General features: G+C 65.3%; 51 protein-coding genes, 1 other RNA gene and 3 pseudogenes (2 of these 55 cut by a window edge). 28 read left to right on the plus strand and 27 right to left on the minus strand.

Going from position 1 to position 56,827, the window contains the following annotated elements:
- The 3 genes in view from ruvB to ruvC are tightly spaced (at most 20 nt apart) and all read right to left on the minus strand, a layout consistent with a single transcriptional unit that may run on beyond the window.
- A protein-coding gene (ruvB, locus tag ML401_RS30970; RefSeq protein ID WP_177237050.1) for a Holliday junction branch migration DNA helicase RuvB crosses the window boundary here: on the minus strand, positions 1–23 show its 5' portion. 1,012 nt of this gene lie to the left of the window's left edge; 23 of the gene's 1,035 nt are visible here — the first part of the coding sequence; it begins with the start codon at positions 21–23; its stop codon lies off the left edge, out of view.
- A 20-nt stretch (positions 24–43) separates the two neighbouring features.
- Positions 44–661: a Holliday junction branch migration protein RuvA gene (gene ruvA, locus ML401_RS30975; protein ID WP_194404391.1), complete on the minus strand. Its 618-nt coding sequence runs from the start codon at positions 659–661 to the stop codon at positions 44–46.
- Complete coding sequence (gene ruvC, locus ML401_RS30980; protein WP_194404392.1) at positions 658–1,185, minus strand: crossover junction endodeoxyribonuclease RuvC; 528 nt, start codon at positions 1,183–1,185, stop codon at positions 658–660. Before ruvC ends, ruvA begins: the two co-directional genes overlap by 4 nt.
- A 390-nt stretch (positions 1,186–1,575) precedes the next feature.
- On the opposite strand from ruvC, the gene ML401_RS30985 reads away from it, so the two are divergent.
- Positions 1,576–2,442 (plus strand): IS110 family transposase, encoded by an 867-nt coding sequence (locus ML401_RS30985; RefSeq protein ID WP_376717324.1) that lies wholly within the window; start codon positions 1,576–1,578, stop codon positions 2,440–2,442.
- Between the two features lie 60 nt (positions 2,443–2,502).
- On the opposite strand, the gene ML401_RS30990 is transcribed toward ML401_RS30985, so the two are convergent.
- Entirely contained in the window at positions 2,503–3,249 is a 747-nt protein-coding gene (locus ML401_RS30990) for a YebC/PmpR family DNA-binding transcriptional regulator (RefSeq protein ID WP_285807944.1), read from the minus strand.
- A 218-nt stretch (positions 3,250–3,467) separates the two neighbouring features.
- On the opposite strand from ML401_RS30990, the gene ML401_RS30995 reads away from it, so the two are divergent.
- From ML401_RS30995 to ML401_RS31010, 4 genes and pseudogenes are all read left to right on the plus strand, one after another.
- Positions 3,468–5,216, plus strand: coding sequence for a methyl-accepting chemotaxis protein (locus ML401_RS30995; RefSeq protein WP_285807945.1), 1,749 nt, complete (start codon positions 3,468–3,470; stop codon positions 5,214–5,216).
- 108 nt (positions 5,217–5,324) lie between these two features.
- The gene (locus tag ML401_RS31000; RefSeq protein WP_285807946.1) at positions 5,325–6,749 is read left to right on the plus strand and encodes a methyl-accepting chemotaxis protein; all 1,425 of its coding nucleotides are present in this window, start codon (positions 5,325–5,327) and stop codon (positions 6,747–6,749) included.
- Positions 6,750–6,959: 210 nt separating this feature from the next.
- Positions 6,960–7,168, plus strand: a pseudogene (locus tag ML401_RS31005) (c-type cytochrome); the annotation flags it as partial.
- Between the two features lie 385 nt (positions 7,169–7,553).
- Complete coding sequence (locus tag ML401_RS31010) at positions 7,554–7,898, plus strand: hypothetical protein (protein WP_285807948.1); 345 nt, start codon at positions 7,554–7,556, stop codon at positions 7,896–7,898.
- Between the two features lie 856 nt (positions 7,899–8,754).
- Here the strand turns inward: ML401_RS31010 and ML401_RS31015 are convergent.
- The 5 genes from ML401_RS31015 to ML401_RS31035 form a co-directional block, all read right to left on the minus strand.
- Positions 8,755–9,579: a TIGR00282 family metallophosphoesterase gene (locus tag ML401_RS31015; RefSeq protein WP_211415916.1), complete on the minus strand. Its 825-nt coding sequence runs from the start codon at positions 9,577–9,579 to the stop codon at positions 8,755–8,757.
- A complete protein-coding gene (locus ML401_RS31020; RefSeq protein WP_211415915.1) occupies positions 9,557–10,153 on the minus strand; it encodes a 5-formyltetrahydrofolate cyclo-ligase in 597 nt (198 codons plus the stop codon). The genes ML401_RS31015 and ML401_RS31020 overlap by 23 nt, the downstream gene beginning before the upstream one ends.
- 222 nt (positions 10,154–10,375) lie before the next feature.
- Positions 10,376–10,536, minus strand: a non-coding RNA gene (ssrS, locus tag ML401_RS31025) — 6S RNA.
- A 196-nt stretch (positions 10,537–10,732) separates the two neighbouring features.
- Positions 10,733–11,116 (minus strand): cell division protein ZapA, encoded by a 384-nt coding sequence (locus ML401_RS31030; protein ID WP_194404398.1) that lies wholly within the window; start codon positions 11,114–11,116, stop codon positions 10,733–10,735.
- Positions 11,113–11,433 carry a DUF4164 domain-containing protein gene (locus ML401_RS31035; RefSeq protein WP_018318703.1) on the minus strand — a complete coding sequence of 107 codons (321 nt, stop codon included), beginning with the start codon at positions 11,431–11,433 and terminating at the stop codon, positions 11,113–11,115. The genes ML401_RS31030 and ML401_RS31035 overlap by 4 nt, the downstream gene beginning before the upstream one ends.
- 375 nt (positions 11,434–11,808) lie before the next feature.
- Between ML401_RS31035 and tkt the strand changes: the two genes are divergently transcribed.
- The 8 genes from tkt (at position 11,809) to ML401_RS31075 (ending at position 21,328) form a co-directional block, all read left to right on the plus strand.
- A complete protein-coding gene (tkt, locus tag ML401_RS31040; RefSeq protein WP_212067909.1) occupies positions 11,809–13,794 on the plus strand; it encodes a transketolase in 1,986 nt (661 codons plus the stop codon).
- A gap of 148 nt (positions 13,795–13,942) precedes the next feature.
- Complete coding sequence (gap, locus tag ML401_RS31045) at positions 13,943–14,950, plus strand: type I glyceraldehyde-3-phosphate dehydrogenase (RefSeq protein WP_194404400.1); 1,008 nt, start codon at positions 13,943–13,945, stop codon at positions 14,948–14,950.
- 145 nt (positions 14,951–15,095) lie between these two features.
- Positions 15,096–16,292, plus strand: a complete 1,197-nt coding sequence (locus ML401_RS31050) for a phosphoglycerate kinase (protein WP_194404401.1) — start codon at positions 15,096–15,098, stop codon at positions 16,290–16,292.
- 55 nt (positions 16,293–16,347) lie between these two features.
- Positions 16,348–17,415 (plus strand): class II fructose-bisphosphate aldolase, encoded by a 1,068-nt coding sequence (gene fba, locus ML401_RS31055; RefSeq protein ID WP_211415912.1) that lies wholly within the window; start codon positions 16,348–16,350, stop codon positions 17,413–17,415.
- Positions 17,416–17,642: 227 nt separating this feature from the next.
- Complete coding sequence (locus tag ML401_RS31060) at positions 17,643–18,668, plus strand: class I fructose-bisphosphate aldolase (protein ID WP_285807950.1); 1,026 nt, start codon at positions 17,643–17,645, stop codon at positions 18,666–18,668.
- 3 nt (positions 18,669–18,671) lie between these two features.
- On the plus strand, positions 18,672–19,361 hold the full coding sequence (locus ML401_RS31065) for a thiamine phosphate synthase (RefSeq protein ID WP_285807951.1): 690 nt from the start codon (positions 18,672–18,674) through the stop codon (positions 19,359–19,361).
- A gap of 8 nt (positions 19,362–19,369) precedes the next feature.
- Complete coding sequence (locus tag ML401_RS31070; protein ID WP_285807952.1) at positions 19,370–20,452, plus strand: tetratricopeptide repeat protein; 1,083 nt, start codon at positions 19,370–19,372, stop codon at positions 20,450–20,452.
- A gap of 84 nt (positions 20,453–20,536) precedes the next feature.
- Entirely contained in the window at positions 20,537–21,328 is a 792-nt protein-coding gene (locus tag ML401_RS31075; RefSeq protein WP_212067904.1) for an inositol monophosphatase family protein, read from the plus strand.
- A gap of 11 nt (positions 21,329–21,339) precedes the next feature.
- On the opposite strand, the pseudogene ML401_RS31080 reads toward ML401_RS31075, so the two are convergent.
- The 4 genes and pseudogenes from ML401_RS31080 to ML401_RS31095 form a co-directional block, all read right to left on the minus strand.
- Positions 21,340–21,699 (minus strand): annotated as a pseudogene (locus ML401_RS31080) (AAA family ATPase); the annotation flags it as partial.
- 170 nt (positions 21,700–21,869) lie between these two features.
- On the minus strand, positions 21,870–25,031 hold the full coding sequence (locus ML401_RS31085; RefSeq protein ID WP_285807953.1) for a multidrug efflux RND transporter permease subunit: 3,162 nt from the start codon (positions 25,029–25,031) through the stop codon (positions 21,870–21,872).
- A gap of 6 nt (positions 25,032–25,037) precedes the next feature.
- Positions 25,038–26,231 carry an efflux RND transporter periplasmic adaptor subunit gene (locus ML401_RS31090; protein ID WP_211415907.1) on the minus strand — a complete coding sequence of 398 codons (1,194 nt, stop codon included), beginning with the start codon at positions 26,229–26,231 and terminating at the stop codon, positions 25,038–25,040.
- Positions 26,232–26,461: 230 nt separating this feature from the next.
- Positions 26,462–27,481, minus strand: a complete 1,020-nt coding sequence (locus ML401_RS31095; protein WP_211415906.1) for a cyclopropane-fatty-acyl-phospholipid synthase family protein — start codon at positions 27,479–27,481, stop codon at positions 26,462–26,464.
- A 169-nt stretch (positions 27,482–27,650) separates the two neighbouring features.
- Here ML401_RS31095 and ML401_RS31100 point away from each other — a divergent pair, with 169 nt between their 5' ends.
- The 4 genes from ML401_RS31100 (at position 27,651) to ML401_RS31115 (ending at position 30,630) form a co-directional block, all read left to right on the plus strand.
- Positions 27,651–28,670, plus strand: coding sequence for a flagellar motor protein MotA (locus tag ML401_RS31100; RefSeq protein WP_212067902.1), 1,020 nt, complete (start codon positions 27,651–27,653; stop codon positions 28,668–28,670).
- A 161-nt stretch (positions 28,671–28,831) separates the two neighbouring features.
- Positions 28,832–29,860 (plus strand): peptidoglycan -binding protein, encoded by a 1,029-nt coding sequence (locus tag ML401_RS31105; RefSeq protein ID WP_194408455.1) that lies wholly within the window; start codon positions 28,832–28,834, stop codon positions 29,858–29,860.
- Positions 29,860–30,306 carry a GNAT family N-acetyltransferase gene (locus tag ML401_RS31110; RefSeq protein WP_285807954.1) on the plus strand — a complete coding sequence of 149 codons (447 nt, stop codon included), beginning with the start codon at positions 29,860–29,862 and terminating at the stop codon, positions 30,304–30,306. The genes ML401_RS31105 and ML401_RS31110 overlap by 1 nt, the downstream gene beginning before the upstream one ends.
- A gap of 108 nt (positions 30,307–30,414) precedes the next feature.
- Positions 30,415–30,630: a hypothetical protein gene (locus ML401_RS31115; RefSeq protein ID WP_285807955.1), complete on the plus strand. Its 216-nt coding sequence runs from the start codon at positions 30,415–30,417 to the stop codon at positions 30,628–30,630.
- Positions 30,631–30,726: 96 nt separating this feature from the next.
- Here ML401_RS31115 and ML401_RS31120 read toward each other — a convergent pair whose 3' ends face one another.
- Positions 30,727–32,577: an ABC transporter ATP-binding protein/permease gene (locus ML401_RS31120; protein ID WP_285807956.1), complete on the minus strand. Its 1,851-nt coding sequence runs from the start codon at positions 32,575–32,577 to the stop codon at positions 30,727–30,729.
- Between the two features lie 197 nt (positions 32,578–32,774).
- Here ML401_RS31120 and rpmE point away from each other — a divergent pair, with 197 nt between their 5' ends.
- Positions 32,775–33,002, plus strand: coding sequence for a 50S ribosomal protein L31 (gene rpmE / locus ML401_RS31125; protein ID WP_008137002.1), 228 nt, complete (start codon positions 32,775–32,777; stop codon positions 33,000–33,002).
- Positions 33,003–33,158: 156 nt separating this feature from the next.
- Here rpmE and ML401_RS31130 read toward each other — a convergent pair whose 3' ends face one another.
- Together ML401_RS31130 and ML401_RS31135 are read right to left on the minus strand one after the other, a co-directional pair.
- Positions 33,159–33,668: a DUF1465 family protein gene (locus ML401_RS31130; protein ID WP_018318720.1), complete on the minus strand. Its 510-nt coding sequence runs from the start codon at positions 33,666–33,668 to the stop codon at positions 33,159–33,161.
- Between the two features lie 510 nt (positions 33,669–34,178).
- Entirely contained in the window at positions 34,179–34,370 is a 192-nt protein-coding gene (locus ML401_RS31135; RefSeq protein WP_194404414.1) for a DUF1192 domain-containing protein, read from the minus strand.
- 117 nt (positions 34,371–34,487) lie between these two features.
- Here ML401_RS31135 and ML401_RS31140 point away from each other — a divergent pair, with 117 nt between their 5' ends.
- Both ML401_RS31140 and ML401_RS31145 read left to right on the plus strand, forming a co-directional pair.
- Positions 34,488–35,486 carry an NAD(P)H-quinone oxidoreductase gene (locus tag ML401_RS31140; protein WP_285807957.1) on the plus strand — a complete coding sequence of 333 codons (999 nt, stop codon included), beginning with the start codon at positions 34,488–34,490 and terminating at the stop codon, positions 35,484–35,486.
- A 139-nt stretch (positions 35,487–35,625) separates the two neighbouring features.
- A complete protein-coding gene (locus ML401_RS31145) occupies positions 35,626–38,502 on the plus strand; it encodes an EAL domain-containing protein (RefSeq protein ID WP_194404416.1) in 2,877 nt (958 codons plus the stop codon).
- A gap of 138 nt (positions 38,503–38,640) precedes the next feature.
- On the opposite strand, the gene ML401_RS31150 is transcribed toward ML401_RS31145, so the two are convergent.
- Positions 38,641–38,904 carry a hypothetical protein gene (locus ML401_RS31150; RefSeq protein ID WP_194404417.1) on the minus strand — a complete coding sequence of 88 codons (264 nt, stop codon included), beginning with the start codon at positions 38,902–38,904 and terminating at the stop codon, positions 38,641–38,643.
- 154 nt (positions 38,905–39,058) lie between these two features.
- On the opposite strand from ML401_RS31150, the pseudogene ML401_RS31155 reads away from it, so the two are divergent.
- Positions 39,059–40,554: pseudogene (locus ML401_RS31155) on the plus strand (diguanylate cyclase).
- 107 nt (positions 40,555–40,661) lie between these two features.
- Here ML401_RS31155 and ML401_RS31160 read toward each other — a convergent pair.
- Entirely contained in the window at positions 40,662–41,540 is an 879-nt protein-coding gene (locus ML401_RS31160; RefSeq protein WP_194404419.1) for a UTP--glucose-1-phosphate uridylyltransferase, read from the minus strand.
- A gap of 231 nt (positions 41,541–41,771) precedes the next feature.
- Between ML401_RS31160 and ML401_RS31165 the strand changes: the two genes are divergently transcribed.
- Positions 41,772–43,157, plus strand: a complete 1,386-nt coding sequence (locus ML401_RS31165) for a lytic murein transglycosylase (RefSeq protein WP_212067895.1) — start codon at positions 41,772–41,774, stop codon at positions 43,155–43,157.
- A 170-nt stretch (positions 43,158–43,327) separates the two neighbouring features.
- Entirely contained in the window at positions 43,328–45,040 is a 1,713-nt protein-coding gene (locus tag ML401_RS31170) for a DUF459 domain-containing protein (RefSeq protein ID WP_211415900.1), read from the plus strand.
- 172 nt (positions 45,041–45,212) lie between these two features.
- Here ML401_RS31170 and ML401_RS31175 read toward each other — a convergent pair whose 3' ends face one another.
- Both ML401_RS31175 and ML401_RS31180 read right to left on the minus strand, forming a co-directional pair.
- Positions 45,213–45,584: a CsbD family protein gene (locus ML401_RS31175; RefSeq protein ID WP_194404421.1), complete on the minus strand. Its 372-nt coding sequence runs from the start codon at positions 45,582–45,584 to the stop codon at positions 45,213–45,215.
- A 92-nt stretch (positions 45,585–45,676) separates the two neighbouring features.
- Positions 45,677–46,414, minus strand: a complete 738-nt coding sequence (locus ML401_RS31180) for an SDR family NAD(P)-dependent oxidoreductase (protein WP_211415899.1) — start codon at positions 46,412–46,414, stop codon at positions 45,677–45,679.
- Between the two features lie 97 nt (positions 46,415–46,511).
- Between ML401_RS31180 and ML401_RS31185 the strand changes: the two genes are divergently transcribed.
- Complete coding sequence (locus ML401_RS31185) at positions 46,512–47,291, plus strand: SDR family NAD(P)-dependent oxidoreductase (RefSeq protein ID WP_211415898.1); 780 nt, start codon at positions 46,512–46,514, stop codon at positions 47,289–47,291.
- A gap of 98 nt (positions 47,292–47,389) precedes the next feature.
- Positions 47,390–48,277: a TauD/TfdA family dioxygenase gene (locus ML401_RS31190; RefSeq protein ID WP_285807959.1), complete on the plus strand. Its 888-nt coding sequence runs from the start codon at positions 47,390–47,392 to the stop codon at positions 48,275–48,277.
- Positions 48,278–48,288: 11 nt separating this feature from the next.
- On the opposite strand, the gene ML401_RS31195 is transcribed toward ML401_RS31190, so the two are convergent.
- Positions 48,289–48,933 carry a YqgE/AlgH family protein gene (locus tag ML401_RS31195; RefSeq protein WP_211415896.1) on the minus strand — a complete coding sequence of 215 codons (645 nt, stop codon included), beginning with the start codon at positions 48,931–48,933 and terminating at the stop codon, positions 48,289–48,291.
- Positions 48,934–49,075: 142 nt separating this feature from the next.
- Here ML401_RS31195 and ML401_RS31200 point away from each other — a divergent pair, with 142 nt between their 5' ends.
- Entirely contained in the window at positions 49,076–49,915 is an 840-nt protein-coding gene (locus ML401_RS31200) for a protein-disulfide reductase DsbD domain-containing protein (protein ID WP_211415895.1), read from the plus strand.
- A 28-nt stretch (positions 49,916–49,943) separates the two neighbouring features.
- On the opposite strand, the gene ML401_RS31205 is transcribed toward ML401_RS31200, so the two are convergent.
- Complete coding sequence (locus tag ML401_RS31205; RefSeq protein WP_211415894.1) at positions 49,944–50,153, minus strand: hypothetical protein; 210 nt, start codon at positions 50,151–50,153, stop codon at positions 49,944–49,946.
- Positions 50,154–50,454: 301 nt separating this feature from the next.
- Here ML401_RS31205 and ML401_RS31210 point away from each other — a divergent pair, with 301 nt between their 5' ends.
- Positions 50,455–51,822: a flippase gene (locus tag ML401_RS31210; RefSeq protein WP_285807960.1), complete on the plus strand. Its 1,368-nt coding sequence runs from the start codon at positions 50,455–50,457 to the stop codon at positions 51,820–51,822.
- 197 nt (positions 51,823–52,019) lie between these two features.
- Entirely contained in the window at positions 52,020–52,844 is an 825-nt protein-coding gene (locus tag ML401_RS31215; protein ID WP_194404429.1) for a sulfite exporter TauE/SafE family protein, read from the plus strand.
- A 131-nt stretch (positions 52,845–52,975) separates the two neighbouring features.
- Here ML401_RS31215 and ML401_RS31220 read toward each other — a convergent pair whose 3' ends face one another.
- The 5 genes from ML401_RS31220 to cysW form a co-directional block, all read right to left on the minus strand.
- Positions 52,976–53,764, minus strand: a complete 789-nt coding sequence (locus ML401_RS31220) for a 3-hydroxybutyrate dehydrogenase (protein WP_285807961.1) — start codon at positions 53,762–53,764, stop codon at positions 52,976–52,978.
- A 1-nt stretch (position 53,765) separates the two neighbouring features.
- Complete coding sequence (locus ML401_RS31225; RefSeq protein ID WP_285807962.1) at positions 53,766–54,941, minus strand: patatin-like phospholipase family protein; 1,176 nt, start codon at positions 54,939–54,941, stop codon at positions 53,766–53,768.
- Positions 54,942–55,017: 76 nt separating this feature from the next.
- A complete protein-coding gene (locus tag ML401_RS31230) occupies positions 55,018–55,521 on the minus strand; it encodes a CAP domain-containing protein (RefSeq protein WP_194404432.1) in 504 nt (167 codons plus the stop codon).
- Between the two features lie 90 nt (positions 55,522–55,611).
- Positions 55,612–56,649 carry a sulfate/molybdate ABC transporter ATP-binding protein gene (locus ML401_RS31235; protein ID WP_285807963.1) on the minus strand — a complete coding sequence of 346 codons (1,038 nt, stop codon included), beginning with the start codon at positions 56,647–56,649 and terminating at the stop codon, positions 55,612–55,614.
- Positions 56,639–56,827, minus strand: partial view of a sulfate ABC transporter permease subunit CysW gene (gene cysW, locus ML401_RS31240; protein ID WP_212067888.1) — the 3' portion only. 747 nt of this gene lie beyond the right edge of the window; 189 of the gene's 936 nt are visible here — the last part of the coding sequence; the start codon falls outside the window, past its right edge; its stop codon occupies positions 56,639–56,641. The genes ML401_RS31235 and cysW overlap by 11 nt, the downstream gene beginning before the upstream one ends.

The raw sequence follows: 56,827 nt of genomic DNA on the forward strand, positions 1-56,827 counted from the left end.
CTGCGGCGCTCGGGCGAAACCATGCGGCTGGCCTTGGGATCGCTCACTTCGCGAGCTCCTTCAGGCCAAGGCGAATGAGCTGCGCCGTCTCGGCATTCTCACCGGCGCTGCGCGAGGCAGATGCAATCGCAGCGGCCGCCTGCGGCTGGCCATAGCCGAGATTGACCAGCGCGGAGATCGCATCCGCGACCGGGCGTGGGGCTCGTTGATCGTCGACCGCGCCTGCGAGATGCACCACCGCGGGATCGACATTGGCGAAGGCCGGCGCCTTGTCCTTCAATTCGGTGACGATGCGCTCGGCGACCTTGGGGCCGACGCCGGGCGTGCGCGCCACCGCCGCCTTGTCGCGGAGCGCGATCGCATTGGCGAGATCGGAAGGCGCCAGCGTGCCGAGCACGGCGAGCGCGACCTTGGCGCCGACGCCCTGCACGGTCTGCAGCAGACGAAACCATTCGCGCTCCTGATCGGTGCGGAAGCCGAACAGTTTGATTTGATCCTCGCGGACATAGGTCTCGATCGACAGCACGGCGGCTTCGCCCGGCGAGGGCAGATGCTGCAAGGTGCGCGAGGAGCAATGCACCTGATAGCCGACACCGCCGACGTCGAGGATGACGAAGTCTTCGCCGTAGGAATCGATCAGGCCCTTGAGCTTGCCGATCATAGGCTCGCCACCTTCAGCCGGAGCGCGGTGCTCTGGCGGTGATGGGCATGGGTGATGGCGATGGCGAGCGCATCGGCGGCGTCTGCCGACGGCGGATCGGCCTTGGGCAGAAGGATCTTCAGCATCATCGCGATCTGGGCCTTCTCGGCGTGACCGGCGCCGACGACGGTTTTCTTGACCTGGTTGGGCGCGTATTCGGCGACAGAGATGCCGAACATTGCGGGCGCCAGCATGGCGACGCCGCGAGCCTGGCCGAGCTTCAGCGTCGCAACGCCGTCCTTGTTGACGAAGGTCTGCTCGACCGCGGCTTCCATCGGCTGGTGGTTCGAAAGCACGGCCGCCAGCCCTTCATGGATCGCGAGCAGCCGGCTCGCCAGCGGCAGGTCGTTCGGCGGTTCCACCGAGCCGCAAGCCACATAGATCAGGCGGTTGCCGTCAGCCTCGATCACGCCCCAGCCGGTGCGGCGCAGGCCGGGGTCGATGCCGATGATGCGGACGGGTTGGCGAATCGGGAGCGCGGTCATGGGCCAGTGATAGCGGCTGGCCGATGAGAGCGAAACAGAAACAGAACAGAAGTAACAGGGGAAGTGGCCCGCGCCCCGGGCGCGACGCAGCGCGAAGCGGTGCGGCGCTGAACCGGGGCCCATATCGGCACCGATGCCTGCGGGACGATGGGTCCCTGTGTATCGAAATTCTGTCATGGTGGAGTGGGCGGGAAGCCGTTGGGTCCTTGGCGCTTGACGCCGTGAGCCGGCTCGGTCTCCCGCCCGTTCCATCTATCAACCTGAACAGTTGCACGAGGCTGCGCCAACAGACCTCGCATCACAGGGACAGGCACCATGATCATACGCCCTCGTTACGTCGGAATCGACGTCTCCAAACGATATCTCGATATCTTCGATGAGAGCCTGGGCGTGCCGGAGCGCATCGCCAACGCGCCGCAGGCCATCACACAGATCGCGGCGCGTTGGCGATGCGATGTGCTGGTCGTCTTTGAAGCCACGGGCGTCTATGACCTTGAGCTTCGTGAGGCGCTCAGCCAGGCCGGCATCCGCTTTGCCCGGATCAACCCGGCCCGGGCCCGGGACTTTGCGCGCGCCAGCGGCCAGCTCGCCAAGACCGACCCGATCGATGCCCGGATGCTGGCGAGCTTTGCCCGGGCCATGCAGCCTGCCGCTGAGCAGGCTGCCAATCCTGCCCGCAATGCCCTGGCGGGGCTTGCAAAACGGCGGGATCAACTGGTTCTCATGCGTGCCCAGGAGAAGAACAGGCGCAGCGAGGCCGAGGACCGCGCCATGGCCGATCGCATCGGTCGGCTCATTGAAGTCCTCGACAATGAGATCGCCGAAATCGAGGCCGATATTAGCGCGCTGATCAAGACTGAGCCGGAGGTCTCCGATGATGCGCAGTTGATGCGGTCACTTCCCGGCGTGGGCCCCGTAACCTGCATGCAGCTGATCGCGCAGATGCCGGAACTCGGAAAAGTGGGACCGAAGCAGGTGGCCGCGCTCGCCGGCCTGGCTCCCTTCAACGTCGACAGCGGCGCTTACCGCGGCAAGCGGAAGATCGTCGGGGGCCGAAAGCGCGTCCGCGATGCCCTCTACATGGCCGCTCTCAATGCGGTCCGCCGGGCCGATCCATTCAAGGCCTTCTACGCTCGACTGCGACAGGCCGGTAAACCTGCCAAGCTCGCTCTCATTGCCGTTGCCAGGAAGCTGTTGACGGTCCTCAACGCCATCATGCGCGATCGAAAGCCGTACCTGTACACCAGACCAACATAACAGTTGCCGGCTCTGCGCAGCAGCGTTTCACGCCGCGGCGCGTCCGGGACACGAGCAGCCTCAGCCGCCCATCTTCGCGACAAGCGCGTCCGACACCTCGAAATTGGCGTAGACCTGCTGGACGTCGTCGTGCTCGTTGAGCAGATCCATCAGCTTCAAGAGCTTCTCGCCGGTCTCGTCATCGACTGCGACCGTATTCTGCGGCTTCCAGATCAGCGCGGCCTTGCGCGGCTCTCCGAATTTGGCTTCCAGCGCCTTGGCGACGTCGCGATAGCCTTCGGTCGAGGCGTAGATCTCGTGACCGCCTTCGCCGGAAACGACGTCGTCGGCGCCGGCCTCGATCGCGGCATCCAGCACGGCGTCGTCGGAGGCGACGCTGCGGTCGTATTCGATGATGCCGGTGCGGTCGAACATGAAGGACACCGAGCCGGTTTCGCCGAGATTGCCGCCCGACTTGGTGAAGAAGGAGCGGATGTCGGAGGCGGCGCGGTTGCGGTTGTCGGTCAGCGCCTCGACGATGACGGCGACGCCGCCGGGGCCGTAGCCCTCGTAACGGATCTCTTCATAGTTTTCGCCCTCGTTACCGAGCGCCTTCTTGACGGCACGCTCGATATTGTCCTTCGGCATGTTCTCCTGGCGCGCCGCGATGATAGCCGCACGCAGGCGCGGGTTCATGGCCGGGTCGGGCGTGCCGAGCTTGGCTGCGACGGTGATTTCCCGCGCCAGCTTGCCGAACAGCTTCGACTTCTGCGCATCCTGCCGCCCCTTGCGGTGCATGATGTTCTTGAATTGGGAATGTCCGGCCATGCGTGGTCTCTTGGAAAATCGTCAGCCAAAGGTGAGCGTGGGAAGCGCGGCCTTATAGGCCGCCACCCCACCGGAATCAAAGGGATCTGGGCCTCTGAGGTAGCACTGTAAAGGTAACCCCCGTAATGGACGGTGCCTAGAGGTGAGGCACCGTTAACCCTGATTTCATTCCGGACTGCGAAAATAGCGCCCGACCTTATCCCGACGAGAGAGAGCTGATGGCGTTCGGACTATTTCGGAAGCGCCTGCCGGACCAGGCCGCGCCTGCGGCCGCCCCGGCGGCTCCGCAGCCGGCGGCCCATTCCGAGCCCGCTGCCGTGGCCGAAACTGATTCGGCACGGGAAATCCTGGAGCTTTTGGAACTCGAGCTCGGCGCCATGATCCGCCAGCTCGAACGCGCCGCCAATTCCGTGGCCGGCGGCGCCGAAGCGACCGCGGCGACGCTTGCCGCCATCCGCGACCGCACCGATGCCCTGACCGGCCGCACCAACGCCGCGCAATCGACCGCATCCACCTTCGCCCATGCCGCCGACAAGTTCACCCAATCCGCCCTGGGTATCGGGGCGCAGGTTCGCGAGGCCGGCAAGCTCGCCGACGAGGCCAGCGCCGCGGCACAGGAAGCCCGCGCCAATGTCGATCGCCTGCGCGAATCCTCAGCCGCCATCGGCAACGTCGTCAATCTGATCGCGCAGATCGCGCGGCAGACGACGCTGCTCGCGCTCAACTCGACGATCGAGGCCGCGCGCGCGGGCGCTGCAGGAAAAGGCTTCGCGGTCGTCGCCACCGAGGTCAAGGCCCTCGCGGTGCAGACGCAAGGCGCGACCGAAGAGATCACCAAGAAGATCGACGCATTGCAGCGCGACGCCGCCGGCTCCGCCGATGCCGTGCACCGCATCTCGCAGGCGATCGAGGCGATCCGCCCGGTGTTCGAGACCGTTAACGGCGCGGTCGCCGAACAGAACGCCACCACCAGCGAAGTCTCCGGCAATGCCGCGAGCGCCTCGGAGTTCATCGTCTCGGTCGGCGAGAGCGCGGCCGAGATCGATGCCGCGACGAAGGCTGCCGAGAGCCATGGCGAGAATGTCGCCAGTGCCGGCAAAGCCGTCACCACCTTCGCGCAAAAGCTGAAGTCGCGCTGCGCCGTGCTGCTGCGCCAGAGCGAGCACGACGATCGCCGCAAGACCGAACGGCTGCCCTGCCATCTCAAGCTCGAGAGCGCGCGCGGCGTGATGCCGGTCTATGAGATCTCGATGGACGGCGTGCTGATCGGCGGCGCTGACGCTGGCCGGCTCGCACCGCAAGCTATGATCGAAGGCACGCTCGAAGACGTCGGCGCCTGCCGGCTGCGCGTGATCGAGCAGTCCAAGGCCGGCGCCCGCGCACAGTTCGCCAGCCCCAATGCCGAGCTCCGCGAAAAGATCGAGGACAAGCTCTGGTCGATCCACGAGGAGAACACCGAGTTCGTCACCCGCGCCATGGAGGCGGGCAACGCGCTGACCAATATCTTTGAGCAGGCGGTGGCACGCGGCGAGGTCAAGATCGACGACCTCTTCGACACCGACTATGCCGAGATCGCCGGGACCAATCCGCAGCAATACCGCACGAAATATCTCGACTGGGCCGACCGGGCCCTGCCGCCATTCCAGGAAGCCTTTCTGGCGAAGGACCAGCGCATGGCCTTCTGCGCCATGGTCGACCGCAACGGCTTCCTGCCGGTGCACAACAAGATCTATTCGCATCCGCAGCGGCCGGGCGACGTTGCCTGGAACACGGCCAACAGCCGCAACCGCCGGATATTCAACGATCCGGCGGGGTTGGCTGCCGCGCGCAACCTGCGATCGTACCTGGTCCAAAGCTATGCGCGCGACATGGGCAACGGGAACACGGTGATGATGCGCGAGATCGACGTCCCGATCCGCGTGCAGGGCCGGCACTGGGGTGGATTCCGTACCGCCTACAAGCTGTAGTGCACGCTCAGGCAAGACGCCTGCCGCGAATCATCCTCTAAAGTCGCGACTGGAATGGGAATGCCGCCGTGAGCCGGGTTGCGGCTCTGACTGGAGGACTCATCGAACATGTCCGTCGTACAACTTGCCGTCATGGACACCGGCTCCAACCGCACGCTTGCCGAACGGCTGATTGATCAGCTCGCCGACCGCATCGGCGGCCTCGGCGTGGAGCTCGCCGATATTGCCGGCAACGTCCAGGAAGTCGCAAGCCGCGTTGCGAGCCAGTCCGACCGGTTCCACCACCTCCAGAGCACGGCCGAGACGATGGTCTCGGCCAATCACGACATCGCCAATGCATCGCAGGCCGTGCAGACGACCACGTCGGCGGCGGTCGGCGAGATCGCGCAGTCCCGCAGCGCCGTCGACACCGCGGTCAGTCACATCTCCGAGCTCGTCGCAGCCGTGGAGCGGATCGAGGCGCGCCTTAGCGCCGTCGGCTCGGCGCTTGCGCAGGTGGCGAAGGTGTCCGGCTCGATCGAGGCGATCGCCAAGCAGACCAATCTGCTCGCGCTGAACGCGACCATCGAGGCCGCCCGCGCCGGCAATGCCGGCCGCGGCTTCGCGGTGGTCGCAAGCGAAGTGAAGAACCTCGCCGAAGCCACCCGCCAGGCCACGCATCAGATCTCGGACACCGTGCGCGACCTCGATGGTCAGATCGAAGGCCTGATCGGCGAAAGCAGCGACGCCTCGCAACGTGCCAAGACCGCCGGCGAAGGCGCCCAGCAGATCTCCAGCATCATCTCGCGCGTCCAGCAGGGATTTGCGTCGGTCGAAGCGGAGATCGGCAGCGTCACGCGCGCGGCGACCTCCAATCTCGGACATTGCGACACCGTCATCAGCGAGCTCAACGAGCTCGCCAAGGGCGTCGACCTCTCCTCGCGCGACCTCAAGAACGCCGACGAGCGCGTGGCCAAGCTGCTCGACACGTCCGAAGGACTGATCGCGCTGATCGCCGACAGCGGCGTCGAGACGTCGGACACGCCGCTGATCCGAATCGTGGTCGACACCGCGAAGCGGATCACGGCCGAGTTCGAAGCCGCCATCGATCGCGGCGACATCACGCTGGACCAGCTCCTCGACGAGACCTATCGCGAAATTCCCGGCACAGATCCGAAGCAGTACCTCACCAACTACGTCGAATTCACCGACCGCGTGCTGCCCGCGATCCAGGACCCGATCCAGAAATCGGATCCGCGCATCGTCTATTGCGTCGCCTGGGCGCGGGATGGCTATCTGCCGACCCACAATCCGAACTACCGCCTGCCGCAGGGCAAGGACCCCGTCTGGAATAACGCCAACTGCCGCAACCGCCGCCTGTTCAACGACCGCACGGTGAAGAAGGTCGCGGGCAATACCAAGCCGTTCCTGCTCCAGACCTACCGGCGCGACATGGGCGGCGGACAGTTCGTGCTGATGAAGGATCTTTCGTCGCCGATCGTGATCCGCGGCAAGCACTGGGGCGCCTTCCGGATGGGATTTAGGCAGGGCTGACGGCCGGCGCTTCCGCGTCTCAACTCAAAAGTTCGAAAACAACCCCATGCACAGTAGCCGGGGCGTGCGGAATCAATGGCTTACGCCGGCAGGCCACGACGCGTTTTGACGCGTCGGGCAGAACAGGAGCGTGAGGCTCCTGTTCTGAAAGACCATCGTCTCGTTGCCGCCCTCTCCGGGAGAATAGAGCTGCTCTGCCCGTCAACGACCCCCGCCGCGACCAACGTCGCACAGATCGTGATTCCGGCATCAAGCGACATACGCCCGACGGCGCGCTCTCGATGCCGCCGTTCGGCAATTCATACACCGACGACGAGATCGCGGCGGTGGCGAATTACGTGACGGCGCGGTTCGGCGCGAAAGGCTCGAAGCTGACGGCGAGGGATGTCGCGGGGTTGCGGCAGCAGACGGCGGAGTAAATCTCGCCGCGATGACCACGCGCCTTCCCCTGTGGGAGAAGGTAGCGAGGAGAGCGCTATAGATATCAGACAGTTGGTGTTTCGAAGTCCCTGTAAGGTCCCGGCCAGCTGCCTGCAGGACGGGTGCGTCAGCCCAGCCCTTTCCGCGACTCACTTCCTATTCGCTTTCGATCCAGTTTTGCTTCCCGCACTCGCAGGTGAACATGCGGACGGTATGCCCTGTTCGCGGGACTAGAAAGGTGGTGATGAACTTGGGTTGCCTCCCGCACTTTGGGCAGGTCAGCGCGATGGGCTCCCGTGACGACTTTTCCATGAGTGACTCCCGTTCATGAGCGGGAGCACAGCCGGGTCTCTCAGCCACCGGAAGCCCAAGGCAGAGCCGGTGATGATGACAGAACGACCGCAAGGCCAGTTTGTTGCAAAATCATCGATCGGTTGTGGGACGGCGGCACTGTCCCGCATTTTTCCACCTCCACAGCAAATCGATCTTGCGTCGCGCGCGCAATGCGCAGCTAGTAATGATCTCAGGTGCGACCTGAAGTCCCATTTCTCGGGAGGGCGCAACATGCGGAACTATGTCGTCAACGAAAACATCCGTTGCTATCGGAAGCTTATCGCCATGAGCGCCGATGACCCGCATCGTGACGAAGCTCGACACCGTATGTTGCTCCAGCTTCTCGCCGAAGAAGAAGCCAAGCATATGAAGCCGGATGATTGGCCGAACAAATGATCCGAACAGATGCGGGGGCGCTTCTCTATCGTCCGATTGACCAGCTGAAGCTCTTGGATCAGAACGTTGCGCTCGCACGCGGCCGCCGCTCAGCCACACACGATATTTGAACCCAACCTTTCAGCTGTTCGTTTTCGAAGAGCAATTCTGCTTGAGCGCTTGATTGATTGCCCATTCGGCGGCGAGAATTGCCCCGACACGATCGCAAGAAGTGCCAGTTTTCGGCGGACGTGCTTCTCGCTCAAACGACCATCTCCAGCCCGAAGGGTTGGCTGCTTGGACGATTGTGTATTCTATACCCCGATATTGCATGAGGTAGCCTTCATGTCGTTTTCGGCGGACGCAATTCGCCCTTGGTCCAAGCTTGAAAATCTGGGACCTGCATTGGATCGATGTCGTCGCACTTGATACACCGAAACTTCCGACCGCCTGTCTTGACGATCACGAAGTGCATCGGCTTACCGCATTTCGGGCAGATCGGGCGGTGAGAGTTTTTTGGCATAACTACTCCCGCTGAGAGCGGCGCGAGTCTTCTGCTCACAGTCATCGGTAGCTGCCTGAAATAGGCCGATGATGGAACCACGCTAGTCTCTCATTGTGACATCTGCATCAAGAAAGAACGGAACTACGTATTGTTACGTAGCCACCCATTTTAGTGCACTCGCAATCGTAACTCCGCTGTTAGCCCCGGACCGACCCACCTTCCGAAGTTCGGAACGGTGCAGCTCGTTGAAGCAGCGGCAGACACCCGAGCGCCAATGGCGGCTTACGAGACAGTCGCTCACCCGTCTCGCCGCTACGCGGCGAGCCACCCTCTGCAAAGGGAGAGAGGGCGCCACAATGCAGTCTGATAACTTCAGCTCAACCAGAATTTCGGCGTTGCCGGCTCCAGCCTTCCACCGACACGCACCGGCGCAATCTTCAGCGCGAGGCCCGTGGCGTCATCCGTCTCCACCGCGACGCCGCTCAGCGTCGCTGCGCCCGCGGCCGGCTCGAAGCGGCCTGACGGGATTCCCGAGGTGAACCTGCGCAGCGGCTCTTCCTTCTGCATGCCGATGATGGAATCGTAATCGCCGGTCATGCCGGCATCGGTCATGTAGGCGGTGCCGCCCGTGAGGATCTGGTGGTCGGCGGTCGGGACATGGGTGTGCGTGCCGACGACGAGGCTGGCGCGGCCGTCGCAGAAGAAGCCGATACCCTGCTTCTCGCTCGACGCCTCGCAATGGAAATCGACGACGATGGCATCCGCGGCAACGCCGAGCGGGCAGGCCCCGAGCTCGCGCTCCAATGCTGCGAAGGGATCATCGAACGGGGTCATGAAGACTCGCCCCAACGCGTTGACGACGAGCGCATGCTTGCCGTTCTTGGTCTCGACCAGGGCCGCTCCGCGGCCGGGCGTGCCGCGCGGATAGTTGGCGGGACGCACCAGGCGCTCGGCGCGCTCGATGAACACGAGCGCCTCGCGCTGGTCCCAGGAATGGTTGCCGAGCGTCACCGCGTCGGCGCCCGCGTCGAGAAACTCCTGATAGATCGCTTCCGTGATGCCGAAGCCGCCGGCGGAATTCTCGCCGTTGACGACGACGAAATCGAGCGACCAGTCCTTAACCATGCCGGGCAGATATTCGGCGATGGCGTTGCGCCCCGCTCGGCCGACGACATCACCCACGAAGAGAATGCGCAACTTCAGAACTCCGGAAATCGAACACGTCCGATTCCGTTAGCACATAATCCAGCGCGACGTCGTGCGATAGTGCCGGAACCGCCTTGATCTCCTGCGCTGCAAAAGCAAGTCCGATGCCGACGATCTGCTTGGCTTTGCGCAAATGCGCGAAGGTGAAATCGTAATGCCCGGCGCCATAGCCGATGCGATGGCCGAGGCGATCGAATGCCGCGAGCGGCGTCAGCATGACATCCGGAATGACTTCAGCGGCCGCCGGCGACGGTTCGGGAATGCCGAGCGGGCCGAGCATCAGACGATCGTTCGGATGGAAGATGCGGAAGACCAGGGCCTGGCCGCGCGCGGTGACGCAAGGCAGCGCCAGCTTGGCGCCCTGCTCCGCAAGCGCCTTCATCAGCGGCATCGGATCGATCTCGCTGCGGATCGGCGAATAGCCGGACACGATGCTGTCGGGCAGAAGCTTGAACGGCAGCCCACGCTTGGCGAGCTTTGCGGCGGCGGCGCTGCGCTTCTTCTCGCTCAAGGCGTCGCGCGCCGCGAGGGCTTTGGCACGGAGTTCGGCTTTCGTGTTGGGCATGCGCGTTTTCCCCCGAAGGCGAAGTCTTGCTCCGCCGTCATCACCCGCGACGCGGACGATCCGATATTCCAGAGACGCCAGTGCTAGACCTCGACGCGGCGGCGTACTCGATGCCCCCGGTCCCACGTGCGCAATTGCGCACTAGGGGGCATGACACCGAGATTGGACCGCAAGCGTGTCGGGGACGCAATTCGACAGGCACGAACCAGAAGGAAGAAACAGTGCGAAGCCGCGTACGCCGTTGAAGCACTCGATCCCGGAGTTCCCTACGAAAGTAGGTGGGCACCATATGTCCGGGCCCACGGGCCCGGCCAGGGACAGTTCCCTAAAGGATCGATAAGGCCCCGGGGATATATGGCTCCTGACGCGCGTCGCAGCCTCGCAGGGCCAATGTAACAACGATACTGACGAATCGCCAGCCCGGCGAGAGAGCATGCTTCGGCGTAATGAAGCGGGCTGCGAGCCACGGCGGAAGTCCGCTCCCCGCCTGCGGGGGAGGGTTGGGGAGAGGGTGTCTCCACATCGGGACAATCCCCCAGAGGATCCGGGGCGATGACTCAGCGAAGCTTTCGCGGCCCGTTACCCAATCGCGATCCCGTTGCCGACGGTGCGGTTCAGGACCTGGGTCGACTTCTCGATGCGTTCGGCGGCGGCGTTCAGGGCGTTCACCACCGCAGTCTGCGTCATCCTGGCGCGCTCGACGGCGGCATTGCGGAAATCGCGCAGCTCGGTCAGCTCCTGCTCCATGCTGCGGACACGGTTGCCGACGTCGACCAACTCGTCGCAGACGGTCAGCGCCGCCATCACGGTGAGCCTGGCATCACCGATCTCGCCGAACTTTCCGCGCAGCGACTGGATCCGCGTCTCCAGGCTCTCGGCGAGCTTGAGCAGCCGCACCTCCTGGCCCTCCTCGCAGGCCATGCGATATTGCCGGCCATTGATGGTGACGTTGATGTGGCTCATCCGTCCTCTCCGGTATCGAGCACCGAGCGTATCGTGACGATCGCGGAATCCAGCCGGTCGGAGATCTCGCGATTGGTGCGCTCGAGCTTGCGCGCCTTCACCAGCGCGCCGTCGAGCTCGTCGGCAAGCCGCGAGCGGTCCGCGCCCAGCGCCTGGATCCGCGCCGCGAGCTCGTTCTCGTCGCGATCGGCGTCGCGCCGGCGCTCCACCGCGCTTTCGAGCGCGTCGAGCGCCGCCATCAGCCTGCGGGTCGCGATCTCGATCTCGACCGCGGAGGACTCCGTCATGGCGGCACTGTTGGACACGCGATCGTTCATGCAGTCAGCGGTGGAACCTGGCGGCCTTTGCCCAGTGGCCTTTTCCTGGAGCTTGCCGCCCGGCAAAAGACTCGGTTCGGCAAGCGGTTAGAAGCAGAAATTTACAAAGCAAGCTAGCCCAGCGCAACGCCGCCGCGAAACTATGCACCGATCAATCGGGACGGAGGCCGTCCCGATCCGTCAGTTCCTCCCTCGCAGGCACCTGACGGAAAAGCGATCTCCACAGAGGCAACTTTTGCGGCCAAATCAGCGTTTGACTGCCTTGGACTCCCGGAACCGAGGTGCTATCCCAGCCCCGACCTTCAGTGGCCGCCAGGCTCCTCCCGCGCGGGCGTACATCGCCTCCAAGCGCCTCATTTCAGACGGATTTCAGACATGACGCAGGTCGATCACTCCCGTATGGCCAACGCGATCCGCGGCCTTTCGATGGACGCCGTCGAGAAGGCGAAATCGGGTCATCCCGGCCTGCCGATGGGTGCCGCCGACATCGCCACCGTGCTGTTCACGCAGTTCCTGAAATTCGACGCCGCCGCGCCCGCCTGGCCGGACCGCGACCGTTTCGTGCTCTCGGCCGGCCACGGTTCGATGCTGCTCTATTCGCTGCTGTATTTGACCGGCAATTCCGAGATGACGCTGGACCAGATCAAGCAGTTCCGCCAGGTCGACTCGCTTACGCCCGGGCATCCCGAGAATTTCCGCACCAAGGGCATCGAGACCACCACCGGTCCGCTCGGCCAGGGCATCTCGACCGCGGTCGGCATGGCGCTCGCCGAAAAGATGCTCGCCGCCGAGTTCGGCAAGAAGATCGTCGATCACCACACCTATGTGCTCGCCTCCGACGGCGACCTGATGGAAGGCGTGTCGCAGGAAGCGATCGCGATGGCCGGCCACTGGAAGCTCAACAAGCTGATCGTGCTCTACGACGACAACGGCATCTCGATCGACGGGCCGACCTCGATCGCCGATTCCGTCGACCAGGTGAAGCGCTTCAAGTCGGCCGGCTGGGCGGCCGAGAAGATCGACGGCCATGACCAGGCGGCGATTGCCGATGCGATCACGCGCGCGAAGAAATCCAACAAGCCGACGCTGATCGCCTGCCGCACCACCATCGGCTTCGGCGCGCCGCACAAGGCCGGCACCTCGAAGGTGCATGGCGAAGCGTTAGGGGCCGACGAGCTCAAGGCCGCCAAGGAAAATCTCGGCATCTCGCTCGAGCCGTTCACGGTCGCCGAGGACGTGCTGAAGGCGTGGCGCGCAGCCGGCAGCCGCGGCGCGGCGGCGCGGCAGGAATGGGAAGCACGGCTCGGCGAGCTCGGCAGCCGCAAGCGCGCCGAGTTCGAGCGCCGCCTGCGTCACGAGCGTCCCGCTTCGCTCGCAAAGGCGGTGCGCGCCTACAAGAAGGAGCTGCTGGAAAAGCCGATGACTGCGGCGACCCGCAAGTCCTCGGAAGCGGTGATCGAGGTGATCGCCGGCGCGATGCCGATGGAATTTTTGGCGGGCTCGGCCGACCTCACCGGCTCCAACAACAACAAAGCGAAGTCGGCGACCGCCTTCTCCGCCAAGACGCCGAAGGGCCGCTTCATCCATTACGGCATCCGCGAGCACGGCATGGCCGCCGCGATGAACGGCATTTTCCTGCACGGCGGCTTCGCGCCGAACGGCGCGACCTTCCTGGTGTTCACCGACTACGCACGACCCGCGATGCGCCTTGCCGCTCTGATGGGCTCCGGCGTCGTGTACGTCATGACCCACGACTCGATCGGGCTCGGCGAAGACGGTCCGACCCATCAGCCGGTCGAGCATCTCGCCGCGTTGCGCGCCATTCCGAACATGCGCGTGTTCCGTCCGTGCGATGCCATGGAGGTCGCCGAGTGCTGGGAGCTCGCGCTCAATCGCGTGGACGGTCCGACCGTGCTGGCGCTGACGCGGCAGAACCTGCCGCAGCTGCGCACCACCGCGCCGAACGACAACCCTTGCGCAGCCGGCGCCTACGAGCTGGTCGCAGCCGAGGGCGAAGCCAAGGCGACGCTGTTCGCCTCCGGCTCCGAGGTCGAGATCGCGGTCGCCGCCCAGAAGCAGCTCGCGGAACGCGGCATCGCCTCGCGCGTTGTTTCCGTTCCGTCGCTCGAGCTGTTGTTAGCGCAACCAGAGGCCAAGCGCGCCGCCATCATCGGAAATGCGCCGGTGAAGGTCGCGATCGAGGCTGCCGTGCGTTGGGGCTGGGATGCCGTGATCGGCCAGGATGGCGAATTCGTCGGCATGCATTCCTTCGGCGAAAGCGGCCCGGCCAAGGAGCTTTACAAGCACTTCGGTATTACCGCCGAGGCTGCGGTTAACGCTGTGCTGAAACGCGTTTCCTGAGAGTTGAGCTTGCCGTAAAAAAGGACTACGTAATCTCTCATATGATCAAGCACCGCCCGGCCGAACCGGGCGCCCGCCCCTAAAAAACCCTCGCAGGCGCGCATAGCGCGTTGTGCGGGATGACAACGGTCATTGAAGGAGACGAAACATGGCAGTCCGCGTTGGAATTAACGGTTTTGGCCGCATCGGCCGCAACATCCTGCGGGCTATCGCCGAGTCCGGCCGCAAGGACATCGAGGTCGTCGGCATCAACGACCTCGGCCCGGTCGAGACCAACGCTCATCTGCTCCGTTTCGACAGCGTCCACGGCCGCTTCCCCGGCACCGTCACCGTCGATGGCGACTCGATCAATCTCGGCGGCGGCAAGATCAAGGTGACCGCCGAGCGCGATCCCTCGAAGCTGCCCTGGAAAGATCTCGGCGTCGACATCGCGATGGAATGCACCGGCATCTTTACCTCGAAGGACAAGGCCTCCGCGCATCTCACCGCCGGCGCCAAGCGCGTGCTGGTCTCCGCGCCCGCCGACGGCGCCGACGCCACCATCGTCTACGGCGTCAACCATGAGACGCTGACCAAGGATCATCTGGTCATCTCCAACGGAAGCTGCACCACCAACTGCCTGGCGCCGGTCGCCAAGGTGCTGAACGACCTCGTCGGCATCGAGACCGGCTTCATGACCACGATCCACGCCTATACCGGCGACCAGCCGACGCTCGACACGATGCACAAGGATCTCTACCGCGGCCGCGCGGCGGCGATGTCGATGATCCCGACCTCGACGGGTGCTGCGAAGGCGATCGGCCTCGTGCTGCCCGAGCTGAAGGGCAAGCTCGACGGCGTCGCGATCCGCGTGCCGACCCCGAACGTCTCGGTGGTCGACCTCAAGATCGTCGCCAAGCGCGCCACCGACGCCAAAGAGATCAACGCGGCGATGAAGCGCGCCAGCGAGCAGCAGCTCAAGGGCATCCTCGGCTACACCACCGCGCCGAACGTCTCGATCGACTTCAACCACGACCCGCACTCCTCGACCTTCCACGAGGACCAGACCAAGGTGCAGAACGGCACGCTGGTGCGCGTGATGTCCTGGTACGACAACGAGTGGGGCTTCTCGAACCGCATGGCGGACACCGCCGCTGCGATCGCGAAGGTGATCTGAACCAGGTCTCGTGTCCCGGGCGCGGTGCAGCGCCTAAGCGCTGCTCCGCAGAACCGGGACCCATTCAACCGCGGGACTTGCTGTGATGTGGGTCCCGGTTCTGCAGCGCATCGCTTCGCGCTGCGCAGCGCCCGGGACAAGAGAGATGACCAACAAATTCCGCACCCTCGACGACGTCGAATTGAAGGGCAAGCGCGTGTTGCTGCGCGTCGATCTCAACGTGCCCATGGACAATGGCCGCGTCAGCGACACCACCCGGCTCGACCGCGTCGCACCGACCATCACCGAAATCTCGGACAAGGGCGGCAAGGTCATCCTGCTCGCGCATTTCGGCCGGCCGAAGGGACGCGACGCCAAGGACTCGCTCAAGCCCGTGGCTGAAGCGCTTGCGAAGGTCGTGAAGAAGCCCGTCGCCTTCGCCGAGGATTGCATCGGCGAGCCCGCGGCCAAGGCGGTCGCAGGCTTGAAGGACGGCGACATTCTCTGTCTCGAAAACACCCGCTTCCACAAGGAGGAGGAAAAGAACGATCCCGCCTTCGTGGCGGAACTGGCAAAGCTCGGCGACATCTGGGTCAACGACGCATTCTCGGCGGCGCACCGCGCCCACGCCACGACCGAAGGCCTCGGCCACAAGCTGCCGGCCTATGCCGGCCGCACCATGCAGGCCGAGCTCGACGCGCTGGAGAAGGCGCTGGGCTCGCCGACCAAGCCCGTCATTGCCATCATCGGCGGCGCAAAGGTTTCGACCAAGATCGACCTCCTGGAAAATCTCGTGAGCAAGGTCGATGCGCTGGTGATCGGCGGCGGCATGGCCAACACCTTCCTGCACGCCCAGGGCGTTGCGGTCGGCAAGTCGCTGGCCGAGAAGGATCTCAGCGCCACCGCGCTGCGCATCATGGAGAAGGCGGAAGCCGCCAACTGCGCGATCATCCTCCCTGTGGACGCCACGGTTGCCTATCACTTCGCCGCCAACGCGCCCTCGCATGCCTATGGGCTCGACGCGATCCCGGCCGACGGCATGATCCTCGACGTCGGCCCGCAGTCAATCGCCCGCGTCCACGCCGCGATCGACGACGCAGCGACGCTGGTCTGGAACGGACCGCTGGGCGCATTCGAGATGCAGCCCTTCGATCGCGGCACGGTCGCGGCCGCCAAGCACGCTGCCGAGCGCACCAAGGCCAAGAAGCTGATCTCGATCGCGGGCGGCGGCGACACCGTCGCGGCGCTCAACCAGGCCCATGTGGCCGGTGACTTCACCTATGTCTCGACCGCCGGTGGCGCGTTCCTCGAGTGGATGGAAGGCAAGCCATTGCCCGGCGTCGAGGTGCTGCGCGTCAAGTAAATTCAAGTCGGCAAACATCGCGGCCTTGCAAGGCCCCAACGGGAGAACAAGACAGATGGCTCGGATCACGTTACGTCAACTGCTCGACCACGCGGCGGAGAACGATTACGGCGTACCGGCCTTCAACATCAACAATATGGAGCAGGCGCTGGCGATCATGGACGCGGCCAACCAGGTCGACGCGCCCGTCATCATCCAGGCCTCGCGCGGTGCGCGCTCCTACGCCAACGACATCATGCTCAAGCACATGATGGACGCGGTCACCGAAATCTATCCGCACATCCCGGTCTGCGTGCATCTCGACCACGGCAACGAGGCCGCGACCTGCATGACCGCGATCCAGGCCGGCTTCACCTCCGTCATGATGGACGGCTCGCTGAAGGCCGACGGCAAGACCCCCGGCGACTGGGCCTACAATGTCGGCGTCACCAAGACCGTGACCGACATGGCCCATCTCGGCGGCATCTCGGTGGAAGGCGAGCTCGGCGTGCTCGGCTCGCTGGAAACCGGCATGGGCGACAAGGAAGACGGCCACGGCGCAGAAGGCAAGCTCAGCCACGACCAGCTCCTGACCAATCCGGACGAGGCCGTGAAGTTCGTCCAGGAGACCAAGGTCGACGCGCTCGCGATCGCGATGGGGACGTCTCACGGCGCCTACAAGTTCACCCGCAAGCCCGACGGCGACATCCTCGCCATGAACGTGATCGAGGAGATCCACCGCAAGCTGCCAAACATGCATCTCGTCATGCACGGCTCCTCGTCGGTGCCGCAGGACCTGCAGGAGATCATCAACGCCAACGGCGGCAAGATGAAGCCGACCTGGGGCGTGCCGGTGGCCGAGATCCAGCGCGGCATCAAGAACGGCGTGCGCAAGATCAACATCGACACCGACAACCGCATGGCGATGACCGGCCAGATCCGCAAGGTGCTGAAGGACAGCCCGGAAGAGTTCGATCCGCGCAAGTACTTGAAGCCGGCCATGGAAGCCATGACCAAGCTGTGCAAGCAGCGCCTGCAGGAGTTCAACACCGCAGGCCAGGCCTCCAAGATCAAGCGCGTCCTGACCACCGCCGAGATGGCCAAGCGCTACGCCAAGGGCGAGCTGGATCCGAAGGTGGCGTAAGCGACGTAAGGGCAGGCACCGTCATTCCGGGGCGCGGGCAGCGCGAGCCCGGAATCCATGGTGCCACCGTCGACGCGGATCAATGGATTTCCGGGCTCGCGCCTAGGGGCGCGCCCCGGAATGACCGGCCTCCCCCCTTTACCCTGCGACGAACGATAGCTCGGCAATTGCCCGAGAACGGTCTATTTTCACGGGCAAGGGCAGAGTCGTTTTGGGAGGACCTCTCGATGAATCTGACTGAGCTCAACAAGGTCGCGACCGCCATGGTCGCGCCGGGCAAGGGCATCCTCGCCGCCGACGAATCCTCCGGCACCATCAAGAAACGCTTTGACGCAATCGGCGTGGAGTCCACGGAAGAGAACCGCCGCGACTATCGCGAGATGCTGTTCCGCTCCAAGGACGCCATGAGCCAGTACATCTCGGGCGTGATCCTCTATGACGAGACGATCTGGCAGGACGCGAAGGACGGCACGCCGCTGGTGAAGCTGATCGAGCAGAGCGGCGCCATTCCCGGGATCAAGGTCGACGAAGGCACGCAGGCCTTGCCGATGTGCCCGGGCGAAACAGTCACCGTCGGGCTCGACAGGCTCGCCGAACGCTTAAAGAAATATTACGAACGCGGCGCGCGCTTCGCCAAATGGCGCGCGGTGATCGACATCGGCAGCGGTATTCCCTCGATGACCGCGATCAGCGTCAACGCCCACGCGCTGGCGCGCTATGCCGCACTGTGCCAGGCCGCGCAGATCGTGCCGATCGTGGAGCCGGAGGTGCTGATGGACGGCGACCACGACATCGACCGCTGCTATGAGGTGACGAGCCGCGTGCTGAACAAGACGTTCCAGGAATTGCGCGTGCAGCGCGTCGCGCTCGAAGGCATGGTGCTGAAGCCCAACATGGCGATCTCAGGCAAGAAATGCGCGAAGCAGGCGCCCGTCGAGGAGGTCGCGGAGAAGACCGTCCGCCTGCTCAAGGCCTGCGTGCCCGCGGCCGTGCCCGGCATCGCCTTCCTCTCCGGCGGCCAGTCGGACGAAGAGGCGACCGCACATCTCAACGCCATGCACAAGCTCGGCCCGCTGCCCTGGGGCCTGACCTTCTCCTACGGCCGCGCGCTGCAGGCCGCGCCGCAGAAGGCCTGGTCCGGGAGGCCTGAGAACATCGCTGCCGGACAGCGCGCCTTCAGCCATCGCGCGCGGATGAACGGCCTCGCCTCCAAGGGCGAATGGCAAAGTAGCCTGGAACAGAAGGCAGCCTAGATCTTGTCGAACAAACCGCCTCCGCCGCGCCCGGCGCCTCGCCTTTATCTTGCGACGCCCGTCGTCGATGATCCCGCTGCGCTTCTCGGCGAGCTGCCGGCCCTGCTTGCCGCCGCCGACGTCGCGGCCGTGCTGCTGCGGCTGAAGGAGACCGACCAGCGCACCATGATCTCGCGCGTCAAGGCCTTCGCGCCGCCGGTGCAGAAGGCGGGCGCCGCGCTGCTGGTCGAGGGCCATGCCGAGCTGGTCGCGCGCGGCGGCGCCGACGGTGCGCACCTGCCCGGTATCGCCGCGCTGAAAGAGGCGCTGCCATCGCTCAAGCCCGATCGCATCGCCGGTGTCGGCGGGCTGACGACGCGGCACCATTCCATGGAGGCGGGCGAGATCGGCGCAGATTACGTGCTGTTCGGCGAGCCCGATGCGAAGGGACAGCGTCCGTCGGCGGAAGCGATCGCGGAACGGCTGGACTGGTGGGCCGAGCTGTTCGAGCCGCCCTGTATCGGCTTTGCGATGTCGCTGGACGAAGCCCACGACTTCGCGCTCAGCGGCGCCGATTTCGTGCTGGTCGGCGACTTCATCTGGTCCGATCCGCGCGGGCCCAAGGCGGCGCTGATCGAGGTCGACGCCGCGATCAAGAAGGCTCACGCGACGGCGATAGCCAGCCCAGATCCTGCGGGCAGCGAGCACGGCTAGCGCCCGACATGAAACTCCCCTGCATCACCATGCTGGCGACGCTGCTGCTCACGGTACCGGCGGCCGCGCAGCTCCAGATCACCCCGCCGGCGACAATCCCCAGTCCGCCCGCGGAGAAGCAGAAGCCCAAGCCGCCCCCGCCCGCCAAGAAGAAGGAGGCTGCGCCGGCGCCGAAACCTTCGGCCTCGCCCAAGCCCGCCCCGTCCTCCAAGCCGACGCCGACCCCGACCGTGATCCCGGCGCCGCCGACCGACAATTCCAGCGCCGATCTGGTGTACGGCGCCTATCAGCGCGGCCAGTACAAAACCGCGTTCGACCTCGCCACCGCCCGCGCGCAAGGCGGCGATCCCAAGGCGATGACCATGCTCGGCGAGCTCTATTCCAACGCCATGGGCATCCGCCGCGACTACGCCAAGGCGGCCGAATGGTACAAGCGCGCCGCGGACGCCGGCGACCGCGAGGCGATGTTCGCGCTCGCCATGCTGCGCATTTCGGGCCGCGGCGGCTCGGTCGACAAGGGCGAGGCGGTCAAGCTGATGGCGTCCGCCGCCAAGCTCGGCGAGCCCAAGGCGGCCTATAACCTTGCTCTGCTCTATCTGGACGGCCAGACCCTGCCGCAGGACGTCAGGCGTTCAGCCGAGCTGCTGCGCCAGGCCGCCGATGCCGGCCTGCCCGAGGCGCAATACGCGCTCGCGACCTTCTACAAGGAAGGCACGGGCGTGCCGAAGGACCCGGAACGCGCGGTGCGGCTGCTGCAGGCCGCCTCGCTCGCCGACAATGTCGACGCCGAGGTGGAATATGCCATCGCCATGTTCAACGGCACCGGCACGCCGAAGAACCAGCCGGCTGCCGTCGCTCTGCTCCGCAAGGCTTCCCGCCAGGGCAGCGCGATCGCGCAGAACCGGCTGGCCTGGGTGCTGATCAACGGCGTCGGCACGTCCATGGACAAGGTCGAGGGCTTCAAATGGCACCTGGTGGCCAAGACCGCCGGCAAGGGCGATCCGGAGCTCGACAAGCAATTCTCCGACCTTCCGGCCGAGGAGCGGGCCAAGGCGGAGGCCGCCGCCAAAAAATGGCTGGGGAGCAAATGACTTGACCTTCAGCCCCTCGCAGGGCACCCAATCCTCCAAACACGCGCGATTTCGCGCCATTTCCCCCGATCAAGACCAGAGCTCATGCTGTATTCCGCAACTATCAACGTCATGGTCAAGGCCGCGCGCCGCGCCGGCCGCAGCCTCAAGCGCGATCTCGGCGAGATCGAGCATCTCCAGGTCTCGCTGAAGGGACCGGCGAATTTCGTCTCGCTCGCCGACAAGCGCGCCGAGGAGATCCTCTACCAGGACCTCGCCAAGGCCCGCCCCGGCTACGGCTTCATCGGCGAGGAAGGCGGCACGCGGGAAGGCAGCGACAAGAGCCATACCTGGATCGTCGATCCGCTCGACGGCACCACCAACTTCCTGCACGGCATCCCGCAATTCGCGATCTCGATCGGCCTCGTGCGCGAGGGCACGATCATCGCCGGCGTGATCTACAACCCCGCCAATGACGAGCTCTACATCGCCGAGCGCGGCAAGGGCGCCTTCCTCAACGACCAGCGCCTGCGCGTCGCCGGACGCCGCCAGCTCAACGAATGCGTGGTGGCCTGCGGCCTGCCCCATATCGGCCGCGGCGACCACGAGGAATTCCGCCGCGAGATGACCGCGATCCAGGACCGCGTCGCGGGCCTCCGCCGCTTCGGCGCCGCCTCGCTCGATCTCGCCTTCGTCGCCGCCGGCCGCCTCGACGGCTATTGGGAGCGCAATTTGCAATCCTGGGACATCGCCGCCGGTATGCTGATGGTGCGCGAAGCAGGCGGCACGGTGAGCGACATCAGCACACCCGGCGATGCGCTGGTGACCGGGGACGTGGTGTGCGGGAACGAGTACGTGCACGGGGAGCTGGTGAGGATCTTGCGGAAGCCGGCGTAGCCGCACGACTGCTCGACCTCATCGGCTAAGACTCCATCGAAAAAGCCCGCAAGCGCCGGCTCCGACGGCAGCACCGCATCCCTGTGGCTGCTCCATGCGCCGCTCTCGCTACGGACGCTGACGAGCGAATTCTTTCGCTCCATCAGCAGAACCGTTCGTTTGCCCTGCACCGCCTCGATGCTTTCGGACTTGATCATCGGCTCACCGGAAAACGCCGCCTCGAGCGGGGCCGGATATCCGACTTCAATAGAGTATTTGAGACGGTCGAACTTGACCGACAACCGTAACCTCCCATCCTCGCCGCGTTTGCGGACGCCGGACCAGCAGACCGAATTCAGCCCGCCTTCGTCGGCGATCGTCCGCGTGATCCGCGATAGTTCGAGATCGTAATGTCGGTCGGACGCATCGCGTCCAGCGCGAACGCACATCCCATCAATCCAGGGATGCAGTCTCGGTCGACGCTCGCGCGAAAACAAGCCGGACGCCCGTCGACATCAAGCGACGGCGCATCCAACTCCGGCGGTCAGGACCGATCCCGCATTCAATGGCCAGTTCTTGCCGGCGCCGGCGGCCCGTACGCCTCGGCGTCCTTCGCCGCCGCCTTCTCCCTGTCCCCCGCCAGCACGCGCTGCACCGAGACGAAGAACACCGGCACCATCAGCAGCGCCAGGATGACCACCGCGATCATGCCGCCCATCACGATGCTGCCGAGCGCCTGCTGGCTGGCACCGCCGGCGCCGTGGGCGATAGCCATCGGCAGCACGCCGCAGATGAACGCAAGTCCGGTCATCAAAATGGGGCGGAAGCGCAGGCGGCAGGCTTCAATGGTGGCTTCCACCAGGGGCTTGCCCTCTTTCCGCAGATCTTTCGCGAATTCGATGATCAGGATCGCGTCCTTGGCGGCGAGGCCGATGATGGTGATCAGGCCGACGGTGAAATAGACGTCGTTGGGCAGGCTTCGCAGCATCGCCGCGGTCACGGCGCCGACGATGCCGAGCGGCACGGTGAGCAGCACCGCGAGCGGAATGGTCCAGCTCTCGTAGAGCGCGGCCAGACACAGGAACACCACGAACACCGAGAGCGCCAGCAGGAACGGCGCCTGCGAGCCCGACAGCTTTTCCTGCAGCGACTGCCCGGTCCATTCATAGCCGAAGCCGCGCGGCAGTCTTCCCGCAAGCCGCTCCATCTCGGCAATCGCATCGCCCGAGGTGAAGCCGGGCCTGGCTTCGCCGGAGATGCGCACCGCCGGATAATAGTTGAAGCCGGCGATCTGCGTCGGCCCGCGCGCCCATTCGACCGTCGCGAAAGACGAGAACGGCACGAGCTGGCCGCGGCTGTTCTTGACGTTGTAGTTGAGGATGTCCTCGGTCCGCATGCGGTCGCGGGCGTCGGCCTGCACCACGACGCGCTGCATGCGGCCGCGGTTCGGGAAGTCGTTGATGTAGTTCGAGCCGAGATTGGTCGAGATCGTGTTGTTGATGTCCTCGAAGGTGACGCCGAAGGCGCCGGCCTTCTCGCGGTCGATCACGAGATTCACGACGCCGGCCTCGGGCAGGCCCTCGACATAGACCTTCTGCAGCACCGGGCTCGCATTGGCCTCCGCGATCAGTTGATCGGCGGCGCGCATCAATTGCTGATAGCCCTTCTGCCCGCGGTCCTGCAGGCGGAACGAGAAGCCCGACGAGTTGCCGAGATTGTCGATCGGCGGCGGCTGCAGCGCCGAGATCTTTGCGTCGCGGATCGACGAGCCCAGATCGCGGTTGATGTCGTTGACGATCGCCGCAGCGGAATCCTTCGGCCCGCGCTCCGACCAGTCCTTCAGCGTGATGAAGGCCTGCGCGGTGTTCATGCCCTGGCCGGAGAAGCTGAAGCCCGTGAGGAACGTGACGTTGTCGACGCCGGGCCGCTGGGCCAGATATTTCTCGACCTTCTCGATCACCGCCTCGGTGCGGGCATAGGACGAATCCGACGGCGTCTGCACGTCGGTGGTGACGAAGCCCTGGTCGTCGACGGGGAGGAAGCCGCCCGGCAGGTTGACGAAGGCCCAGGACAGACCGGCCAGCAGCGCGACATAGACCAGCATCAGGCGGCCGGTGCGGTTCAGCGAGAAGCCGACCGTGCGCGAATAGCGTTCCTTGACGCCCTCGAGCATGCGATTGAACCAGCCGAACACGCCCTTCTTCGCGTGACCATGACCGGCTGCGACGGGCTTGAGCAGCGTCGCGCACAGCGCCGGCGTCAGCGACAGAGCCAGGAAGGCGGAGAAGCCGATCGCGGCGACCATGGTCACCGAGAACTGGCGATAGATGATGCCGACCGAGCCCGGGAAGAACGCCATCGGCACGAACACCGCCATCAGCACCAGCGTGATGCCGATGATGGCGCCCGAGATCTGCGACATCGCCTTGCGCGTCGCCTCCTTCGGCGGCAGGCCTTCCTCGCTCATGATGCGCTCGACGTTCTCGACCACGACGATGGCGTCGTCGACGAGGATGCCGACCGCGAGCACCATGCCGAACATCGAGAGCATGTTGATGGAATAGCCGGCGAGCAGCAGCGTGGTGCAGGCGCCCAGCAGCGCCACGGGCACCACGATGGTGGGAATGATGGTATAGCGGATGTTCTGCAGGAACAGGAACATCACCACGAACACCAGCACCACGGCCTCGACGAGCGTCATCAGCACCTTCTTGATCGAAGCCTCGACCACGGGCGTGATGTTGTAGGGAATCTCGTAGGAGATGTTGGCCGGGAAGAAGCGCGACAGCTCCTTCATCTTCTCTTCGACCGCGCTCGCGGTTGCCAACGCGTTGCCGGTCGGCGACATCAGGACGGAGAGGCCCGCGGTCGGCTTGCCGTCGAGCCTCGTGTTGAACTGGTAGCTGAGACCACCGACCTCGACGCGCGCGACGTCGCGCAGGCGCACGGTCGAGCCGTCGGCATTGGCGCGCAAGATGATGGCGCCGAACTCGTCCGGCGAGGAGAGCTGGCCCTTGACCAGCACCAGCGTGGAGGTGCGCTGGCTCGACGTCGACGGCTCGGCACCGATGCTGCCCGAGGCGACCTGCGCGTTCTGCGCGGCAATGGCCTTGTTGACGTCGTCGGCGGTGAGCCCATAGCCGACCAGCTTGGCCGGATCGACCCAGACGCGCAGACTCCGCTCGGTTGAGTACAGCGTGGCGCGGCCGACGCCGGGAATGCGGCGAATCTCGCCCAGCACGTTGCGGATCATGAAGTCGCCGAGGCCGACCTCGTCGAGGCTGCCGTCGGTCGAGTTCAGCGTGATGATCTGCAGCACCGCGCTGGAGGCCTCCTCGATCAGGATGCCCTGCTGCATCACCGCGCGCGGCAGGCGCGCCTCGACGCGCTTGATGCGGTTCTGCACCTCGACCGAGGCGGCGCTGGTATCGGTGCCCGGCTGGAAGTTGGCGATGATCTCGACCTGGCCGAGCGAGTCGCTGGTCGATTCGAAATTGAGGATATTGGCGGCGCCGTTGAGCTCCTCCTCGATCAGCCGCGTTACGCTGTTGTAGAGGTTTTCCGGCGAGGCGCCGGGATAGCTGGTCGAGATCGAGATCGAGGGCGGCGCGATGATCGGATATTGCGCGATCGGCAGCAGCGGCACGGCGATCGCGCCGATCAAGCAGATGAACAGCGCGACCACCCAGGCGAAGATGGGCCTGTCGATGAAGAAACTCGCCATGGCGCGTTACCGCGTCAGCTTCTGGGCGTGTCGGTTGTCGGCGGTCGCGTCCGCCTCCGACCAGGTCTGCGGCTTGACCTTGTCGCCGGCCGCGAACTTCTGGAACCCCTCGACCACGACCTTGTCGCCGGCCTTCAGGCCTTCCGTGATGAACCAGACACCGTCCTGCACGGATCCGGTACGGACCGCTTGCACCGCGATATGGTTGTCATCCTTGACGACGAACACTTCGCTGCCGCCGCCGCCGTTGCGCTGGATCGCCTGCTGCGGCACCGCGATCGCGTCGGAATCCAGACCCTGGTCGATGCGGACGCGGACATACATGCCCGGCAACAACTCGCGCTTGGGATTGGGGAACTCGCCGCGCAGCGTCACCTGCCCGGTATGGGCGTCGACCTTGGCATCGGAGAACAGCAGCTTGCCGTCGAGCGAATAGATCGTGTTGTCGTCGAGCACCAGGCGCACCTTGGCGGCATCGGATGCGATGCGCTCGAGGTCGCCGGTCTCGAAGGCGCGGCGAAGCTGGTTGAGCTCGTTCACCGACTGGGTGAAGTCGGCATAGATCGGATCGAGCTGCTGGATGGTGGCGAGATTGGTTTCGTTCTGCACCGCGAGGGCGCCCTCGCTGACCAGGGCCGCACCGACCACGCCGTCGATCGGCGCGCGCACGGTGGCGTAGTCGAGATTGAGTTTGGCGCGCGCGAGGTCGGCCTTGCGGCCTTCGACCTCGGCATGGGCCTGACGTTCGGCCGCAATGGCCTTCTCGTTCTCGGCTTCAGGGGCGGCGCGATCCTTGGTGAGGGTGGCGACACGGTGCGCCTGCTGCCTGGCCTGCATCAACGCAGCCTCGGCCTTGGCGAGGGCAGCTTCGTTGGCCATCACCTCGACCTCGAACGGGCGCGGATCGATGCGGTAGAGCGGATCGCCCGCCTTGACCTCACTGCCCTGGCGGAACAGGCGCTCGACCACGATGCCGGACACGCGCGGCCGCACGTCGGAGACGCGCGTCGGCGCGATGCGGCCCGGCAGCTCGCGCACCACGGCGCGCGGCTGCGGCTTGACGATGACGATGCTGACGTCAGGATGGGCCGGCGGAGCGGCGGACACTGCGGAGCTGGATTCGTCACAGCCCGCAAGCAGCGGCGCCAGGGCCGCGAGCATCATTGCAACGCATGCCGATCGCGCACGAAGTCCTGACATGAAGTGGGGTGCCCCGATATTGTTGAAACTGATCACGTTCCGCGCGAGGCCATTCTGGCCCTTCGAACGCGGCTGATGCGGACAAAATAGAAGGCACCTGCTGCGATGCAACGCATGGCACAGGCGGCTCATTGTCACACAGGGTATGCCGTTGAGTTCAGGACGCTTTTGCCGTGTCACTTGATTGTGAGTCGGGGTCCACCGCCGCGTGCTGCGACGGAACAGCGCAATTACTCGGCGGCTTTCATGCGGTACTGGCTGACGCCCCATTCGGTTCCATCGGCGTAGCCGAACAGACCCGATGTCGCGAGCAGGAACCAGCGCCAGCGCCGCAGCCAGAGCGCGGTCTCCTCGCCATAGACCTTGCGCAACGACGCCTCGATGGCGTCGCGATGCCTATCGAAATTGGCGAGCCAGTCGTTCGCGGTGCGCTGATAATGCGTGCCGCTCCAGCACCATTCCTTCTCGACCGTGAAGACGTCGTCGAATTGCCTGACGAGGTGATGGCTTGGCATCAGACCGCCCGTGAAGACGTGCTGCGCAATCCAGTCGTCGCGATCGAGCCGGTCGAACAGCTGCGAGCCGGAGCGGTGGCTGACGATTTGCATGAAGAACCGCCCCTCGGGCGCGAGCCATGAGCGCAGGCGCGTCATCAGCTTGCGCCAGTTCATCATCTGCTCGAACATCTCGACCGAGACGATGCGGTCGAACTGGCCGTCGGGCGCGAACACGTTCATGTCCGCGGTGACGACGCGCAGGTTCAGCAAACCCCGCCGCTGCGCCTCCTCCTCGACATGAGCGCGCTGCGCCTGCGAGGTCGACACGGCCGTCACCTTGGCGTGCGGAAACTGCCGCGCCATCCACAGCGACAGCGAGCCCCAGCCGCAGCCGAGCTCGAGGATGGTCTGGCCATCGGCGAGACCGGCATGCTCGACGGTCTGGCGCAAGGCCTCCTCCTCCGCCTCCTGCAAGGTGCTCGAATCGGTCTTGTAGAAGCAGCAGGAATATTTGCGGCAGGGGCCGAGCACGTCGGCGAAGAACGAGGCGGGCACCTCGTCACGCCCGGCCTCGGAATCCTCGACGATCGGCCGCAGCATCATCCGGCCGGCGAAGGCGGCGTCGGTGGCCGCGTCATGGCCGGCGAGGCGCGTTGCAGTGCGGGAGCACAGGCGCTGGATCGCAGCGCGGATCACGACGTCCGGCAGCGGCACGCGTTCGGCAGTCCCCATAATCGCGGAAACGACGCTCATGCGGCCCCCCGAATAGCGAACTTCTGCAGATACCTGTCTATCAAAGCGCCGCTTCCGGTCCGGGTTCCCAGCGCCGTCCCCGAAATCGGCGCATCCGGCGCTTTTTTTGGGCTGGCGCTGTGCCATAGTGCGCACTGCAAGCAAGCTTTCGTAACGGATGATACCGGCCATGCCGTCTGGCACTTCCCGCTCCACCATGGATATCGAGTACACAAAACTGTCCTCGCCCAGCGTCTTCCTGGTGCGGATGCTGGTCTTCCTGGTGCTGTGCACGCTGGTGGGCGTGGTGCTCTACAAGCAGATCATCCAGGCCTTCTTCGCCAATCCCGGGCTCAATGCCCTGATCGGCGGGGTGCTGTTCATCGGCATCATCCTGGCCTTCCGGCAGGTCATCCGACTCTACCCTGAGGTCTCCTGGGTCAACAATTTCCGCATCGCCGATCCCGGCCTGGCGCCGGCCCGGCACCCGAAACTGCTGGCGCCGATGGCGGCGATCCTCGGCGGCGAGCGCTCCGGCCGGATGTCGATCACCCAGACCACCATGCGGCATTTGCTCGATTCGATCGCGACGCGCCTCGACGAAGCCCGCGACATCTCGCGCTACATGACCGGCCTTTTGGTCTTCCTCGGCCTGCTCGGCACCTTCTGGGGCCTGATCGAGACGGTCGGCTCGGTCGGCAAGGTGATCGACGGGCTCAAGGTCGGCGGCGATTCCGGCGCCCTGTTCGACACCCTGAAGGAGGGTCTCGCCGCCCCGCTCGGCGGCATGGGCATCTCGTTCTCGAGCTCCCTGTTCGGCCTCGCCGGCTCGCTGATCCTCGGCTTCCTCGATTTGCAGTCGAGCCAGGCGCAGAACCGCTTCTACACCGACCTCGAGGACTGGCTCGCCACCACCGTGCGGGAATATGGCAGCGGCGACGTCGCGGTCGCGTCCAGCGGCGGCGGTGGGGTGGCCAGCGGCGAACTGCAGGCCGCGGTCGAACGCTTGCGCTCCGTGCTCGAGGAAGGCGGCACCAGCCGCGGCACCACGGCGGCGATGGCGAGCCTTGCCGAAGCCATCCAGGCGCTGGTCTCGCACATGCGCACCGAGCAGCAGATGATCCGCGAATGGGCCGACGGCCAGGGCGAGCAGAACCGCGAGATCCGCCGCCTGCTGGAGCGCCTCGCCCGGCAGCCGGAGAAGAGCTGAAGATCGAACGGAGGTTCTCGTGCCCCGGGCGCGATGCAGCACGAAGTGATGCGTCGCTGAGCCGGGGCCCAGCACCTTCCGAATGACAGATGGGTCCCGGCTCTGCGCAGCAGCGTTGCGCGCTGCAGCGCGTCCGGGACACGAGAGTGGAGATCGACGATATGGCACTGGCCCGCGGCCGCCGCAGCGACAGCTCCTTCAATTACTGGCCCGGCTTCGTCGACGCGCTGTCGACGCTGGTGCTGTCGATCGTGTTCCTGCTGTCGGTGTTCCTGGTGGTGCAGTTCTTCCTGTCCCAGGAGGTCACCGGCAAGGACAAGGCGCTGGAGCAGCTCAACGCCAAGATCGCGCAGCTCAACGAGCTGTTGTCGCTGGAGAAGCTCGGCAAGCTCACGCTCGACGACCAGGTCTCGCAACTGAAGGCAGGCCTCGCCTCGGCCGAGGGCGAACGCGACCGCATCAAGGGCCTCTATGACGGTCTCGCCGCCGCCGGCAACGACGCGCAAGGCAAGACCTCCGAGCTCGGCAAGGCGCTGGATTCGGAGAAGGCGGTCTCGGCGCGAGCGCTGGCGCAGATCGAGGTGCTGAACCAGCAGATCAGCGCTTTGCGCCGGCAGCTGGCCGCGCTTGAGGAGGCGCTCGACGCCAGCGAAAAGCGCGACAAGGAATCGCAGAACCGCATTGCCGATCTCGGCTCCCGGTTGAACGTGGCGCTGGCGCAGCGCGTGCAGGAATTGTCGCGCTACCGCTCCGAGTTCTTCGGCCGCCTGCGCGCCATCCTCGGCAACCGGCCCGACATCCGCATCGTCGGCGACCGCTTCGTGTTCCAGTCCGAAGTGTTCTTCGACACCGGACAGGCGATGCTGCTGCCCGAGGGCCGCGCCGAGCTCGATACGCTCGCGACCGCGCTGATCGAGCTCGACAAGAAGATCCCGAACGAGATTCCCTGGGTGCTGCGCGTCGACGGCCACACCGACATACGCCCGGTCAACGGCCCGAACTTCAAATCGAACTGGGACCTGTCCGCGGCCCGCTCGATCTCGGTGGTGCAATATCTGGTCTCGCTCGGCGTGCCCGCGCAGCGCCTCGTCGCGGCCGGCTTCGGCGAATTCCAGCCGCTCGATCCCGGCAATACCGAGGAAGCCTACAAGCGCAACCGCCGCATCGAGCTGAAGCTGACGGAGCGGTAGTGAGCGCGATCCACCTCCGCCCCTACCGGCCCGAGGACGAAGCCGCCTCGATCGACCTCTGGCATCGCAGCTGGCAGCAGGCCTATCCGCAGATCGATTTCGCGCAGCGGCTGGAATGGTGGCGCGAGCGCTGGCGCAAGGATCTGGTGCCGAAGGCGCAGGTCGTGGTGGCCGAACAGAACGGCGCGCTGACCGGCTTCGTCACCATCGACGGCGAGGGCTATCTCGACCAGCTCGTGGTCGATCCTGATCACTGGGGCTCGGATGCCGCGCGGCTGCTCGTCGATGAGGCCAAGCGCCTGTCGCCCTCAGGCGTGACGCTGCTCGTCAACAAGGACAATTCCCGCGCCATCCGCTTCTACGAGCGCAACGGCTTTGCCTATGCCGGCGACGATGTGAACCCGACCTCGGGCCGGCCGGTGCTGAAGATGGCGTGGAAGGCGTGATCCTGACGTATGTGATTCCAGCGGGCGTGAGGCCCGTCACGCAGGGATCCAGGAACGTCTGCTAGTCGTTGATGCAGAGCAGCGATGACAAGCGGATGGAGACGAGCGATGAGGCTGCGCGATTGGGCTCAAGGTTCCTCGGTCTTTCTGGCCGTCATCGTCGCCGGATATGTGTCGACGAGCTATGTCGACCAGCGCTTTGCATCGATCGGGACGCATGCTCCGGCGAACGGCCCTGCCCCGACCACCTGCGTCGGCGAGGACGGCAGCTGGAAGAACTGGCCGTGGCCGAACGTGCCGACGCTGTCGCCGAAGTGCCCCTAGGGACGGCGTGCTCCGCACCGAATATCGAAAAACAACCCCATGCACAGTAGCCGGCGCAAGCAAAATCAATAGCTTACGCGCTGCCCTGGCGGAGCCTCACGCCCCTTCGAACTGCAGCCGTGCCAGCCGCGCGTAAAGTCCGTTCGCGGCGACGAGCTCGGCATGGGTGCCCTGCTCGACGATCCGGCCCTGGTCCATCACCAGGATGCGGTCGCAGGACAGCACGGTGGCGAGGCGGTGCGCGATGACCAGCGTGGTGCGGTGGCGCATCAGCTCTTCCAGCGCGGTCTGCACCAGCGTCTCGCTCTCGGCATCGAGCGCGGAAGTCGCTTCATCGAGCAGCAGCAGCGGCGCATCGCGCAGGATGGCGCGCGCGATCGCGATGCGCTGGCGCTGGCCGCCTGACAGCGTCACGCCGCGCTCGCCGAGCGGCGTCTCGAAACCTTCCGGCAGGCGGCGGATGAATTCAGCGGCATGGGCGAGCTCGGCGGCGCGCTCGACCTCGGCATCGGTCGCATCGGGCCGGCCGAAGCGGATATTTTCGCGGGCGCTCGCGGCGAACACGTTGGATTCCTGCGGCACCAGCGCGATGCGCGAGCGGAAGTCGCGGGGATCGGCGGACTTGACCGGCACGCCGTCGAGCGAGATCGCGCCGCTGAGCGGATCGTAGAAGCGCAGCAGCAGGTGGAAGATCGTGCTCTTGCCGGCACCGGACGGACCTACGATCGCGACCTTCTCGCCGGGCCGCACGGTGAACGACACGGCATCGAGCACATTGACGTCGCGCCGCACCGGATAGGCGAAGCTCACCTGATCGAAGCCGACCTCGCCGCGTGCCGGCACAGGCAGCGCGCGCGGAGCCGCAGGGGCCTTGATCTCGGGCTTCACATGCAGGATCTCGAACAGGCGCTCGGCCGCGCCGGATGCCGACGAGACCTCGCCCCAGACCTCGCTGAGCTGGCCGAGGCCCGCTGCCGCGAACACCGCATACAGCACGAACTGACCGAGCCGGCCCGGCGAAATCGCGCCTGTGAGGACGTCATGCGAGCCGATCCAGAGGATCGCGACCACGCTTGCGAACACGATGAAGATGATGATGGCCGTGAGCACGGCGCGCGCCTGGGTCGAGGTGCGCGCGGCCTCATAGGCCTGCTCGACCTCGCCGCCGAAACGCTTCTCGGCGAACCCTTCGCTGGTATAGGCTTGCACGGTGCGGATCGCGCCGACCAGCTCGCCCGCATAGGCCGAGGCCTCGGCGAGCGTGTCCTGCGCGTTGCGCGACAGCCGGCGCACCCAGCGCCCGAAGGCGACCAGCGGCAGCACGATCAAGGGAATGGCCAGCAGCACGAAGCCCGACAGCTTCGGGCTCGTGATCACCATCATCGCGGTAGCGCCCAGGAACATCATCAGATTGCGCAGCGCGATCGAGACGGAGGCGCCGACGGCCGATTTGAGCTGGGTGGTGTCGGCGGTGAGCCGCGAGATCAATTCGCCGCTGCGCGCGGAATCGAAGAAGGCGGGAGACAGCGAGAGCAGATGCGCGAAGACGTCGCGCCTGAGGTCGGCGACGATGCGCTCGCCGATCGTCATCACCAGGTAGTAGCGCGCGGCGCTGGCGAGCGCGAGCACGCCGACGACCGCGAGCATCACCGAGAAGTAGCTGTTGATCAGCTCGATGCCTTCGGGCGTCAGGCCGAAATCGATCATCCGGCGCACCGCGATCGGCACCAGCAGCGTGGTCAGGGCCGCGACCGTGAGCGCGACGAAGGCCAGTGCCGCCCGGCCCCGATAGCGGCTGACATAGGGCGCCAGCGCGAGCAGCGGCCGCAGCTTGGCACGGCCCTTGGCCGGCTCTTCGATCAGCTCGGCTTCGATCGAGGTTGTGTCCGCGGCGTTCATTCCGGGCTGATCGACATATTGGCCATCAAGCCGTTCCACTGCGCTCATGAGATCCGACCCATTGCATTCGTTTGCTCCCAATAGGCCGGTGCAACAGTAGTGGCAAATCCGGGATGTCCCTTAGGGGCAAACCCGGTTCACCGCGCAAGCCCGGCTTGTTTTACGGGGTTTCGTGGGGTATAGAGCCGGCCAAATCCGTCATTCGCGAGCCACCAGAACAGGCGCCGGGCGCCGAGGAATTTGCCATGAAAGCCGAAATTCATCCGAATTATCATACGATTAAGGTCGTGATGACCGACGGTACCGAGTACCTGACCCGCTCGACCTGGGGCAAGGAAGGCGACACGCTGAACCTCGACATCGACCCGAAGTCGCACCCGGCCTGGACCGGCGGCAACGCCCAGATGCTGGACCGTGGCGGCCGCGTCTCGCGCTTCCAGAAGAAGTTTTCGGGCTTCCTCAAAAAGGATTGATCCGGCCCGCAAGGCTGGAGACGGAAAACGCCCCCGGAAAGCCGGGGGCGTTTTTGTGTTTTTGGGACTGTCGTTCCGGGGCGATGCGTAGCATCGAACCCGTAACCTCGATTCCGGGTTCGGCTCTACGAGCCGCCCCGGAATGACAACGCGGCGTTACCTTTCGAACGCGGCCTTCAGCGCGTTGAGATGCGGCACCAGCGGATTGCCGATCGCAATGTGCTCGGCCGGCGGGGTGTGGATGGTGGTGTCGAGGCGGCGCACGCGGGTCTGCAGGCTCATCGAGCGATGGATCAGGTCCTGGAGCTGCGAGGGCAGCTTCTCGATGGTGTCGGTGGGGCCGGGATCGGCGGCGCTGAGCTTGACCTTGGTCTTCTCGCGATTGGCCTGGCTCAGCGTCATCTCGCCTTCCTTCACCGCGCGGTGCAGCAGCAGCCAGGAGGCGAGCTGCATCAGGCGGGTGGTGAGGCGCATGCTCTCGGTTGCGTAGGTCAGGCTGACGGCACGGTCGAGCGCCTTGGCCTCGGTGCGGCCGGCACCGTCGAGATAGGCGGCGGTCTCTTCGACGAGGTCCATGCCCTCGCGGAACAGGACGCCGAACGCCGCAGAATTGGTGAACCGCTCGCTGAGTTGAACGAGAGCGCCGTCGGCCTGCAAACGTTCCATGGTTAACGCCTCTTACGCAACTGTTTGACTGTCCGGCTTTGGCGCCGGCTTATGATGAATAAATCATTGCGCGGGCGGGACGCCGAGTCCAGTGACAAGAGCGGATATGGTTTCCGCGGGTCATTCCCAGGAATTCAACCGCAACGGGATGCAAAAAGCAAAAAAAGAGCCGCCGGAGACCGGCGGCTTTTAAAGTTGATAACAGGGAGGCGTCAAACAGAGTGGACAGGAGCCACTCGGTGTCCAAACGAGGACAGTTCCAGTCATAAAGTGAAAAGCTTAATCCGGAGTAAACGAGCGAATTTTTTGAGAGTTCGTTAGCCATGTCGGCCAGTGGCCGAGCAAGTCTCGTGCCCCGGACGCGGTGCGGCACGAAGTGCTGCTCTGCTGAGCCGGGCTCAGTTCTTTGGCAGATGCGTGGGGTGAGGCGTGGGTCCCGGCTCTGCGGAGCGGCGCGCTGGACGATGCTTCGCATCGCCAAGGCCGCACCGCGTTCGGGACACGAGATCGCTACTTCTTGAAGAAATGATCCGCCGCATCGCGCGATGCGCGCTTCTTGGTGGCGGCTTCTTCCAGCCTGACGATCTCGGTCTTGAGCAGCGTGACGCGCTCGGTCAGTTCCTCCACCGACAAGAGTGAGAGATCCTGTCCGATTTCGTGCGTGATCTTCTTGCGCGGGCGGTCGTCGTCTTCCATTGCCATCGTCGTTCCTCCTCTCGTCCGCGGACCGGACCCCACGTCTGAGGCGGTTGCCAGCCCGGACCGCTCTGGCTAAGCAAAGGCCTCGTTTCCTCCCGCACCTTTGCTCAAGGACACATCATGGACAAGCTGCCCGCGCAAATGACCGTGGTCGCCATCTCCAAGCCCGGCGGACCGGAGGTGCTGATTCCTGAGCAGCGCAGCGTTCCGCAGCCAGGACCGGACGAGATTTTGGTCAGGGTGCAGGCCGCCGGCGTGAACCGGCCCGACGTCGCGCAGCGCTCCGGCGCCTATCCGCCGCCGCCCGGCGCCAGCGACCTGCCCGGCCTGGAGATCGCTGGTGAAGTGGTCGCGGTCGGCAGCAACGCCAAGCGGCACAAGATCGGCGACAAGGTGATGTCGCTGGTCGCCGGCGGCGGCTATGCGCAGTACTGCATCGCCCAGGACGCCCAGGCGATGAACGTGCCGCCGGCGCTGTCGATCAAGGAAGCCGGCGCGCTGCCGGAAACCCTGATGACCGTCTGGCACAATGTGTTCGAGCGCGGCGGCCTGAAAGCCGGCGAGACGCTGCTGATCCACGGCGGCTCCTCCGGCATCGGCACCATGGCGATCCAGCTCGCGAAGGCGTTCGGCGCGAAAGTGTTCGTCACCGTGGGATCGCAGGACAAGATCGACGCCTGCCTCAAGCTCGGAGCCGACCGCGCCATCAATTACAAGACGGAAGACTTCGTCGCCGTGGTCAAGGAAGCGACCAACAAGGAAGGCGTCAATCTGATCCTCGACATGGTCGCCGGCGAGTATGTCGACCGCAATTATGATGCCGCCGCGGTGGACGGCCGGATCGTGCAGATCGCAACCCTCAACGGGCCCAAGGTCAGCGTCAACATCGCCAAGGTGATGGTCAAGCGCCTGACCCATACCGGCTCGACCCTGCGCCCCCGTACTAATGCGGACAAGGCGGCGATGGTGGCCGCAATCGAAGCGAAAGTGATGCCGCTTTTGCGCGAAGGCCGCGTCAAACCGCTGATGGACAGCGCTTTCCCGCTGGAAAAGGCAGCCGATGCGCATCGGCGCATGGAGACGAGCGCACATATTGGCAAAATTGTGTTGGAGGTCTAGGCCGCCGGCCCACAGGGCGAGGCGGAAACCCTTTGATTTTCCTCGCTTTCGTGGCATCTATCGCGACGCACCGAACCACGTTCGTTCGGTCTGAAATCGTCTTCACCGAAGAGTTTGCGTCGAACGCGGAGAACTGACCTTGCGTCTGATCAGGTGCCTCGCGCCCATCGCGCTGGGCCTCATGATGCTCGTTGCCGCGTCTCCTGCACGCGCGCTCGACGCCGTCAGCGTTCGCAGTGACGCGCCCGCGATCGACCTCACCGGCGTGCTCGAGCATCAGCGCAGCGATGCCGATCGCATCCAGGTCTCCACCGCGCCCGGCACCGACGGCATCGTCCGCCGCATCGAGGTGCGCGCCCGCGAGGGCGGCCAGAACTGGGTGGTGTTCGCGCTCGCCAACAACACCGATGATCAGCTCGACCGCCTGATCGTCGCCCCGCATTACCGCATCGTCTCCTCAGGGCTGTTGTGGCCCGACCTCGGCCTGTCGCGCATCGCCACCATCACGCCCTCGACCGGCGACCGGCCGGAGCGGCAAGAAAGCCCGACCGCCGACGTCTTCCGAGTCACGCTCGACCCCGGCGCCGTCATCACCTTCGTCGCGGAGCTACGCACCGACAAGCTGCCGCAGCTCTATCTGTGGGAGCCGGAAGCCTACAAGGACAAGGTCAACTCGTTCACGCTGTACCAGGGCATCGTGATCGGCATCTCCGGCTTGCTCGCGTTGGTGCTGACCATTCTGTTCGTGGTGAAGGGCAGCATCATGTTCCCGGCCGCCGCGGCGCTGGCCTGGGCGGTGCTGGTCTATATCGGCGTCGACTTCGGCTTCTGGGGCAAGGTGCTCGACATGTCGAACAACGCCGAGCGCATCTGGCGCGCGGCGGGCGAAGCGATATTGGCGGCGACGCTCTTGGTGTTCCTGTTCGCCTATCTCAATCTCAGCCGATGGCATGTGCGCTATTCGCACATCACGGTGGGCTGGCTCGCCTTCCTGGGGTCGCTGGTCGCGCTCGCTCTGTTCGATCCGGCCGTCGCCTCCGGCATCGCGCGCATCTCGCTGGTGCTGATCGCCTTCGCGGGCTTCGCGCTGATCGTCTATCTCTCCACCCACGGCTTCGACCGCGCCGTGCTGCTGATCCCGACCTGGTTCCTCCTCGTGGTCTGGGTGGTCGCGGCCGGCATGACGGTCGCCGGCTCCGTCACCAACGACATCGTCGGCCCTGCCCTGCTCGGCGGCCTCGTGCTGATCGTGATGCTGATCGGCTTCACGGTGATGCAGCACGCCTTTGCCGGCGGCGGCGCCTCCACCGGCGTCGTCTCCGACATCGAGCGGCGGGCCCTGGCGCTGGCCGGCTCCGGCGACCTGATCTGGGACTGGGACGTCTCCGCCGACAAGGTTTTCACCAGCCCCGAAACGGAAGCCTTGCTCGGCCTCAAGCGCGGCACGCTGGAGGGGCCTGCGGCCTCCTGGCTCGAGGTGCTGCATCCGCTGGACCAGGACCGTTTCCGCGCCGCGCTCGACAGCGTGCTCGACCAGCGCCGCGGCCGCCTGGTGCAGGATTTCCGCCTGCGCACGCCCGATGGTCACTTCATGTGGTTCGCGCTGAAGGCGCGGCCGGTGGTCGGCTCGGACGGCGAGGTCTCGCGCGTCGTCGGCACGCTCACCGACGTCACCGAGCTGCGCAACGCCGAGGAGCGCCTGCTGCACGATTCCGTGCATGACAACCTCACCGGCCTGCCCAACCGCAAGCTGTTCATGGACCGGCTCGGCGCAGTCGCGCATTTCGCGAAGACCATGCCGACGCTGCGGCCGACGCTGATGGTGATCGACCTCGACCGCTTCAAGCAGGTCAACGATTCCGTCGGGATCGCGGTCGGCGATTCCATCCTGCTGACGCTGGCTCGCCGCCTCACCCGCATCCTGAAACCGCAGGACACGCTGGCCCGCATGGCCGGCGACCAGTTCGGCCTGATCCTGCTGTCGGAGCAGGACCCGGCCCGCATCACCGCCTTCGCCGAGACCATCCGCAAGACCATCCGCGCGCCGATCGCCTTCAACGACCGCGAGATCTTCCTGACCGCGTCGATCGGCCTCGCGCTCTCCGATCCGCAAACGCAGCTCACGGACGAGATCATCAAGGACGCCGAGCTTGCGATGTATCATTCCAAGCGCATCGGCGGCGACCGCATCGATGTCTACAAGCCGGCGATGCGGGCGCGGAAGACCGATCGCCTGACGCTGGAGAGCGAGCTGCGCCGCGCCATCGAGCGCCAGGAGCTGACGATCCTGTATCAGCCGATCGTGCGGCTGGAGGATCGCTCCGTCGCCGGCTTCGAAGCGCTGGTGCGCTGGGATCACCCGAAGCTCGGACGCATGGCGCCGTCGGAGTTCATCACCATCGCGGAAGAGACCGGCCTGATCGTCGACCTCGGCATGTTCGTGCTCGACCAGACCGCAAAGCAGCTTTCGGTGTGGCAGCGCGCGATGCGCTCGCGCGAGCCGATCTTCGCCAGCGTCAACGTCTCGTCGCGGCAATTGCTGCGCCACGACCTGATCCACGACATCCGCACCGTGCTGTCGCGCTCCTCGGTGGCGCGCGGCACGCTGAAGCTGGAATTGACGGAATCGCTGGTGATGGAGAACCCGGAGCACGCGGCGCAGATGCTGACGCGGATCCGCGAGCTCGGCACCGGACTGTCGCTCGACGATTTCGGTACCGGCCATTCCTCGCTGGCCTATCTGCAGCGCTTCCCGTTCGACACCATCAAGATCGACCAGTCCTTCGTGCGCACCACCAACCGCGGCACCCGGCCGGTGATCCTGAAGTCGATCATCGCGCTCGCGCACGACCTCGGCATGGACGTCGTCGCCGAGGGCGCCGAAACGGATTCGGACGCGGTCGAGCTCTACCAGATGGGCTGCGAATACGCCCAAGGCTTCGCCTTCGGCGAGCCGATGGATGCCGATGCCGCGATGCGGCTGCTGACGGAAGTGCGGCTGGAAGCGGCGAGCTGATCTTCTTCCTTCTCCCGGGTTGTCTCCGCGAGTTCAACCGCAAGAGATTGGCTCGCGGAGAGAACCCCTCACCCGTCTCGCCGCTGCCCGGCGAGCCACCTCTCCCACAAGGGGAGAGGGGAAGAGTGTGCCGCTGCGCTACCACCGCCTCTGCGGCTTGCGCTTTGTGAACCGCACGCTCGTACCATCGGGCATCCGCGTCGCGACGAAGCCCGCGGCGAGGCAGGCTTCGCGCTGCGGCATCTGGATGTCGGGGCTGCGCAGGCTGTCCCACCACGAGGCACGATTGGCCGCGCGCGGCAGGGCCGCGCCGATGATCTCTTCGATCTGCTCGAAGCTCAGCACCAGCTCATCCTGCTTCTGCCGCATCAGATAGTCGCGCAACGCGTCGTAGTCGTTCACATCAGTCCTCTTGTCCGAAACCGGGTCTGCTCACACCGGGCCTGCCCAAAAACGTGGGCTGCGTATACCGATTCTTAACTCACTACGGCAGCTCCGTCCTGCCTTAAACACTGCTCAAGCTTTCGGGCGCATCCACTAATACCGGGAGCAAGCGATGTTGTCTGGATGGCGCGACCTCATGGCCCGCCGGCCGTGGCGGATTTCGGCGAAGCTGCTGATCATCTCGTCCGTGGTGACGGTGATCGGCTTTTCCGCCATTTGCGTCAACGTGATGCTCGACATGCGCCGCGGCGAGGAGGCGCTCGCCCGTCAGACGCTGGAGAACCTCGCGACGACCATCCAGTCCGACGTCAGCCGCAACGTCGAGATCTACGACCTCTCGCTGAAGGCGGTCGCCAGCAACATGCTGCTCCCGAGCTGGCGACGGTGTCGAAGCCGGTCCGTCACCTGATCCTGTTCGATCACGCGACGACGGCGAGGCATTTCGGCGCCATCCAGGTGTTCGACCCCGAGGGCAGGCTGGCCATCGACGCCTCCACGCTCGATCCCCTCCCGGAGAACCGGAGCGAGGAAGACTATTTCAGGGTCCATCGCGACAATCCCGAGGCCGGGCTCTTCATCAGCCGCCCGATGCTGTTCCGCGGCGCTTACTCGATCGTGCTGAGCCGGCGCATCAGCGACACCGACGGTGGATTCCTCGGCGTCGTCGCCGGCTCGATCCGCTTCAGCTATTTCCACGAATTGTTCGAGCGGCTGAACCTCGACCCCGAAGACACCATTACCGTCCTCAAGCGCGACCGCACCATCATGATGCGGCGGCCGTTCGATCTCGACATCATCGGCACGAACCTGAACGACCGCCGGGCCTGGAAGGCGGACAACCTCCCGGTCGGCGCCGCCTATTCCGGACAGGGCCCGGTCGATCCGACGCCGCGGCTCTATGTCCGCAGCGCCGACAGCGGACCGCTGTTCGTGGTGGCGGGCAAGCCTCTGGCCGCGGTTTTCGCGCTCTGGCAGAAAGAGGCGTTTCGCATCGGCGCCGTGGTGCTGGTGCTCGCGCTGTTCGTGCTGGGATCGACCCTGGTGCTGGCGCGGGAGATCGGCCGGCGCGCGGAGGCCGAGCGCAAGCTCGAGGAGATGGCGACGACGGACGCGCTCACCGGCCTGAAGAACCGCCGCAAGTTCGATTCCGTCATCGACGTCGAATGGCGGCGCGCCATGCGCCAGAAGGCGCCGGTCGCGCTGCTCATGATCGATGCCGATCACTTCAAGGCCTACAACGACACGTTCGGCCATCAGGCCGGCGACCAGGTGCTGGTCGGCATCGCCATCTGCATTTCCGATTCGGTGAGCCGGGCCGGCGACTGTGCCGCGCGCTATGGCGGCGAGGAATTCGCCGTGCTGCTGCCGAACATCTCGGCCGCCGACGCCTTCAAGGTCGCCGAGGCGATCCGCACCAAGGTGCAGGGCTGGTCCGATGAGCAGGTGATCTTGACGGTGTCCTGCGGCGTCGCCAGCCTCATCCCCACCGCCGGCATGGACTGGTCGGTCCTGGTCGCCGCCGCCGACAAGGCGCTCTATGCGGCGAAAGCGGGCGGACGCAATCAGTCGGTGGTGGCGAGCCTGCCGAAGCTGTCGCTGGTGGCGTGAGGCGCTACGCCGCCGTTATTGAACGCGACGCAATCCGCCACACCACCGGTGTCGTCCATGCCTAGTGCGCAATTGCGCACGGGGCGCAGGGACGACGGCGTGGGTGGCTATGACTGCCCCAGATATTTCTTCATCTCCGCGATCAAGCCGTCGCGCAGCTCCGGCCGCTTCAGGCCGTAGGCGATGTTGGCGCGCAGGAAGCCGGGCTTGGAGCCGCAATCGTGGCGCTCGCCCTCGAACTCGACGCCGTAGAATTTCTGCGATTTGGCGAGGCCGATCATGGCGTCGGTGAGCTGGATCTCGCCGCCGGCGCCGCGCTCCTGCGTCTCCAGGATCTTGAAGATCTCGGGCTGCAGGATGTAGCGGCCGGTGATCGAGAGGTTGGAGGGCGCGGTGCCCTTGGCCGGCTTCTCGACCATGCCGTCGACCTCGAACATCTTGCCGCTGCGCTTGCCGACGCCGCAGATGCCGTATTGATGGGTGAGATGGTCGGGCACCGCCTCGACCGCGACCAGATTGGATTTCTCGCCGAGCGAGGATGCCATCTCGATCATCTGCTTGAGGCAGCCGGGCGTGTTGAGCACGAGCTCGTCGGGCAGCACGACGGCGAACGGCTCGTTGCCGACGATGTCGCGCGCGCACCAGACCGCGTGACCGAGGCCGAGCGGCGCCTGCTGGCGGGTGAAGCTGACGGCGCCGGCTTCGGGCTGGTTCTGCGCCAGGATGTCCTGCTCGGCCTTCTTGCCGCGCGCCGCAAGCGTCGCGTCGAGCTCGAACATCCGGTCGAAATGATCTTCGATGACGTTCTTGTTGCGGCCGGTGACGAAGACGAAGTGCTCGATGCCGGCTTCCCTCGCCTCGTCATAGACGTACTGGATCAGCGGCTTGTCGACGATGGTCAGCATTTCCTTCGGCATCGCCTTGGTGGCGGGCAGGACACGGGTGCCGAGGCCGGCGACGGGGAATACGGCTTTGCGAATTTTCATGGGATTGTTCGAATACCTGGGGGCAGATGGAACGAAGCTGGAAGCGGAGCCAAGAATGGAGCAATGGCATCTTGCTAGCCTGTTTGCAGCCGCCAACAAAGGCGGATGTGGGGCCTCATCCGCGCAGAGTTAAGAAAAAGGCCGCCACCAAAATTTCACCTTTGTTAAGCTATTGGCAACCGTAACCAGGCCTCCTCATGGCGGATTTTTGAACAGCCCGACGGGTGGGACATGATGCGATCGGTGGCAGGGCAAGCAAGACGGGCGGTATCCGCAACGGGCGCAATGATGATTGCGGCCGCTTTGCTGCTGCCTGCCGGCGCGCATGCCCAGGCGCAGAACGGCCTGTCCAACCTGTTCGGCGGCATCTTCTCCGGCCCCAATCCTGCGCCGTCGCAAGCCCCGGCGAGCTCCGGCGGCCCCCAGCCCTGGAGCGGCGAGGACGGCGCCTCCGGCCATCCCTTGATGACGGCTGCGGCGATCCGCGAGGCCGCCGGCAATTTCAATAATTGCGTCGCCGGGATGTGGCCCGATGCCGCACGACGCGGCGTCACGCAGGAAAACTTCCAACGCTTCACGGCGGGCCTCAGCCCCGATCTGCGCATCATGGACCTCATGGATTCGCAGCCGGAGTTCACCAAATCGATCTGGGACTATCTCGACATCCTCGTGAACGACAACCGTCTCGCCAAGGGCCGCGAGGTGCTCGTCAAATACAAGGCGCAGTTCGACGCCACCGAGAAAGCCACCGGCGTCGACCGCTACATCATCGCCTCGATCTGGGGCATCGAGTCCAATTACTCGACACAGATGGGCGACCGCAGCGTGCTGCAATCGACCGCGACGCTTGCCTGCATCGGCCGCCGCCAAGCCTATTTCAAGGACGAGTTTCTCTCGGCGCTCGAGATCGTCAACCGCGGCGATCTCAGGCCGGAGCAGATGCGCGGCTCCTGGGCCGGCGCCTTCGGCCCGACCCAGTTCATGCCGACCGCGTTCAAGCGCTTTGCCGTCGATGGCGATGGCGACGGCCGCCGCGACGTCGTCGACAATCCGACCGACCTGATCGCCTCCACCGCCAACAATCTGAAGAAGGACGGCTGGCAGGCCGGCCAGACCTGGGGCTTCGAGGTCGTGGTGCCGCAGGGCTTCAACTACATGCTGGCCGACCGCGCCAAGGCGATGCCGATCGCGCAATGGGAGAAGCTCGGGCTGAAGCGGGCGACCGGACAGCCCTTCCCGCATCCGGCGGAGAAGGCCTATCTGCTGGCGCCGGCGGGCGCGCAGGGGCCGGGCTTCCTGATGCTGCAGAACTACCGCGTCATCATGAAATACAACCCGGCCGAGGCCTATGCGCTGGCCATCGGTCATTTCGCCGACCGCCTGCGCGGCGGCCAGCCCTTCGTGCAGCCCTGGCCGCGCCAGGAGCGCGAGCTGTCGCGCACCGAGCGGCTAGAACTGCAGCAGCTGCTGGCCCAGCGCGGCTTCTACAAGGGCACCCCCGACGGCCAGTTCGGCGGCCAGACCCGGGAGGCCCTGCGTAACTTCCAGGCCTCGATCGGGGTGCCCGCCGACGGATTTGCCTCCTCCGACGTGCTGGACCGGCTGCGCGGACGGTAAAATCGCCCCGAAAGTAACCCTGAACAGGGATTTCGCCCGCCGACCTTGACGGAGGCGGCTGTTCCCCGGTGTATGGGACAAGAATCTGCGATGGAATTTGCCCGTTTGGCGCCCGATTCCGTTACTATATTGAGCCAATCCCGATCCCCGTTGCGCGTGCCCGAGATCGCATGTCGAAGAAGTCCCTGTTCAAGGCGCTGACCGAGACCGGCCCGTTGATCGCGCTGGGGACGGCGCTTGCGATTTTGGTGTCGGTTGCGGGGCCTGCCTCGGCACAGTTCTTCAACTTCCCCGGCTTCGGCGGTCCGCCGCAGCGCTCGGCGCCGCCGCCGCAACGCGGCGGTGGTGGCGGCGGATGGTTCGGCGGCGACTTCTTTGCACCGTTCCAGCAGCAACAGCCGCAGGCACCGCGCCAGGATTTTTCGCGCGCGCCGGGGCCGGCCAAGCGCGACACGATCCCTGAGAAGAACGTGCTGGTGCTCGGCGATGCCATGGCCGACTGGCTCGCTTATGGCCTGGAAGACGCCTATGCCGAGCAGCCCGACATGGGCGTGATCCGCAAGCACAAGACCGTTTCAGGCCTGATCAAGTACCAGCCCAAGGGTGAGCCCTCGGACTGGGCGGCGGCGGCAAGGGGCATCCTGGAGACCGAGAAGCCCGACGTCATCGTCGTCATGCTCGGCCTCAACGACCGCGCCGCGATCCGCGAGCCGGCGGCGGAGAAGCCTGCGGACAAGGACAAGAAGAACGACAAGGGCGCGCGCGGCAAGCCACAAGGAAAAAGCGACGGAAAGCCCGGCGAGACGAAGCCCGGCCACGATACGGCCGCCAAGCCCGACGACAAGCCTGCCGATGCCGACCTGCCGCAGGATGACGCCGACAACGCCGACACTCCGGCGGCGGCCCCCGAAAAGACCGCCCGCAATCCGAACGGCCTCTACGAATTCCGCGACGAGCGCTGGATCGAGCTCTACGGCAAGAAGATCGAGGAGCTTGCGAACGTCCTCAAATCGAAGGGCGTGCCGGTGCTCTGGGTCGGCCTGCCCGCGGTTCGCGGACCCAAGGGCACCGCGGATACGCTGTTCCTCGACTCGCTCTATCGCGAGGGCGCGGCCAAGGCCGGCATCACCTATGTCGATGTCTGGGACGGTTTCGTCGACGAAGCCGGCCGCTTCCTGCAGAAGGGGCCAGACTTCGAAGGTCAGATCCGCCAGCTCCGCAGCTCTGACGGCGTCTATTTCACCAAGCCCGGCGCCCGCAAGCTCGCGCATTATGTCGAGCGCGAGATCACGCGCCTATTGGCGGGACGCTCCGGCCCGATCGCGCTGCCGAGCGAGCCGGCGACCCCCGATACCAGCGCCGAGCCCGGCAAGCCCGCGCCGCGGCCGTTGGCGGGGCCGATCGTGCCGCTGGTTGCAGCCTCGATCTCGACCGACCAATTGCTGGGCGGCCCGGGCTCGCGTCCCGCCGCCGTCGATGCGCTCGCTGCAAAGACGATGGTGAAGGGCGAGCCGCTGGCAGCTCCTGCCGGCCGCGCCGACGATTATGCCTGGCCGCGCCGCGAAGTCGGCCGCGAGCAGGCCAAGGGCGATACGCCAGTTGCCGCGACGACGCCTGACGGCAACGGCCCGAATGCATCGGGGACACCGGGGGCAGCCGCTGCGATCGCGCCGCCGAAGCTGGCGCCGAAGAAGCCGCCGGTCCCGCCGCAACAGCCGGCACAGGCGAGCCCATCCTTCCGCGATTTCTTCGGCTTCGGCTCACCGCAGCCGGCACCGCCGCGTCAACTGACGCCCGCGCCCGGACCACGCAATCCGAATCCCAATCCGGGGGTCCCGCGTCCGCCGGGTAACGTCGGACGTTCGGCCGAGATGTTCCGGTAATTTCGGAACGGCGATCGCGTGTCCCGGACGCACGGCAGCGTGGACGCTGCTGCGCAGAGCCGGATCAAGTTCCTCTCACGGCCTTCGAAAAAGAATGTGCCCCGGCTCAGCTGCGCACCACTGCGTGGCGCGCTGCGTCCGGGGCACGAGATGCGTGCTTGCCGCTCAGCCCTCAGTAGCGCCAGCGCGACGGCGGAGGACGACGCGCGGGGCGCGACATCAGCAGCGCGAGCGCGAAGCCGATGCCGCCGGCCACCATCAGCGCACCTAGCGGATTGTCCTGCACCTTCTTCGACAGCGCCTGTGTGCCATCGCGGAAAGTGTCGCCGCTGTTGTCATAGGCGTCCTTGGCGTAGCTGGTCGCGGTGTCCGCGGCGTCACGCACGGCATCCTTGGCCTGGCCGTAGAGATTCTGCACGGTGCCCGCAGCCTCGCGTGCCTTGCCTGAGGCCTGCGTCTTGGAATCGCCTGCCATGTCTCCGATCGCGCTTTCTGCCTTACCTGCGTAGTCCTTGGCCGCGCCAACAATCCGATCCGTATCCATGATGCTCCTCCTCGGGGGTCAGCCCAAGTAACCGATCAGGAGCAGCGCAGTTCCAAGCCATGACGAAAGTGTATGTGTGGCCCGGCAAACAACTACAAAATCAGCCCGCCATCGACCACCAGCGTCTGGCCAATGATGTAGGACGACAGCGGCGAGGCCAGGAACAGGGCCGCGCCCGCCATATCGGCCGGCGTGCCCAATCGCCGCAGCGGGATGCGAGCGAGCGCGCCTTCGAGCCGCTTCGGGTTGTCGGTCGTCACCTTCGTCATCTTGGTGTCGACGAGCCCCGGCGCGATACCGTTGACGCGGATGCCGTCCTCGGCCCAGGCCTCGCCCAGCGTCCGCGTCAATCCGACCGCGCCGGTCTTGGAGGCGTTATAGGCGGGATTGCCCATGGTGGAATGATAGGCCGCGGTCGAGGACACCATGATCAGCGCGCCCTTCGCATCCCGCAACATGGCATGAAATCGCGTGGCGCAAGCCATCAGGCTCATGAGATTGACCTCCACCACCTTGCGGAAGCCGGCCATCTCGAATTCGCCGCGACGATAGAGCACCGCGCCTTGCGCGAGCACCAGCACGTCCAGCCTGTCGAAGGACGGCTTGAACGCTTCGACCGCAGCGGGGTTGCTGACGTCGAGCTGCGCGTAGGAAAGACCCGTGAGATCGGAGCCCTCCTCCGCGGAATATTCCGTTGCGCGAGCACGCGTGCCGCAAACCGCGACCTGCGCGCCCCGCGTGCGAAACGCCTGCGCGATGCCGTTGCCGATCCCGCTCGAACCACCGACGACCAGCACCTGCTTGCCTGAGAAATCGAGTTCGTTCGCCATCGCGGCCTCCCTTTTGTCTTGCTTGTTTGACCTGTCTGCGGATCGGTGCCAGCCTTGTCAATCATAACAAGAACAAGCGACTTCCCTAGGAAACAACATGTCCGAGTTCAAGGAGCTCAGCCGTTCCGTCAAGGGCCTGACCGTTCTCGTCACCGGCGCGGCGAGCGGGATGGGGCGCGCGACGGCGCGCGTGTTCGCCGCTGAAGGCGCGAACGTCGCCGTCACCGATTTCGACGCGCAAGGCGCGCAGGCGGTTGCCGGGGAGATCGCCGCGAGCGTCGGATCGGGAAAGGCATGGAGGCTCGACGTTGCCGACGGCGGCGAGATCAAGCGCGTCGTTGAGGAGGTCGTCGCGCATTTCGGTGGGCTCGACATCGTGGTCAACAATGCCGGCATCTCCGTGCGGGTCGCGATCGACGACGAGGCCTATGAGGACGCCTGGGCCAGAGGCATTGCCGTGATGCTGACGGCGCATCCGCGCATCATCCGCGCCGCGCTGCCGCATTTGCGCAAGTCCAAGTGCGCGCGCGTCGTCAACATCGCCTCGACCGAGGCGCTCGGCGCCACCGCATTGCACAGCCCCTATTCGGCAGCGAAAGGCGGCGTTGCCAGCCTCACCCGCTCGCTCGCCGTCGAGCTCGGCCGCGAAGGCATCACCGTCAACTGCATCTGCCCGGGCCCGATCCGCACCGCGATCACCGACCGCATCTCGGAAGAGCACAAGACGATCTACGCCAAGCGCCGCACCGCGCTCGGACGCTACGGCGACCCCGAGGAGGTCGCGCACATGACACTGAGCCTGTGCCTGCCGGCGGCGTCGTTCCTCACCGGCGCGGTGATTCCGGTGGATGGCGGGTTGATGGCGCGGAACGCGTGAGAGCCATGCGCGCCGAGCGTTGACAACGCCGGGTCGGAGAGTAGCTTTTTCGCCGACAGAGCGGGACCAACCGCTCGCGACCCGCGGGAGAGAACGTCATGACGATCGCCATCCGGCAGCTTCAGAAGCATTTTGTCGGCGAGGTCTTCGGCCTCGATCTGCGAAAGCCTCTCACCGAGGCCGAAGCACGCGAGGTCGAGGCCGCCATGGACAAATACGCGGTGCTGGTCTTCCACGACCAGGACATCACCGACGAGCAGCAGATGGCCTTTGCGCTCAATTTCGGCCAGCGCGAGGACGCGCGAGGCGGCAACATCACCAAGGCCGACGAATACCGCCTCAGCTCGGGCCTGAACGACGTCTCCAACCTCGGCAAGGACGGCAAGCCGCTGCCGAAGGACAGCCGCGCCAATCTGTTCAACCTCGGCAATTGCCTGTGGCACTCCGACAGCTCGTTCCGCCCAATCCCGGCAAAGTTCTCGCTGCTGTCGGCGCGCGTTGTGAACCCGAAGGGCGGCAACACCGAATTCGCCGACATGCGCGCCGCCTATGATGCGCTGGACGACGAGACCAAGGCGGAGATCGAGGATCTCATTTGCGAACATTCGCTGATGTATTCGCGGGGATCGCTCGGCTTCACCGAATACACCGACGACGAGAAGCAGATGTTCAAGCCGGTGCTGCAGCGGCTGGTGCGGACGCATCCCGTGCATCGCCGCAAGTCGCTGTATCTGTCATCGCATGCCGGCAAGATCGTCGGCATGAGCGTGCCGGAGGGACGCCTCTTGCTGCGCGATCTCAATGAGCACGCGACGCAGGCGGAGTTCGTCTACGTCCATAAATGGAAGCTGCATGACCTCGTGATGTGGGACAACCGCCAGACCATGCACCGCGTCCGCCGCTACGACCAGTCGCAGCCCCGCGACATGCGAAGAGCGACGGTGGCGGGAACGGAGCCGACGGTGCAGCAGCAGGCGGCGGAGTAGGCTCGCGCCAGCTACGCGTGCCCCGCCTCGTTCGATAGCATGCCGGGGTCGATGCCGATCTTGTGCAGGGCGCGGTTGTATTTGTCGTCGACGTCGTCGCCGAAGATCAGATCCGCATCCGCATCGCAATGCAGCCAGCCGTTGCTCTGGATCTCGGTCTCGAGCTGGCCCGGCGCCCAGCCGGCATAGCCGAGCGCGAGAATGGCGTGCTTGGGGCCGGAGCCGTTGGCGATGGCGCGCAGGATGTCGACGGTCGCCGTGAGGCAGACGCCGTCATCGATCCGCAGCGTCGCGTTCTCGATGTAGAAGTCGCTGGAATGCAGCACGAAGCCGCGGCCGGTATCGACCGGGCCGCCGCGCAGCACCTTCATGCTTTCGGCATTCTCAGGCAGCTTGATGTGCTCGCCCTTCTTGATGATGCCCAGTTGCTGCAAGAGCTCGGGGAAGTCGATGCTGCCGGCCGGGTGGTTGACGATGATGCCCATCGCTCCCTCCGCCGAATGGGCGCACAGATAGATCACCGAGCGCTCGAAGCGGGAATCGCCCATGACGGGCATCGCGATCAACAGCCGGCCGTCGAGATAACCGGCCGAATTCGGGAGTCCGGAGCCCGCCCCGCGGGTGCTTTCGCCCGTCCTCTTGCCTGTGGGAGCCATCGGTGAAGCACTCCGGTTTCAATTCCTATCCTGATGTCGGGCCGGGCCGCTGTCAAATCAAGGCTTGCAGGGACGCGATTCAGGTGCATCCATCACAAGCAATTCAATGGTTTGCGCGAGGGCGACCCTGTAAAGACGTGCCATGCTCACAAGAGTTCCCCTGCGTGCGGCGATTGGCGTCGCGACAACCCTGCTTGCGTCGTCACTGGCCATCGCAGCCCGCGCCGATGACGCTTCGCCGTGGCAGCGCGACGGACATTCCGCGGTGCGGCTATTGGCGGGATCACGCAGCGGCGCCGTCCTGCTCGGCGGTATCGCCTTCCAGCTCCAGCAGGGGTGGAAAACCTACTGGCGCAGCCCCGGCGATTCCGGCGTTCCGCCGCGGTTCGACTTCTCGAAGTCGGACAATGTCGAGGCGGTGACGATCATGTGGCCGGCGCCGCTGAAATTCGACGATGGCGCCGGCGGCCATTCGATCGGCTATCATGACCAGATCGTGCTGCCCTTGCGCATCGTCGCCAAGGCGGCCGACAAGCCCGTGACCTTGCGTGCCGAGATCAATTACGCCGTGTGCGAGAAGCTCTGCATTCCGGTCGACGCCAAACTGGAGCTCGGCTTCAACAACGTCGCCTCCACCGAGGATGCCAACTTGCGCGCGGCGCTCGACGCTGTGCCCAAGCCAGCCAATATCGGCGATCCCAATCCGCTCACCATCCGCGACGTCAAGCGCGACGGTCCCAAGAACGTGGTGGTCGACGTGGTTGCGCCTGACAGAAGCAACGTCAATCTGTACGTGGAAGGGCCGACGCCCGAATGGGCGTTGCCGATTCCGGAGCCGGTCAAGGAAAGCCCTGCTGGCGTGAAGCGCTTCTCGTTCGAGCTCGACGGCCTGCCGCCGGGCGCCAAGCCCGACGGCGCAGCGCTGAAGTTCACGCTGGTCGGGCCGGAGAAGTCTTACGAGTTCAATACCAACCTGGAATAGCTCGTCGCGGACGGAGCAACGAAGCCGATCAGGATGCGGGGCAGACCTTCGAAGCCTGCTTTTCCTGCAGCTTCTTCGTGCAATATGTGCTGCAGCGCTGACCGCCGACCTTGGCGCAGTAAGCCAGGCACTTTTCGTACGAACATCCCCAGGCGTCCGCCCGCGCGGGCGTCATGGAATAGAGATCGAAGCCGGCCATCGCGGCGAGCACGGCCATGCACATCATGAATCGGGTCATCAATCGCTCCTTCTGAAAAGGCCTGAAAATGGCGTCCCGTGCGCGACCAACCGGCCCGCACATATTCCAAATGAATTCACTATGCGGCCAGCATAGTTCGAGGCGGCCCGGAAGGTCACGCTCTAAATTGGAGGGATTGCGGCAACGACGCCATCTGCGCCCCCGCGCCAAGCGAAATGAGTTTCGCCTCCCTGCGACGGCCTTCGCGGGAAGCCGCCGGAGCGCGGTCCAACCGAATCTTAAGGAATGGTTGCTAAGTCCCGGGCCTGCCGCAGCACGCGGGACGCCCTGGGGACTCTTCTTGGCCGTGATGGATGCAGAACCCGCAACGACCGCACCGGCCGGCCTGATCGCGCGGCTGCGGGCCAAGCTGACGGGCGGCTCGAGCGAGGCCTCGCTGACGCGGCGGCTCGCCGGCACCATCTTCATCATCCGCGTCATCAGCGCTGGGCTCGCTTATTTTTCGCAGGTGCTGCTCGCACGCTGGATGGGCACGTCCGATTACGGCATCTATGTCTATGTCTGGACCTGGGTGCTGCTGCTCGGCAGCATGATGGATTTCGGCATCTCGGCCTCGGCGCAGAAAATCATTCCGGAGTATCGCGCCAGCGGTGAGCAGGCGCTGCTGCGCGGCTTCCTCTCCGGCAGCCGCTGGCTGACTTTTGCCGTGTCTGCGCTGGTGTCGCTCGCCCTTGCCGGCATCGTCAGACTGCTGTCGCCCTGGATCGACCCGGCGGAGGAGCTGCCGCTCTATATCGGCTGCATGACGCTGCCCGCCTTCGTGGTCGCCAACACCCAGGACGGCATTGCGCGCTCGCACGACTGGATGCAGCTGGGTTTGATGCCGCAATTCATCATCCGCCAGGCGCTGATCATCGGCATCACCGGCGCGGCCTTCCTGCTCGGCTATCATCTCGGTGCGGTCGCCGCGTTGGTTGCGAGCGCCGGTGCCGTCTGGATTGCAATGAGCGGGCAGATGGTGGTGCTGAACCGCAAGCTCGCCGGTCACATCGCGCCCGGACCCAAGACCTACGACATCCGCGGCTGGCTCGCCGTCTCGCTGCCGATCCTCTTGGTCGAGAGCTTCTATCTGCTGCTGTCCTATACCGACGTGCTGGTGCTGCAGCAGTTCCGTCCCTCCGACGAGGTCGGCGTCTACTTTGCGGTGGTGAAGACGCTGGCGCTGGTCTCGTTCATTCACTACGCGATGTCGGCGACGACGGCGCATCGCTTCGCCGAATACAACGCAAGCGGCGACAAGGCACGGCTGTCGGCCTATGTGGCGCATGCGATCAACTGGACGTTCTGGCCGTCGCTGGCGGCGACCATCGTGCTGCTCGCGCTCGGCAAGCCGCTGCTCTGGCTGTTCGGGCCGCAATTCGTGATCGGTTACGACATCATGTTCGTCGCCGCGATCGGGCTCGTGGTACGCTCGGCGATCGGGCCGGTCGAGCGGCTGCTCAACATGCTCGGTCAGCAGAAGATCTGCGCGCTCGCCTATGCGCTGGCCTTCGTGATGAACGTCGTGCTCTGCATCGCGCTGGTGCCGCGCTACGGCGGCCACGGCGCCGCGGCCGCGACCTCGATCTCCCTCAGCTTCGAGACGGTGCTCCTGTTCTGGATCGTGCGGCAGCGGCTCGGACTGCACGTGCTGGCGTTCGGTCAATAGGCGCTACGCGCCTGCCCTGCTCGCTGCCGCCCGGGGAACGGCTCTGTCAGAGCACGCGCGCGAACGAGGCAAAACGCCTCTCCTTCTCCAACTTGCAGCAAAATTTTTCTTATTCTGTCCAAGCGGTTGCGCGTTGGGGGAACTTTATTCTACGTCGTATTGCCTAACCGACGAGATCAACCTAAGATTCCCCTGATATGTTCGATCCACTGTACGTCGCCTCTGGATTCGGCGTCGGCCTGCTTGTCGGAATGACCGGCGTGGGCGGCGGCTCGCTGATGACGCCGCTCTTGATCCTGCTGTTCGGCGTTCATCCCTCCACAGCGGTCGGAACCGACCTGCTCTATGCCGCCGCGACCAAGACCGGCGGCAGCGTGGTGCATGGCTGGTCGCGCAGCGTGCACTGGCCGGCGGTGCTGCGGCTCGCCTGCGGCAGCCTTCCAGCGAGCGCGCTGACGCTGCTCGTGCTGTGGAAACTCGACCTCAGGAGCGATGCCGAGCGCAGCCTGATCAATCTGGTGCTGTGCTTTGCGCTGCTGCTGACTGCGACGTCGCTGATCTTCCGCAAGTCGATCATGGAGCGCTATCGCAGCCGGCTGGAGGGCGTCGACGATCGCACCACCGCGATTGCGACCGTCGTGACCGGCGTCGTGCTCGGCGTGCTGGTCTCAATCTCGTCGGTCGGCGCGGGCGCGGTCGGCGTCACCGTGCTGCTGCTGCTCTATCCGCGCCTGCCAATGGTGACCATCGTCGGCTCCGATATCGCCCATGCGGTGCCGCTGACGCTGGTCGCCGGTATCGGGCACTGGGCGCTCGGCGACGTGGATTGGGCGCTGATGGGCGTCTTGCTGATGGGCTCGCTGCCCGGCATCATCGTCGGCAGCTACAGCGCGACGCGTGTGCCCGAAACAGTGTTGCGCCTGACGCTTGCCAGCGTGCTGTTCCTCGTCGCCGGCAAGATCATGTTTGCGGAGCTCCACCTGTCGTCGGCCTTCGTCACCGCGCTGGCCTGGGGGCACTAGGCAGCGACCGGACGACGGAATCGGAGGGTGGGCAAACCAAAGCGTGCCCACCCTTTTTCTCGATCACGGACAGGTGGTGGGCACGGCGCAAGTGCGCCTTTGCCCCCCGCCTACTCTACGGCACCGTACCCTTACGCGGCGGTCCAGCCGCCGTCGATCGAGAGGTTGGTGCCGGTGATCTGGGCGGCATCATCGCTGCAAAGGAACAGGGCGAGCGCTGCGACCTGCTCGGAGGTGACGAACTCCTTGGTCGGCTGCGCGGCGAGCAGCACGTCGTTGATGACCTGCTCACGCGTCAGGCTGCGCGCCTTCATCGTGTCGGGGATCTGCTTCTCGACCAGCGGCGTCCAGACATAGCCGGGGCTGATGCAGTTGCAGGTGATCTTGTGGGTCGCGACCTCGAGCGCCACGGTCTTGGTGAGGCCGGCGATGCCGTGCTTGGCCGAGACATAGGCCGACTTGAAGGGCGAGGCGACCAGCGAGTGCGCGGACGCCGTGTTGATGATGCGGCCCCAGCCGTTCTTCTTCATGCCGGGCACCGCGGCGCGGATGCCGTGGAAGGCGGAGGACAGATTGATCGCGATGATCTGGTCCCACTTCTCGATCGGAAACTCCTCGACCGGCGAGACGAACTGGATGCCGGCATTGTTGACGAGGATGTCGACCGAGCCGAACGTCGTCTCGCCGAGCGCGATCATCCCGGCGATCTCGGCGGGCTTGCTCATGTCGGCCGGCGAATAGATCGCCTTCACCTTGAACTCGGACTCGATCTTGGCACGTTCCTTCTCGATGTCCTCCGGCGCACCGAAGCCGTTGATGACGACGTTGGCACCGGCGCCGGCGAACGCACGCGCATAGGCGAGCCCGATGCCGCTGGTCGACCCGGTCACAACGGCGTTCTTGCCTGACAGACTACCCATTCTATTCGCTCCTTTTTGCCGGGGGCGCAGAGACGTCCCCCGTGAGATCGTAAGTCACCATGGTCTCGCCGGACTGTGGCCGCTCGAGCCAATCCTTGTGGCGCATCGACAGGTGCACGTCGTTCACGCCGGCCTCCCAATGCTCGACCATCGCGACATGCGAGAAATCGTAATCCTTGGACGAGGATTCATAGTTCTTGCTGCGGTAGATCAGATGCACCACGGTGACGGTGCTTTCGCGCGACACTTTCGCCAGGAATTCGACGGAAGGATCGTTCTTCAGATAATCCGGCAATTTGCCGATCAGGTCGCGCATCGCCCTGCGGGCGTTGTGCAACTGCTTGTTCTTGTCGGTGTTCATCCGCGTGCGGCTGGAATAGCGGATGTCCTTCTCGCGCTCGGCGGCCTCCAGCAGCGAGGTCGGCAGATCGCCGCGCGCGGAAAACAGGTCGACCTGGAAAATCAGCATGTCGCGGTCGACCTCGGCATCGAGCACATAGTCGAGCGGGGTGTTGGAGGCGATGCCGCCGTCCCAATAATGCTCGCCGTCGATGATCACGGAGGGAAAGCCGGGCGGCAGCGCGCCGGAGGCCATGATGTGCTCGGGGCCGATCTTCTTGCCGAGCTTCTTGAACTCGTAATTGTCGAAATATTTGAAATTGCCGGAGGTGACGCCGACCGCGCCGACCGACAGGCGGGTCTTCAGGTCGTTGATGCGGTCGAAATCGACGAGACGCTCCAGCGTCTTCCTCAGCGGTGCGGTGTCGTAATAGCTCTCGGCCTGCGGGCTGCCGGGCGGCCAGAGCGGGGCCGGCGGGACGCGCGGGACGAAGAAGCCGGGCACGCCGAAGGTGGCGATCAGCGCCGCACTGGTCGAGTTGAACAATTCGCGGCTGTGGTCGCTCTTGCCGATCGGCTTCCACGGCACCGGCGCGGAGACCATCTCCCAGAATTCCTTGAGCCGCTTGACGCGGGTTTGCCCTTCATTGCCGGCGATGATCGCGGCGTTGACCGCGCCGATGGAAATGCCGGCGACCCATTCCGGCTCGAAGCCTGCGCCGCACAGCGCCTGATAGGCGCCGGCCTGGTAGGAGCCGAGCGCACCGCCGCCCTGCAGGACCAGGACGCGTTGCGCATTCGCGGGGATGCTGGCGGATTCCGGGCTACGATCTGTCATGGGGGAGCAATAGCAATGGCGCGCCACCGTGGCGACACTCCGCGGCGGCGTCAATGCATGCCGGATCAAGTCTGGCTTATCGGGGCTCCGTCGAGGCCAGGATCATGGTCCAAAACACCTTGTATTTGGTGCCGGGAGCATAACTCGCCGCGATGCCCAATTTTGTGACACCGCCCTTGAGCATGTTGGCGCGGTGCGGAGGCGAGTCGCGCCAGCCGGAAAACGCTTCCGCCAGCGTATGATAGCCGGCCGAGATGTTCTCGACGGCCACGGTCGCGGGATAGCCGCCGGCGGCGAGGCGCTTGGCCAGCGGCGCACGGACGTCATGGTCCATCTTGTTGGCCGCGGCCATCGCATTGGACTGGGATTCGGCGAGCCGCATCAGATCGGGGTCGATCACGACGGTGCCGAGAGCGTTGTTCTGGCGGTATTGCGAGATCATGATCGCGGCCGCCTGCGCATCGAGCTTGGAGCCCGGGACCGCCATGTCGGCATACATGGACGGCTGCTGGACCGGTGCTTCGTTGCCGGCACAGCCGGCGAGCAGCAAAGAAATGAGTATCGCGGCCGCAGCGCGCATGAATCGGGGCCCCCAATGAAGGGCCGTTGTTGCATACCAACCGTGGCTGAAAGGTGAATTTTGAGGAAAATTCGACCTGTCGGCCCCCGCTCAAGCGCCCGCAAAGATCCGGTAGCGGCGGGGTTCGAGGCCGATCATATCACCGGCGCGCAGTTCCCGGCCGCGAGGCGCGTCGATCTCAATGGTCTCGCCGCCGGATAGTGCGACTTCGGCCCGCTGCACGGGACCGAAATTGCGGACGTGCTGCACGGCGCCCTCGAAGGCGCCGCTGCCGGGCGGGCCGACCAGCATGTCATGTCGCCGCACGAACAGCTTTGACGCGCCAGGCGCAAGCCCATCCGCCACCAGCGCGAGCGGCCGGTCGCCGAGCCTGACGACGCCGCCTTCGACCTGGACCGGCAGCTCGATGGATTCGCCGATGAAACCGTGAACGAACGCGCTGGCCGGGCTTTCATAGACGTCATCCGGCGAGCCGATCTGCTCGATCCTGCCCTTGTCCATCACCACGACGCGGTTGGCGACTTCTAGCGCTTCCTCCTGGTCGTGGGTGACGAAGATCGAGGTGACGTTGATCTCGTGGTGCAGCGAGCGCAACCAGCGGCGCAGCTCCTTGCGCACCTTGGCATCGAGCGCACCGAACGGCTCGTCGAGCAGCAGGATGCGCGGCTCGATCGCAAGCGCCCGGGCGAGCGCGATGCGCTGGCGCTGGCCGCCGGAGAGCTGGCTCGGATAGCGATCGGCGAGCCAATCGAGCTGGACGAGATCGAGCAATTCCTTGACGCGGGCGCGGATGGTCGCTTCGTCCTTGCGGACCGCGCGCGGCTGCACGCGCAGGCCGAAGGCGACGTTCTCGAACACCGTCATGTGGCGGAACAGCGCGTAATGCTGGAACACGAAGCCGACATGCCGCTCGCGCGCGCCCTGCGCCAGCGCATCCTCGCCGTTGAAGGAGACCTCGCCGGCATCGGGCCAGTCGAGGCCTGCGATGATCCGCAGCAGCGTGGTCTTGCCGGAGCCGGAGGGGCCGAGCAGCGCCAGCAATTCGCCGTCATTGACCTTGAGGTCGACGCCGTCGAGGGCCTTGAAGCTGCCGAACGTCTTGACGAGATTTCTGACTTCAATGGTCATTGGCGTCGTGTCCCTCGTCCAGATGACGTTCCAGAACGGTCTTCGCGATCAGCGTGATCAGCGCCAGCATCGCCAGCAGCGAGGCAATCGCGAAAGCGGCGACGAACTGGTACTCGTTGTAGAGGATCTCGACCAAGAGCGGCATCGTGTTGGTCTCGCCGCGGATATGGCCGGAGAC

The organism is Bradyrhizobium sp. 62B (assembly GCF_030272265.2).
Classification (GTDB): domain Bacteria; phylum Pseudomonadota; class Alphaproteobacteria; order Rhizobiales; family Xanthobacteraceae; genus Bradyrhizobium.

Excerpts from the sequence above, each read along its gene's own strand:
- ML401_RS31160 (WP_194404419.1), bottom strand. The coding sequence starts at position 41,540 with ATGAAAATTCGCAAAGCCGTATTCCCCGTCGCCGGCCTCGGCACCCGT.
- ML401_RS31100 (WP_212067902.1), top strand. The coding sequence starts at position 27,651 with ATGCCGTCTGGCACTTCCCGCTCCACCATGGATATCGAGTACACAAAA.
- ML401_RS31060 (WP_285807950.1), top strand. The coding sequence starts at position 17,643 with ATGAATCTGACTGAGCTCAACAAGGTCGCGACCGCCATGGTCGCGCCG.
- rpmE (WP_008137002.1), top strand. The coding sequence starts at position 32,775 with ATGAAAGCCGAAATTCATCCGAATTATCATACGATTAAGGTCGTGATG.
- ML401_RS31230 (WP_194404432.1), bottom strand. The coding sequence starts at position 55,521 with ATGCGCGCTGCGGCCGCGATACTCATTTCTTTGCTGCTCGCCGGCTGT.
- tkt (WP_212067909.1), top strand. The coding sequence starts at position 11,809 with ATGACGCAGGTCGATCACTCCCGTATGGCCAACGCGATCCGCGGCCTT.
- ML401_RS31020 (WP_211415915.1), bottom strand. The coding sequence starts at position 10,153 with ATGCCCAACACGAAAGCCGAACTCCGTGCCAAAGCCCTCGCGGCGCGC.
- ML401_RS31050 (WP_194404401.1), top strand. The coding sequence starts at position 15,096 with ATGACCAACAAATTCCGCACCCTCGACGACGTCGAATTGAAGGGCAAG.
- ML401_RS31010 (WP_285807948.1), top strand. The coding sequence starts at position 7,554 with ATGATGACAGAACGACCGCAAGGCCAGTTTGTTGCAAAATCATCGATC.
- ML401_RS31030 (WP_194404398.1), bottom strand. The coding sequence starts at position 11,116 with ATGAGCCACATCAACGTCACCATCAATGGCCGGCAATATCGCATGGCC.
- ML401_RS31215 (WP_194404429.1), top strand. The coding sequence starts at position 52,020 with ATGTTCGATCCACTGTACGTCGCCTCTGGATTCGGCGTCGGCCTGCTT.
- ML401_RS31195 (WP_211415896.1), bottom strand. The coding sequence starts at position 48,933 with ATGGCTCCCACAGGCAAGAGGACGGGCGAAAGCACCCGCGGGGCGGGC.
- ML401_RS31175 (WP_194404421.1), bottom strand. The coding sequence starts at position 45,584 with ATGGATACGGATCGGATTGTTGGCGCGGCCAAGGACTACGCAGGTAAG.
- ML401_RS31235 (WP_285807963.1), bottom strand. The coding sequence starts at position 56,649 with ATGACCATTGAAGTCAGAAATCTCGTCAAGACGTTCGGCAGCTTCAAG.
- ML401_RS31035 (WP_018318703.1), bottom strand. The coding sequence starts at position 11,433 with ATGAACGATCGCGTGTCCAACAGTGCCGCCATGACGGAGTCCTCCGCG.
- ML401_RS31170 (WP_211415900.1), top strand. The coding sequence starts at position 43,328 with ATGTCGAAGAAGTCCCTGTTCAAGGCGCTGACCGAGACCGGCCCGTTG.
- ML401_RS31190 (WP_285807959.1), top strand. The coding sequence starts at position 47,390 with ATGACGATCGCCATCCGGCAGCTTCAGAAGCATTTTGTCGGCGAGGTC.
- ML401_RS31200 (WP_211415895.1), top strand. The coding sequence starts at position 49,076 with ATGCTCACAAGAGTTCCCCTGCGTGCGGCGATTGGCGTCGCGACAACC.
- ML401_RS31185 (WP_211415898.1), top strand. The coding sequence starts at position 46,512 with ATGTCCGAGTTCAAGGAGCTCAGCCGTTCCGTCAAGGGCCTGACCGTT.
- ML401_RS31140 (WP_285807957.1), top strand. The coding sequence starts at position 34,488 with ATGGACAAGCTGCCCGCGCAAATGACCGTGGTCGCCATCTCCAAGCCC.
- ML401_RS31205 (WP_211415894.1), bottom strand. The coding sequence starts at position 50,153 with ATGACCCGATTCATGATGTGCATGGCCGTGCTCGCCGCGATGGCCGGC.
- ML401_RS31090 (WP_211415907.1), bottom strand. The coding sequence starts at position 26,231 with ATGTCAGGACTTCGTGCGCGATCGGCATGCGTTGCAATGATGCTCGCG.
- ruvA (WP_194404391.1), bottom strand. The coding sequence starts at position 661 with ATGATCGGCAAGCTCAAGGGCCTGATCGATTCCTACGGCGAAGACTTC.
- ML401_RS31130 (WP_018318720.1), bottom strand. The coding sequence starts at position 33,668 with ATGGAACGTTTGCAGGCCGACGGCGCTCTCGTTCAACTCAGCGAGCGG.
- ML401_RS31115 (WP_285807955.1), top strand. The coding sequence starts at position 30,415 with ATGAGGCTGCGCGATTGGGCTCAAGGTTCCTCGGTCTTTCTGGCCGTC.
- ML401_RS30990 (WP_285807944.1), bottom strand. The coding sequence starts at position 3,249 with ATGGCCGGACATTCCCAATTCAAGAACATCATGCACCGCAAGGGGCGG.
- ML401_RS31180 (WP_211415899.1), bottom strand. The coding sequence starts at position 46,414 with ATGGCGAACGAACTCGATTTCTCAGGCAAGCAGGTGCTGGTCGTCGGT.
- ML401_RS31120 (WP_285807956.1), bottom strand. The coding sequence starts at position 32,577 with ATGAGCGCAGTGGAACGGCTTGATGGCCAATATGTCGATCAGCCCGGA.
- ML401_RS31135 (WP_194404414.1), bottom strand. The coding sequence starts at position 34,370 with ATGGCAATGGAAGACGACGACCGCCCGCGCAAGAAGATCACGCACGAA.
- ML401_RS31070 (WP_285807952.1), top strand. The coding sequence starts at position 19,370 with ATGAAACTCCCCTGCATCACCATGCTGGCGACGCTGCTGCTCACGGTA.
- ML401_RS30995 (WP_285807945.1), top strand. The coding sequence starts at position 3,468 with ATGGCGTTCGGACTATTTCGGAAGCGCCTGCCGGACCAGGCCGCGCCT.
- ruvC (WP_194404392.1), bottom strand. The coding sequence starts at position 1,185 with ATGACCGCGCTCCCGATTCGCCAACCCGTCCGCATCATCGGCATCGAC.
- ML401_RS31095 (WP_211415906.1), bottom strand. The coding sequence starts at position 27,481 with ATGAGCGTCGTTTCCGCGATTATGGGGACTGCCGAACGCGTGCCGCTG.
- ML401_RS31220 (WP_285807961.1), bottom strand. The coding sequence starts at position 53,764 with ATGGGTAGTCTGTCAGGCAAGAACGCCGTTGTGACCGGGTCGACCAGC.
- ML401_RS31165 (WP_212067895.1), top strand. The coding sequence starts at position 41,772 with ATGATGCGATCGGTGGCAGGGCAAGCAAGACGGGCGGTATCCGCAACG.
- ML401_RS31085 (WP_285807953.1), bottom strand. The coding sequence starts at position 25,031 with ATGGCGAGTTTCTTCATCGACAGGCCCATCTTCGCCTGGGTGGTCGCG.
- ML401_RS31105 (WP_194408455.1), top strand. The coding sequence starts at position 28,832 with ATGGCACTGGCCCGCGGCCGCCGCAGCGACAGCTCCTTCAATTACTGG.
- ML401_RS31075 (WP_212067904.1), top strand. The coding sequence starts at position 20,537 with ATGCTGTATTCCGCAACTATCAACGTCATGGTCAAGGCCGCGCGCCGC.
- gap (WP_194404400.1), top strand. The coding sequence starts at position 13,943 with ATGGCAGTCCGCGTTGGAATTAACGGTTTTGGCCGCATCGGCCGCAAC.
- ML401_RS31000 (WP_285807946.1), top strand. The coding sequence starts at position 5,325 with ATGTCCGTCGTACAACTTGCCGTCATGGACACCGGCTCCAACCGCACG.
- ML401_RS31225 (WP_285807962.1), bottom strand. The coding sequence starts at position 54,941 with ATGACAGATCGTAGCCCGGAATCCGCCAGCATCCCCGCGAATGCGCAA.
- fba (WP_211415912.1), top strand. The coding sequence starts at position 16,348 with ATGGCTCGGATCACGTTACGTCAACTGCTCGACCACGCGGCGGAGAAC.